The following is a 57671-nucleotide window of genomic DNA, read 5'->3' as shown; positions in this document are numbered from 1 at the left end:
CCGGCGACTTAGTAGTAATGACAAAGGGGCCTGCTATTGAGACTGCTGGTATACTTGCAACAATGTTTCCTCAAGTAGTTGCTTCAAGGTATGGATGGGAGTTCGCTGAGAAAGCAAAGGAGGTATTCTGGCTTCAAAGCGTGGTAGAAGATGCTCTCACTCTCGCAAAGCTAGGGTTGAGGACAGGGGTGACAGCAATGCATGATGCAACAGAGTACGGGGTGTGGGGTGCACTCCACGATATAGCTGAAGCGAGTGGTGTAGCTATAAAGGTATATGAGGAGAAGCTCTTCATCCGGGAGGATGTTGCAAGAGTAGTTAAAGCTTTCAGCGAGTACACAGGTGTAGAAGTAGACCCTTATACTGCTATAAGCGAGGGGACTCTTATAGCTACAGTTAAACCAGGTAAAGCCCTCCTAGCACTAGAATTATTGAGGAGTAAAGGGATTGATGCAGCAGTTATAGGAGAGGTCTCCAGGGGGAGCGGGGTGACCCTAGTGAGAAGGAATGGGGTTAGCGAGGATATCCCTGTACCTAGAAGAGACCCCTTCTGGCAGGTCTTCTTCAAGACTCTAGAGATTCTCAAGGGTGGTGGGAGTGCGTAAGCCTATTCCTACGGCACTCACTATAGCTGGAAGTGATAGTGGTGGAGGTGCAGGTATTCAAGCTGACTTGAAAACCTTCGCTGTAATGGGTGTTCACGGCATGTCAGCAATAACTAGTATAACTGCTCAGAACACCTATGAGGTTAGAGCAATCTACGATATCCCTCCTGAGATTGTTGCAGCTCAGATTGAAGCTGTCGCCGAGGACCTAGGGGTTGATGCTGCTAAGACTGGAATGCTGAGTAACACAGAGATTATAAAAGTAGTAGCTGCTACAGTCGACAGGTACGGGTTTCCTCTCGTAGTCGACCCAGTTATGATAGCTAAGTCTAAGGCTAAACTACTAAGAGATGATGCTGTTGAAGCCCTCGTAAAACTTATGATACCTCGAGCCACAGTAGTAACCCCGAATGCCCCTGAAGCTGAGAGGATAACAGGTTTAAGAGTAGAAAGCCTCAGGGATGCCAGGGAGGCTGCAAGAGTAATCGTAGAGGAGTATGGTGCAGAAGCTGCAGTAGTTAAAGGAGGCCACCTCACCGGGGAGTACTCGGTGGACGTACTCTACTATAAGGGGGAGTTCTACGAGTATAAGTCTAGGAGAGTAGACTCTAAGACAACTCATGGAACAGGATGCTCGTTTGCTGCAGCTATAGCAGCAGGCTTAGCGAAGGGTAGGAGTGTGCCTGAAGCAGTTGAAGCTGCTAAAGAACTAGTTACAACAGCTATCGAGTACGGGCTGGATATAGGGAGAGGACATGGCCCCGTAAACCCTGTAGCATACATGGCTATACCAGCTGAGAGGTGGAGGGTACTAGAGAATGTTGAATCAGCTGTAAGAATACTCGTAGAGAACGGGAGGGTTGTGAGCAGAGTAATCCCTGAGGTACTCATGAATATTGGGATGGCCCTTCCATACCCATACGCTAGAAGCCCGCTTGACGTAGCAGCAGTACCAGGCAGGATTGGAAGGTATAAGGATGCAATAATAGTGAAAGCGAAGCCTGAGTTCGGTGTCTCAAGCCATATTGCTAGAGCTATACTCGCAGCAATGAGCCATGACCCTACTATAAGAGCTGCAGCCAATATAGCTTACAGCAGGGAGATTGAGGATACAGTAGCATCCCTCGGGTACACGCATGGAAGCTTCGATAGAAGAATAGAGCCACCAGAAGTTAAAGCCGTAGAAGGTGCAACCACGAAGTGGGGGATTGATTCAGCTGTAGCAAGACTAGGTAGAGTCCCCGATGTAATATACGATTACGGAGAACACGGAAAAGAACCATTAACCCTAGTCTTCGGGAGAAGCGCTGTAGAAGTAGCAGAAAAAGTGGTATCAATAGCAAGAACACTCAAGCAGTAGAACTCTTTACCTAAACCCGATTTCATAAACTTAGGTCTCTTTAAGTATAAGGCTTGTAAGCTTATGCCGCGAAACCCATTTAAGAATAATTCATCATGGGGATATAATCGCGAGGAGCAGAAGGATTCCTGCTGCCAGCTTATAGTAATCTCAACTTGTCCTTTAGTATTCAAGCCTAGTGTTTAATCCGGGTGTGGAGCTACTCTTCTAGCACTTGTATAGTTCAAGGATTTAAGTGAAAGGTTTAAATATAATGAAGTGTGGACTTATAGTGGGTTAAGGCTGGTGCGGGCTGCGGGCTCGTGGCTCTTTACTTCAAGGAATATTGAGAATATTAAAGTAGCTAGGGATAGATTACTATGGGGCTTCTGGGATAGAGATGCAGGGGTGAAGCAGAAGAAGAATTGGAGGGCTTTCATCAGATTATACAATAATATTAAGCCATTCGATATCGCGGCATTCCAAATTAAAAACACAGGGGAGATACACGGCTTAGGCTTGGTAAAGAGAACATACTACGATGATCAAACACCAGTCTGGCCGGATGAAATAGGAAAGAACCGTGTCCTCTACCCGTGGAGAATTGAGTTCAGCAGTATTATTTTCTCTGAAAAACCATTCACCACCCACTACATTAAGATAGAAAACTACGTGGATGGATATGGTATTGGAGAGCTACCTGAACACGAGCTCAGAAGAATACTTGAAAGCATACGAAAACAGCTCGGGCAGCTCAACATCGATTTAAATATAAGTTGAAGGCTACCAAGCTAGAACCATAGTAGAGTGAAGTAGACTGTAGAATAATAATGATACTCGCTTAGAGTTGCATTTGCTGGTAGCCTAATATTCTCCATGTAAACGGCTACCCTAGCTCTCACCATGTCTCTACTATTACCTTAAACGATTCCTACCCGAATAACGTGAAGGTATCGTGATGCCCCTTGCAGATAAGAGCTCTACTGCTAGATATAGCGGCTTTAACGTAGAGTACTGTGGTTCTTTAACCTTAATGCTACCGTTGGTTTTAGCGAGTTTTGTTTTGAGTTTTCAGGGGTGCTTCAGTTGTTGCACCTTTAAGTTACCTTGCTGTGATCTTCAAGTGTATTGTTCCCCTGCTCGAGCAGGCTGCTTGCTAGAGATGTAGCTATTGGCTCATTGATTCTAGGTGAGACTCTCCCTTTGAATAGCACGTCGCATACAGCAGCATAGATGAAAGGCGTGTCTACCGTGCTTCTCGGAACCCCGTCCCCTCGTTCTTCTACGATCTCTATCGTAAAAGTCGCTAGGGTCGAACTACGGCCATCTAATGCTATGTCCTTAGTCTCCACGATTGTGCCATTAACCCTCAAAACCACTATATATGTCCCGCTTAGGTCGCCGACGTTCGTGACGTTAACCGCTACGCTTACTCCTTCACCAACGTTCACCTTTTCAAGCTCTATCTTAAGGTTCGAGGCTACGAAAGTGGGCGGCTTCAGGACCCTGAACTCTCCTGCTAAGCCATTGAGCTCAACTATGTAGATACCCGGCTTGTCCTCGACCACCGTGAAGTTCGCTAGGGTTGATCTTCCTGGGCTAATGTGACATTTTTGCGATCAACTAAGGTCCCATTAACCTTCAGGGTTACCGAACACGTGCCCTCGGCATTACCCACGTTCTTGACGACGGCCAATATATCAACCTTCTCTCCGACTTTAACCTCCCGTGGGCTGATAGTCAACTGGCTTACCTTGAACCTCGCCTCAACTGGAACCTTCTGTTTCAGCTTAGTAACTTGAGGGCTTGGACGTTGGCTTGGATCAGTGGCCAAGTTCCACTCTACGCCCCTTGGAGTATCCCTCCCCTTTGTGGAGGTAATGGCCCACTCCGAATCCACTATGTCCCAATCTATCGCTTGGCAGTCCTCAAATGGAGGTTCGTTCCCTGTATAGTCAACTACAAGAAAGAGGATGTATTGACACTGCCCATTTTTTCAATACATGAGCCCTTGAGAATGTGACAAGTGTAAAGCGATCATTGCAGGCTGAAACGCCCTCTCCCTCCGCTATTTCAGCGTTTATATTGGGCGACCCGCCTATATAGGGGCTATCAACATGGACTGTAGTAACATTGTACCACTTGCCTTCAGAAAGAACGTATAGCCAGAAAGTCCACTTCCAATACCCTTCGGAGCCTTGTCCACCCTGTATTACTGCAAACCAACATCTTAAATTTACATCCCCTCTTGGGATCTTGATATCCCACCTAGTGGTGCTGCCTTCGGCTACGGTACCGTTAGATAAACCTGTCCAAATAGATGGAGACCCTTTATCTGGCCCCCAAGGACTAACAAGAAAGCCGAAGTGCCGAAGTGAAATGATAGTTCCTTAGTAGCTCCTTTAGGTTTTGTGGGCGGCTAGCATTCTATGGGAGAGGTTTCGCGGCGAGTGGGTGATACTCGACAGGAGTAGTGAGCTTAACTACATTGTAGCTCTCTATCTAACCTAAAAGATTAATTAGGCTAGTAGGCAGGTGATAATGATCAGGGAAGAGCCTAGCATAAGGTAGTTAGTGATGTGGGATTAGCTATGGCGGGTACTTATGTAAGACCTCACGAGAATGTGCGTTTAGCTGTCTCTAAACATGTATTAGAGTTAACTCGGAGTGTTTTAAGGAGGCTTGAGCAACACTCCCAGGGTTTAGATAGGTTTCGCATTAAGAAGCTGATCGAGTTTATTGAGAGCACGGAGCATTTGAGTATTATAATGCCGCAGGAGGTGGGGGTAGAAGGCGGTTTTGTTGACATGGATCTATTCGGCAGGGTAATATTTGAGTTTAAGGGGGATAAGAGAGAATTCAAGGATGGTCTTAACAAGATCCGAGAGAAGTACCTGCCTTACTACCCTAATGCTCTCTACGTGGTTATTACGAACAATGATTACTGGGAGATATACAGGGTTGAGAAGGGGAGTCTAGGGCTTGTTGCTAGTGGGGGTAGGGATAGAGTTGACTGGGTGCTCGAGAAAATTATTGAAGAAGTTCTAAAGAAGGAAGGATACAGTATTCCTCCTCGCCCAGACGCTATATCCTCTCTCTTCAAAGACCTGGTTAGTTATGAAGATAAATTGATGAAAGTATTCATCAAGATACATAGTAATGAGAGCATCAAGCCTTTATACGAATCCTTCAAGACGATGATTGAGACACTCTACAGTGAGGCAGACGAGGAGTTCATAAAACGATTATTCGTGAAGCACACGATACTCCAGATGATAGTATTAGCCAGTCTCTCCAGGGTCTTGGAGAAAACAATGGATCCTATTGAAATGTGCAGTGGGGTAAGGCTTGATGTAGAGGTAGCTTTACCTTACTTAAACTGGTGGTTCATAGCCTACAATAAACTGAGAGATAAGCTAGATGAAAGCGATGTAAAGCTGATCGAAGAGCTCGCCGGCGAGGTGGCTACACGTGTCAACATGATTGACTGGAGCATAGGTTACCCGGAAGATGTTTTCAGAGAGTTCTACGAGTTATTCATAGACCCTGAGACTAGGAGAAAGATTGGTGAGTACTACACGCCTCTATGGGTAGTAGAGTTTATTATTAGAAGAGTGAAACAGTTAAGTGGAGGTCTTCGAGGTAGAATAGTACTCGACCCCTTCTGCGGCTCCGGGACATTCCTTGTAATGGCTTTCTACGAGAAGATCAAGGAAGGAGCATCCCCTGACGAGGCTTTAAAGGAGGTTATTGGATACGATGCAAACCCTCTAGCTGTATCTATTGCTAGAGCTGAGCTCGTGCTAGCGTATACGAGAGTGAAGAAGAGCATCGGGGTTAAGCGGGAAGTACCAAGCCCGCTAGTATTTCACACAGACACGCTTTACACCATGTTCAGGCAGGGTGTACCCTTCAAGAGCGGAGGCAAGAAAAAGTCTAGTATACTATCGTACACTGAAACCGAGAGATCAGTTGGCTTGGAGAGACTGTGGAAGATTATGGAGAATATAGTCACCACGATAACTCTTGCTATAGACGATAAAGTGAGAGAGGAGATAAGGAGAAGAGCAGGAGAAAACTTGAGTGCACTCCTGCAGATAGAACATGCTTTAGGCAACATCTTGAGGATAGCCCTTAAGAGGTGTGAAGGAACAAGGGGTGGTGTACGCGAGTGCCTGAAGAATAATGTCAAGGAGGGTCTTGAAGAAGACCTCTTTAAACACAGCGTTCTAGACTATACAGTTGTTGGAAGATTATTCAAAGAACACGTGCATAGAAACATTGAAGAGTTCAGCGGCAACCTAGCAGAACTCCTTGAAATGTATGGAAACGGTGTATGGGCTACAAGCATACTCTCCATTCTAGCACCAGCAATCATTAAGCACATCAATGCTGATATCATCATGACTAATCCACCATGGCTTCAATTAACAAGGTTTAAGACAAGCTATGCTGAGAACCTGAGGGATAAATCTCGTGAAGTACTCGAGAAAGTCCTAGGGGCTAGAGGAGTTAAAGGAGTAAACAGTATAATCCAGGGCTCCGACCTATCATCCCTCGCTCTCTACGGTGCTTTAACTATGTCTAGGAGTACAGTTGCATTTGTAATGCCTAGAGAAGCATCATTCCATGCTAAAACCTCTCAGAGGTCGGGGATACTGTTAACATATAGTGTTATTAAATCATTTGAAAACTTCATAGATTATGTGGAGATAATTGACTTAGACTATGATGCTTTCCAGCATGGGAATGTCCCTGCACTCGTATTCATCAAGCTAGAGAAGGATACCAGCCGAGCTAAAGAAGGCGTGAAAACGTTAAACTCAAAGCTTTTAAAAGCCGATGTAAAAATGGCTGGAGAAGGGAGATATTCTAAATCGCTACGGTTATCTACAGGCGGCATATCAATAGATCTAGAAGACTACCATAAGAACTACGAGGAGTACGTAAAACCTCTTATCGGATACTATTTAGTCGATCCCGCATCGCTTAAGCAAGCTCTACAAGTAGAAAAGATAGTCAAGATGGGGGATTACATCAGAGGCATATTTGGTGGTGAAGCAAAGAAGGGTAAGAAGAGGTATGCTGGACTTACTATAACAGGCATGAGGAGTGATGAGACTGGAAACGAGTATATCGTGAGATTCAGTGAAATGAAACAAGATGTACATGTCCCTCAACACCTTCTAAGAAAGTATAGGGCTGACTTCTTTAAGCTGATATATATAGGTTGTATTCACCCGTTTAACGTCTCATGCATGTATGATATCCTCCTTTCCAGGATGAATGAAGACAACCTTAAGAAGCTATTAAGTGAGGTTTTAACAATCAATGAGAATAAGCTGACAGCTAGTGAAGTAGACAAGCTCAAGATGTTAGTGGATGAGCTAGTGCAACCAAGCAGTATAAAGACGTTAAAACCTGGTAATGCTTACGTGATATATAGATGTAGCAGGACATTCTCTGCTGTAGTTTTCATCCCAGACGCAGAGAACTACATAGCTCATAGTACTGTAGCTTACATAGACTGTGGAAAAATGAGGGAGAAGGCTTACTTCTATGCATCGGCATTAAACTACCTGGCTTATAAGGCTATCAAGACCGGGAGATCTTTCGTGAGAGATCAGTACGCTAGACCTGTTAACGCACTAGTAGATGCTGATCTGACGTGGACTAGCTTCGAGGAAAGAGACAGGGAGGCACTACTGAGAATAGTGGATCTCAGCAAGCGTCTCCACACAATAGCCCCCCAGAAGTTTAGTAGAAAAGAGTATAATGTAGAGAAAGAAGCCTTCAGAGACCTCGAGAACCTCGAGGAGTTCAACGAGCTTGTAAAACTCTTCGACAACTATGTTAAGAAGCATGTTGGAGAAGAACGGCTTGAAAAAGCTCTATCATGGTTTTCTAAACTATGAACTTTAGCTCCAACTATTCTCACAGCTCCCTTAAAACCCGCGGAGCTAGTATCCTATTAGAGCCCCTAAGTATTTGAATACCCCGATATCCATGGCCTGCTCTCCTAAGCGTTAATTTTCGAGGCTGATGAATTAGGAAAATCGAGAAGGCTACTTTCATTCCATCAATATACTGTGATTAAGACCCGCTATATTATACAGGGAGGCTACGAAACTATAGTCGACTACATGTCGGCCACGTTACTCAACCCTAGGATGTAGCGGAGACTACTGTTATATCCAGCGAGTTCTACTTGAACGATTGATGGATTCACTCAAGCTTAGCGAATCATTAGATTACTTCCTTCAATAGATTACATGGTAGAATGGCATATACTCCATAGTCCTAGGGCATAAATCCGGGTATTTCGATTGCTTCAATGCGCTTAGTGAGCTTGCAAAAGAGCTTGAACATGTAAGAGCTAATAACTCGATAGAGATAAAGGAGGAGATACCACGCTTCGAGTTTGTAGACTATATATTGAACGAGATCTACGTGGGGAAGATATCCGTAGAGGAGGTTAATAGAGAGCGATCCCTAAGTAAACTACCTGATGAAGCTACATTAAACCACGCCATAGAGGCTACTAGGAGAGCGCTTGAACAATACCTTTACTGGATTAAACAGGGACAACCTGAAGATGAAGCTATAGAAAGAGCAGTTAGTTACACATTAGAATATATAAAATCATTAGATGTGTTATTAGATAAGAAGAAAACTGAGAAGTTTAAAAAATCTTTACACGTCACAAGTAGGCTTTTAAGTAGAATACTAGAGCTGTTGAACTGTTAGAGAAGCAAGGGAAATAAAGGTAAAATCCCCAAATAATTTTCTACGAAACCTATTCTCCTGCAGTTAAGATACTACGGTTTCACAGTGTACTTGCTTAATGGTAGTAATATTACTGCTACCTGCTGATATTGTATGGATGGCGGGTTTGAGGGCCACTAGACGTGAGGAGGGTAACTTACGAGGAGTACTTGGATTTTGTGGGGAAGAGTAGGGTTGTTGAGATTGGGGGCTGTAGGATTAGGCTTGACCCTCTCGAGGTTAAACGGCTTCACCCTACTCCAAGTGAGCTTACTGATACTAGTACTACTGTGTGGAGTTTTCCTAAGCGGGGCTCCTGGGCTACTCACCGCGGGGATTACCGTGGGAACTGGCCTCCTCAGATGGCTCGTGCCCTTATACTCATGTATACTCAACCCGGGGATACAGTACTTGACCCGATGGTTGGCAGTGGGACTACGTGTATTGAAGCTAAGCTTCTAGGCAGGAATTGTATAGGAGTAGACATAAACTATAATGCTGTAATCCTAACCCTGCACAGGCTTTACTGGCTTGAGAGATACCTGGAGAAGCAGTATTCTAGAGGAGGGCTTCCAGGAGACCCTGTTGAAGCTGAAGATGTACTTAAAGCTAGAGTAGAAGTATACCATGGTGACGCGAGGAAGCTGGACTCCATCAGGGATGAAAGCATTGATCTCGTGGCAACACACCCACCCTACTACAATATAATAAAGTATTCTAAGGGAGCGGCTCCAGGCGACCTGTCAACTACTAAAAGCCTTGAAGAATACCTTGCGATGATGCAGCAGATAGCAGTAGAAGTGCACCGAGTGCTCAAGCCAGGCCACTACACTGCAATACTAGTAGGCGATACAAGAATACGTAAGCATTATGTCCCCATATCACACTACGTCCTCCAAATACTCCTGGAAACAGGCTTCGTACTAAAGGAGGAGGTAGTAAAGATACAGCATAAAATGAAGACTACAAGAGAGAAATGGGTGAAGCTCAAGAACAGAGACTTCCTGCTAATACGCCACGAGAAACTCTACATTCTAAGAAAACCTACAGAAGAAACCAGTAAGCACACGCCTAGATCTCCCTACACTAAGAGTTTATAAGTTTTTCGGCTAGCATTCTACGAGAGAGGTTTCCGCGGGCTCATGGAATGCTAATAACAATCCCGTGGAAGAAAAGTTTAAAACTATTCAAGCATATAGAACAACAATAGAAACCCCAAGTGGGAACCAGTTCAAAACAAGCAAAACTAAGAGTAAACGTATACGTGTTTCCATCCTCGGCTTTCAAGGTTCAAAACAAGCAAAACCAAGAGGGGAGCTTTAGGGGTTGGTGCGGGCCCGCCGGGATTTGAACCCGGGTTCTCCGGCTCCGAAGGCCGGCGCCTTATCCTGGCTGGGCTACGGGCCCTTCTTTCCACTCTTATCTTGTTTTCATGGTTTTATTCTTAGCTCTTTCATGCACTTGTTCTTGGAGTAGGTGTCTGCTAGGTGTAGTGGTAGTGGTAGTTTTATGTTTTCTCTTAGGAGGCTTCTCACTATTCTTACAGCGTCTTCTAGTTTAATCTTGTATCCTATGCTAACGTAGAGTCTGCTCCCGCTTGGTGTTTCTATGACTTCTCCTACAGGCATGCCGTGTGCTACTATGATTCTCCTGCCTTCTACTACTTCTTCTCTACCGTAGAGTGGCTTCTTGGCTACACCTATAGTAGGCTTCCCTAGGACTAAGCCTATGTGTGTTGCTATACCGAGGGCTCTTGGATGGCTTAACCCGTGCCCGTCGACTAATACTACGTCTGGTTGAACAGGGAGTTTCCCTAGTGCTTTAAGGTAGACTGGAGCCTCCCTGAAGGCTAGAAGCCCCGGGATGTAGGGTATAGAAGGCTTAGAAGACTGGCAGGTGTAGGCTTGCAGGAAGCCTGACTCACAGTCTACTAGCACAGCGCTGGCGACCTGAACCCCCCTCCAGTATGCTGCGTCAACCCCGGCAGCCAGCCTAACTCTCTCCACCCTAGGGAAGAATGGAGCCTCCGAGAGAACCCGGCTCCCTAGAATCCTCTGAGCTCTAATAGCTCTCTCATAGCTGAATCCAGCCATTACGAGTACACTTCCAGGCATGCATCCTGCTATTTATGCTCTGGACTCCATATTTAAGAGTGGTGTCTACTGTGGGGTTTAAGCCTAGTGATATAGCTAGAGTCTTCGAGGCTCTTAGAAGCGAGGGCGTGAAGGCTGTAGTTATTGGCGACACGATACCACAGCTACTCCTCGGTACAAGGGAGCTGGAGGGAGACTTAGACTTATTCGTCTACGAGCCGAGCCCTCTCGTAGACCAGGATTTCTACCGTGAGCTTGCATCAAGGCGTGGATGGGAGGTTTCTTCAACAGAGATTGGTACAGTTAAGCTCATAGTGCCATTAGAAGACGGCTACTTGAGTGTCGAGCTCTACGAGAACTACATGGATCTCGAGATACCTGGGAGAATACTCGAGGAAGCCGTGGAAGTAGAGGTTGATGGTGTTAGAGTAGAGATGCTGCCTCTCGAAGCCTACCTAGTGTTAAAAGCTAGGCAGGGAGTAGACCTCGATAAGCTCGGAGAGTACGTGAGGAAGCTTGGTAGAAGAGTAAACAGGAAGCTTGTAAAGGAGCTTGCAGGCGAGTACCCTGAAGACGAGTACGAGCTGATACTAGATAGGCTTAGAGAAGCAGGGTTAAACATATAGCTTTAAAACCGTTTAAGCCATGTATAAGGGAGACAGGTGGTTACCAGTGCCTGTAAACGACCCCGAGCTCCAGAAGATAGTCTTCAATAGAGTACTCAACAAGATGGTGTGCAGGAGGTGTGGTGCACTAAACCCGCCGGGTGCAACAAAGTGCAGGAGGTGTAAGTCTAAGGGTACTCTACGCCCGAAGAAAGCTATTAGAACAGCTGTGAAGGCCGGCGGGAAGACAGCAGGCTAGAGTTTTCACTCAACCCCCGGCAGCCAGCTTCTCATATAATAATAGTGCTACTACTCCTAGAAGCACATTATAGTAGTAGTATAGAACCCTGTACTTTAACACTGTGGATGGATCGAGTAGGAGTGAGAGAGCATATTCAGCCGCACCACTACCCCCTGGAGTCGGCAGCATGCTGAATGACTGCATAAGGTAGTAGGCTTCAACACTCCTCAAGATGTCTCCTAGAGTACAGTGCTGCTGGAGAGGGATTACCGCCAGCCCCCACAGGGTATTATAGACTAGAGTGAGAAGCCATAGCACGATCTTAACGCTTAAAGGCGTGCCAGCTGCAACCCTACTGTAGCTTTCAGCGAACTTAAAGTAGTATCTACGAAGCCGGCCTGTAATCCTCCCCAGGAAGCCCTTGTTTTCTTCAGGCTCTGGATCCAGGTGTCTCAGCCTCCCTGTACTGGACACTCTGATCGAAGCGTACAGCCATGCTGTAGCAGAGAAAAGAGATACCAGGAGTACAGGGGTGCTGAGAGGGAGTAGCTTAATGCTCGCGAATACCGCGATAACGCTGACTGCTACAACATCATAGTAGACCTCGTAGATTACAATAGCATACGACTCAGTGAGCGGGATCCCTGTTCTCCTAGACACATAGTATGCTCTAGCAGGCTCACCCCCAATTGCTGAAGGCGTGAGGCTAGCCATCAAGCCTCCTATAAGCCTGACAGCCAGGTACTCTACTAGCGGGAGCCTCCTCTTCACAGTAGACTCGACTAGAATCTTAAGTCTTACAGCTGAGATAGCCCAGCCGGCTGTAAGCAGTGCTATGGATAGAAGAGTACCCGGGGAGTAGAGCTCTAGAAGAGAAGTAAGGGAGGATGTAGCCACGCCGTAGGCTAGTGCTACAGCACCCACTATTAAAGCAGTAGCAATCAGGCTCCTAGTTATCCTGGACTCCATAGACTACACCAGCTGTGCTGGAGCATCCTGCCCCCGGGCAGTGATATTTAAACCCCCCATCAAGTTATTATGTGCTATCCTGGTGGAAGGGATGAGTCTTTAGCTACAGTGAGGATCAAATTGAATCCCTGAGAGTTGATAAGCAGCGGCTGAGAGAGATCATCAAGGAGCTTAAGAAGTGGAAGGCTCACGCCACGATACTGCTAAGCCTCTACATACCTCCAGGGAGACCTATTGGAGACGTACTCAACCTGCTACGCCAGGAGCTCTCGGTTGCAGGCAACATTAAGCTCAAGAAGACTAGGAGTGCTGTAGAGAGAGCTCTCTCAGTAGCTATTGAGAGGATAAGTAAGATCCCGAAGATCCCTGATAAAGGACTAGTATTATTCACAGGCGAGAACCCTGATACAGGCGACTCTATTACAGTCATGCTAATACCCCCCGAGGAAGTCCCATTATTCTTCTACAGGACTGACAAGGTATTCCACACAGAGTTCCTTGAGGAGATGGTCAGTGAATCCAATATCATAGGGCTTCTACTAGTAGAGCGAGATGCTGCTACAATAGGCTTACTCAAAGGCAATATACTCCAAGTAGTAGAGGAACTCGAAGACTACATTCCAGGAAAACACCATAAAGGCGGGCAGAGCCAGAGAAGGTATGATAGAATAATAGAGCAGATGGTCGAAGACTTCTATAAGAGAGTAGGAGAGCACGTCAACCAAGTCTTCCTGCCTCTACTAGAGCAAGGTAAGCTTAAAGCAATCCTGCTTGGAGGGCCAGCGTACGCTAAATACGATTTCATTGAGAAAGACTACTTAGACTACAGGCTCAAGAAGATCGTGCTGCCAGAGCTCATAGATGTATCATATCAGGGTGAGCCAGGGTTAAGAGAAATGATCATGAAAGCCCAGGATCTACTAGTAGGACAAGAATACGCTGAAGCCTTAAAGACCCTCGAGGAATTCAAGTACCATCTAGCGAAAGATGATGGAATGATAGTGTACGGCGAGGAAGAAGTCCGCAATGCCCTTGAAATGGGGCTGATTGCAGTACTCCTCATAAGCGACACTAGAGAAGACATTGAAGAATGGCTAGAGCTAGCAGGCAGGAGGGGGGCGAGGACACTAGTGTTAAGTGATAGTATACCTGAAGGCGAGTGGTTCACTAAAACATTCAACGGGCTTGCAGGAATACTTAGAACACGGATATCATGGTAGCATTAAAGCAGGCGTTAAAGCCCGAGCTCGCAAACCCTCCTCCATCAAAGTAGTTGAGAAGAGAAGGCTCTTTCGTAATCTACTAGGAAATGTCTAGGAGTTCTCTAGCTCCAGAAATTACAGGTGTAATCCATTTTAGCGAGAAGAGTAGTTCATTCTCCGATATAGGCCGAGGGTGTGCAGATCACGGAAAGAGCTGAAGACTAGGTTCCAAGGTGGAGAAAGCCCGTGGAACGAACTATGTGAGATACTAGAAGCTTCAGATACTAAGCTCGCTCTCAGGCATGTGAGAGCTGGCAAGTCACTGAAACACTGTATAACTGCAACTATATAACTGTGTGAAGTATATAATTTAAACACTATTACATTTTAGTGGTGATATTAATTACGTCGGGAAAGACGCAGCAGGATGAAACGTTAAAACAGAAATTCGTTAATTACTTAAAGGAATGGGCAGGTAGCGCTACCTCGATAATATGTCCTCGTTGGTTTGATCATTATAAATGTGTCCCTGTATTATCTTTACTACTCTCTTGCATCCATATTCGCTGAAGGAATCAGGTTTTATTCAAGGTGACAGGAGAAGAAACATTTCCTCTCTTTGGTTTTTGTTTATCAATTATTCCTCCCTTAATAGCCTCTCACATCATTTTTGTTTTGGAGCGGACTTTCTTTAAAGCTAATTATTTAGAGCAGACTTCAAAGTTAATTATAATAAGAGTATTTAGTATATTTATAGCGATTATTTCAGCTCTGACTTTAACCCTTACTTTCATACCATTATCACTTACCATTTTTACAACTTATTTTTCTCTTGCAGGAATTACTGCTTTTATTTTCACATCTCATGACCTGATTAAAAATCTTAAATTACTAGATAATAATAAACAAAATAAACAAGCTATTGTTGAAATGAGACACAGCCTCTTGACAACTATATTAGCTTACTCTATTTGGGGAATAATATTCATAGTTGTTACTATCACGTCAGTTCTATTATCTAGATATGCTCCTAGTGAAATAGTTGAACGTAGCGGGTTATATTGGTTATTCACAGAAGGTCAGATCATCTTATACATCAGCTTAATGGTCTATTACGTAATTGGCTTTGCTATATGGGTCACTCTAGTTATATTCAGAAAAATACTTGAAGTATAAAGATGCTTACCCTAAACATAAAGAGGCTTGTTTACTGAAAACTTCATATGGAAATAAGATGTGTGAAAGAGAGATAAAAGGAAAAACAGAAATCTGTTAATCGGTTTCAAGCTTTTACTTTAAACCAATGCTTAAATTCGTTTTCCACCCATCTATTAAACCCAATAAAAATTGTTCGGCTCATCTTTCCTTAAGCGAAACTCTATTTTAAGGCTACTTGAATGGCTTTTTCTTTCGGCATCCTATCGTTAGTTTAATAAGTGTATTTGCATGTATTCTTCTCTGTATTCCCCCTCTTTCCTAGCCCTATAGTCCTCTAGCCTAGATCACTTAAATTTCCTGTCTCAACATCCCACAGAATATCCTTCCGAAGAATTCATCGTGGCTACTATTTTCTCTTAGGTTTCTGGGTCTTTTTCTCTTTCCTTAGACAGTCCTCTCCTAACTTCTTCTCGGCTTCTCTGGCCTTTCTCTCCCAGATATCACCTCCTGAAGACTACGCTCATAGTATCTCATAATATTTCTTCCTCGCTATCACGAACTCCTCATGGACGGTGAAACATCAGCTGTACATAATGGTGGAACTCTCCCTCGTTCTTGCGCTTCGTGTAGAAGCATATGTTCGGCCAGGATAGATTTTGATGAGCCATTATTAGGTTTAAATTGTATTCTCCTGCTTTGCTCGGAGTGTCTATTAACTTCTTTATTGTAAAGTTCTGTAACTCGTCCATGTAGAGGGGAATACGAGCCTCTTCTTCCTAGATACACTACTTTTCGAAAAAGCTACCAGCTTGATCTTCGTCGTGAGCAGAGCGCTCATCAAAATTATTGTTCTTTTATCAATTCCATTGTCGAGCTTTACCAAGAGATTTTCCTGCGTCCATTAACCTCTCTCAGATTGAAGGAGGATTCTCTGGAAGGAAAACATCCTCTGAGCCTGTTATCGCTAAGGAAGGCGTTGATCTGTTCCGGGCAGACTCCATCTACTCCTTCCTTGTCTTCCATGCAAGGCTGTTGAACCTCTGAAGGTACTTCTTTGCGGTCAGGTGGGAGACCCCTCCAGGGTACTGCATCTGAAATCCTCATCAATTAAAAGCGTAGCAGATCCGTAGGCTTTGGCTCAGTCTCAATGATGGTAATCAGCGAGTTTCTCCTCATGCCTTTTCATCCTCGGGCAGGACACCTCCTCTCAACAGCCTCCTAGTCCTTTGGAATCCAGATATTCCTAAATCCCACGTAGATGGGGGCAAATAACAATTGATAAGAGATCTATGTTGAAATAAAAGTTCCTCACTAGGAAAAGATGTCCCTGTAAAGAGCATAATTCATTTCAGTGGCTTGCAGGGAGCAGGGCTCACGTAGGAGACGCTATAGTCATTCTTCTTCGATTTTCCGTAAATGCCGGATCATAATCCCAAGATGAGAGTGGGCCCGCGGGGACTTGAACCCCGGGCCTCCGCCTCTCCTAGCACCGGGCTTGTAAGGGCGGCGTCCTAACCAGGCTAGACGACGGGCCCTAAAGCTATTTTATTGATTTACTTGAGGTTTAAATAGGTGTCTTCTAGGAGGCTCCATGCTGTTCTATGCTGTTTAGCTTGAACTAGGTTGTTATTGCTTTAGCAAGCCCAGGCGGGTTGTCTATCGGCCTGTTCAGTTTTACCCCGAGCCGGTATGCTAGTAATTGTAGTGGTAGAGCAGTGATGACAGGGTAGAGGTGCCTATCCAGCTGCGGTATCTCAATGCATACACCTCCATGCCTGCACGCTGAGTCGCTGGATGCAACTGCTATGAGAGGAGCACCCCGGTTTAAGACTTCTAATGCTATCCTAGAGTATAGTTGCCGTGCCCTCTCTTCACGCGGCTCTACGAGTATAACAGGGAATTTCTCCGAGATCAAGGTGAGAGGACCGTGTCTCAGCTCACCCAGCTCTACTCCTTCAGCGTGTATCATTGCAGCCTCCTTAAGCTTCAATGCTCCCTCAAGAGCTATCGGGTAGGTTATCCCGCTGCCAGCTACATAGGCGTTCTCGAATAACGGGGTCTCCTGGACTGCTCTAGTGACACTTGAATCCAGTTGAGGGAGAAGGGCTTTAAGCATTCTACCCGCTTCTCTCACATTCTCAACAAGCCTACTGTACTCAGTGAAGCTCTGCCTCCCCGTGTAGATCCCAGTGTATGTTGCTAGGAGTAGAAGCGCGACTACTGTCGCTGAGAAAGACTTCGTAGCTGGTACAGCTATCTCCGGGCCGACACCTATTGGAAGGTACACGTTTGACTCCAAGGCAAGCCTGGAGCCAACGTTATTGAGGACACCTACTATCACAGCCCCCCTCTGCTTCGCTAGCTTAACACTGTTTACTACATCGCTTGTCTCACCACTCTGGCTTACAGCTATGATTACTGAGCCTGTTGACACGGATTCAAGGGTTGAGTAGGGGAATTCTGCAGCGGAGACAGGTGTAACGGATATCCCGGCTAGCTCGTTGAAGTAGTATGCTGAAACCATGCCTGCGTAGAGGCTTGAACCATTAGCTACAATGTACACGTCTCGGGCTCCGTGAACTATCATTGACGCAAGCCTCAAGTACTTCTCCATAACTGATATTGTAACTCTATGAAGAGCCTCCGGTATCTCGTATATCTCCTTCAGCATGTAGTGGGGGAACCCGGCTTTATCAACGTATTCAACACTATACTTAGCCCGCTTGCTCTGGAGGACTTGGAGGTCTACGGGTTCACCTGTAGTAATCCTGTAAGCAGTAAACTCTCCCAGCTTTACTAGTCCAGCCATGCCTTCCTCAAGCACGTACACAGTGTCGGCGATCCCGTAGAGCGATGGAATATCACTGGATAGAAAAGTGCAGTCTGATCCAAACCCCACGACTAGAGGCTGCCCGTTCTGAATGAAGAAGACTCCTTCAAAGCCGCTGGCTAGGAATGCAAGCGAGTATAATCCTTTAAGCTCGCCTCCAACTCTTAGTAGTGCTTTAACCCAGTCTCCTTCAACTCTATAATACTTCTCGAAGAGGTGTGCAGCGACCTCTGTATCTGTCCTAGACTTGAAGACGTGTCCTTCTCTCTCAAGCTTCTCCCTGTACTCCTCGTAGTTATCTATTAAGCCATCGCCTACAACAGCTATTCTCCCAGAGCAGTCTAGTAGCGGGTGGGTATTCTCGTATACAGGCCAGCCTCTGCTAGCATACCTTGTATGAGCTAGGACAATCCTGGAGGGAATGCTCTCTAAGTCAACCTGCCTGGCAACACTATCAAGGTGGCCTGGCGCCTTCCTAACCTCCAGCCCTCCATTAGAGGGGAATACTACGCCGGCTCCATCATAACCCCTGTAGAGGAGGCGGCGTAGAACAGTGGTTACAAGACCCCTGCTAACTACCCCACTGCATACTGCAGCGAAGATACCGCCCACAGAGAGCACCAGAGAAAATAATAGTGAAGGCAGCTTAATTAATTATGCAGGCAGGGAGGTGCTTTATGCCGCGCTACACGGTAATACGGCTTGAAGACGCGTGGAGCCACTTCACTAGTAAAAGCGTGAGCACTCGGTACCTTCAAGCATATAATCTCAGGGTGAACTGGCTTATCAACAGGATCCTTAAGCCTCATGGAGGCGTAGCCTTCAGCCTCAATACTGGTGAATACATTGCTTTAACTAATACTGTAAGCAGGGGTATCCATGTTGAATTCCAAGCTAGACTTGAAGAGGAAGCCAGGGTCAGGGTGAGAGTAGCCTCAGTAGTAGCCTCAAACCCTGTTGTAGCGTTACTCAGTGCATCACAGTACTTCAAGAAGAATACATTCTACTACGAGGAGGGGGGTGGGGAGGCATACCACATTATATCACTGCTACTCCCGTTCTCCAGCGGCTACGATGCGTACGTAGCCTACAGTACTTTAAGCTACAGCGTGTTAAAGAGTATTGAGAGGTATGGAGGCCTAGTGGTTGAGAGAGCAGGGTGGGCTCTAACCATCCTTCTAGGTGGAGGACTCGAGGAGGCGGTTAGCGAGCTATCCAGAATAGGGTTCGTGGGAGCCGGCTCCTCCCGTATAGGCCTGCAAGCCTACGTGAATTCCCTGAAGGCTCTTAGAAGAGCATTGAAGAAAGGAAAGCCTGTAGTAGTAAGCGAAGCCAATTAAGGGAACTCTGGGTGTCAGGTGTGGGGCCAGCTCATCACACTAGCTCGCCGGTAATACCATTCATCATCCCGGCTCCAGCATTCGGATGTAGCTAGGGGTAAAGACTCTTATATTTCCGAGTACTGAGCGTTGAATACGGGTTGAGCAGGCTGCTACTCTAGTGAAGCCTCGCCTCCAGCAATCTTTACCTTCCCTAGCTGCCCTCTAGACCGGGCGAAGCCTATATACAGGTTTATGATTCTAAGGGATTGTGCAGCCTCCTCAGTATAGTAGCATGAGGAGTCAACTATACTTCCATCCACTAGTCTCGCCACAAGCTTCTTAAACCCCTTCTTCTCGCAGTCAGCGACTTCTACTCTCTCAACTAAGCCTATCATTGCGAGAGACTCTATGTGTCTAAGCGTGCAGTTACTCCAGCACACAATATATTTTCTCAACTCTTCATCCACGTAGACCACCATTAAGCTGAGGGTACCAGTGGATACAATATAGTGCATCCATTATTAAAATTAAGCCTGCTGCATGCATCACGACGTGTAATCCCGCCTCGGAGTACAGAGAAGGAGGGGTAGCCGGCTGGGATTACAGCAGTCCATTAGCCCTCCGCTTTAAAAAGCATTCTAGAGCGAGATTCTAAGCGGGTGCACGTATGAGCTACAGGCGTGAGGAGACAATAGGGGATAAGCTGAGAAAGCTATTCACGAACGATAAGGATCCAATGGAGAAGAAGGCTATCATAGCACAGTACAGAATTAAAACTGCTATAGGCAGAATAAACAACTACCTGGATAAGCTGAGTGAGAGAGACCGCGAGCTATTCGAGGTGATAGTGGAATCCCTAACCAGGAAAGATGAGCTGAGAGCTAAGATGTATGCTAAAGAGGTAGCTGAGATAAGGAAAGTCAGCAAGCAGCTACTAACAGTACAGTACGCTCTCGAGCACGCTGCCTTAAAGCTCGAGACGTTCATAATATATGGTGGAGCAATCAACGAGATAGCGCCAGTCCTAGGAGTCATAAGGGAAGCTGTAAACATACTGAGAGGTGTAGCACCCGACATCTGGGTGGACCTCCAGTACGCTGTAAGAGAACTCGAGGCGGCTGTCGGAGCTGGAATAGTAGACCTAACAATGGATGTCGGCACTGGATTAGACAGCGAGGCAAAGAAGGTTCTAGAGGAGGCGAAGATAGTAGCAGAGCAGAAGATGAGGGAGAGGTTCGCGGAGCTACCCAGAGGCGTTGTTCCAGAGGGAGAAGCAGCAAAGACTGCTTAAGCCTGCATCTCGAGCTAGTTTTTCCTTTTAGCTCATGTTTTCCATTCAACTACTTGTATCAGCCTCTGGTTAACTACTCTATCAATACTCTTCAAAGCGTTCCTAAGCTCCTCTCTCTTAACCTGGTAGTCTTCTACGCTGAACGGGTTGACTTCAACACTAACGCCTCTAGCAGTAATCGATATGGAGTCGGGTTTAATGCTGATAGCTGAATTCCTGGTTTTAATGCTAATGGAGGACCCCTTGGACTCGATGGAGAGAACCATGTACTCCGGCCTGCTTCTAAGAACAATTACTCTCTCGCCATCTACTACAAGGTAAGTGTAGGGTGAAATCCTCGACACGCCTTCTACACTCCCGCTGGCTTTAAGCTTACCCTCTAGTGTGCGAAGGCCTCCTGAAATACCCTCCACAAGCCCGGCTAGCTGTGATGCAACATTAATAGTTTTAGCATCGAGCTCGCGGCTTCTGACAACCCTGCCCCTAATACCTTGTGATATATCGCTGAGTACTCTCACTGCTCTCTCAATACTTGCTAAAGCACTACTCATGGCGGCACACCGCTGTCAACCTCATTGAGACCACAGCTTATAAATCTCATCGATTATATCAGTGTCTACTACCTCTCTACCCTTACTCTTCGACTCTACTATAACACGCCCACTTCCCTCTACAACATACCCGACAATACTGTGCTTAACGCCAAGCTCCTCTAGCTTCCCGAGGAGCCGGAGGAGGTTTCCCGGGGGTGTAGTAGCAACTATGCATCCACTACTAAGTAGCTTAAGGGGGTCAACGCCCATGCTACCTGCAATCTCTTCAACCTCTCTTTCAATAGTAAACTTTTCTCTTTCAACAATGATATCCTTTCCGCTTGCTATAGCTACCTCTCTGATCGCCTGGAGGACTCCTCCCTCTGTTGCATCATGCATAGTGTTAACGTAGTTCTTTATAGCTAGGGCTGTTTCAACCACGCTGACCTCGCTTATGAAGCCTTTAGCTTTCTCAACCACATCTACCGGCACTCCTCTCCTGAGGAGCATGTCCTCGAAGTCCCATGCTATGACTCCAGCGCCTTCGCCAGCAATCCTCCCTACGACTAGAACGTAGTCGCCTTCTCTTGCATCCCTAGTAGTGATAACTCTCCCCGTAGTGTAGCCTGCTACAGCCATGACTATAATAGGTCTCTCTAAGCCTGGCGTGACCTCTGTATGCCCTCCCACTACAACCCCGTTGATCTCGCTTAGAGCTGAAGCCATATCCCTGAACAACTCTTCAATCTCTCTCACACTGTACTGTGGGGGTAGGAGTACAGTAGGCATAAACCACCTCGGTCTCACTCCTCTCACAGCTACATCATTGCCGGCAACGTGTACAGCCAAGTAGCCTGCTCTTCTAACCCCTGTAGTTATAGGGTCGACGTGGGCTACGAGGAAGCCGTCTCTAAATCTTATTACAGCGGCATCCTCACCTTGAGCCGGCCCTACAATGAGGTCTGGGTCAGTGAAGGGTAGTAGTGAGAGCAGGCTGCTCATAGTGCTCCACGGTAGCTTCCCTGGTTTAACCATGTACTCCAGCACCTCGCTCTCTACTCTTAGAGCCTATGATTCAAGTGAGTTTAAAGCGGTATCTACCTGCTGTTAAACCCAGTTTTAAGGCGCAGTCCCTGCACACGTATTCTACTGGTGTCACCTGGATGAGGCAGTCCTCACATCCTATTCTACCGCAGATCTTGCAGTAGCTGATCGACAACTGCCTACCGCAGATCTCGCAGAGTGCTTCACTACATATACTACACAAGTTCTTCTCGTGATCGTAGTCGTCGCTGCATACAGCTCTACCGCAGAGCCTGCACTTGTATACAGCCTCTTTTTCACCGCAGATCTCACACTTCAATACTAGCACCCAGCTGATAGCTGTCACGGTGCTACATCGTAGAGTCTTGCTATGTTGTCAACCATAATCCTGTACGCGTACTCCTCGTCGAAGACACCGTTCTCCAAGTGCCTTCTGATAACCTTCGGGATCTCCCAGGGGTATGCTGCCACGCCAGGCCTAGCTGGGTCATCGATGAAGTCTGATTCTACTGTAGCATTAAGCGGCTTCTTCGAGGCGAGCTTCTCGCTGAAGTTCTTCACTGGTATAGTGTAGCTTAAACCATATTCTTCAGCTGAGAGAACTGTATCCATGCCTGCATGATGCAGCACTATCCTCCCACTACTACTCTTGAGTGCTTTAGCCAGCCTGCTAATAGAGAATGCTGTAATCCATCCAGCCTGCTCGAGGTGTAGGTGGATGACTGCATCGTAGTCTCTAGCAGCCTCTAAAGCCTCCATCATGATCACCTCTGACAGCACTATTCTCTCAACACTAGTACTGTAGTGCTGCCTGCCCACCTCGCCTACACCGTCTAGTAAGCCTCTCCCCAGTGCATCTCTAATCAGCTTTAAGACTCCTGCAGCCAGCTCGTAGATCCTCCTCCCGTCGAGCCCGCGCCTATAGTACTCGTCTACTTCAGCTGGATGAAACCCCATTAATCTAGCCACCTTCAACCCGTGCTCTCTGAACGCCTCTGCCTCCCTGTTGAGGACTTCAAGAACCTTTATGTAGGATTCCACGCTCGGCTCGCTCACCCCGTAGTGGTATGGTGGTAGAGCGACAAGTGCTACAAACCACCCGCCCTCCCTGCGGAATCTCTCCGCTATCCTGCCAGCGCCTAAGCCTCTCACAGGGTTTGTATGGAGGTGTGCATCACTAAACAACATGAGCTTACACCAATAGCTTTTTCTCTGGGATTTTAATGCAACCTCCTAGTTTAAGCTTGCTCAAGTCAACGATAACCGAGTTATTCAGATTTTATATAACCCTGTTATACATGAAGTAGTTAAGGGTGCTGGATTATGAGTCAAAGCCGCCCGAGATACACGTTAATCGATATACTTGTGCTAGGTGTTACAGCAGCTGTGTTCAGTGTGCTCTTCTACGTGTGGTGGGATGTATACTATGCTGTAAAAGCTGTAGGCGGTCCTGTAGTTGCAAGGCTTGTAACCTACGGGTTATGGTTTATGCCGGCTCCACTTGCAGCCTCACTAATACGTAAGCCTGGAAGCGCGCTGCTAGGAGAATTCCTGCCAGCTCTCCTAGAATCCATTATACCGACGCCAGGCGGGTTAACTAACGCTATCTACGGTGTAGCGCAGGGAGTCTTCAGTGAAGCATCCTACACGTTATTCTTCTACAGGAAGTATAGTCTACTGCAAGCTGCAATCGCTGGGGCTCTGCCAGCTATACCAGCGTTCACCCTGGACGCACTCCTCTTCGGCGATATATACCCGGCTCGTGAAGCCGTCATAGTGGTCTCCGCTATAGCATTAAGCGGTGCCATCTACGGGATGCTAGCCTATACTATTGCTAGAGTTGTCTCAGGGAGATCTGAGTAGAAGAGCCCCGGATACCCCGGGCTCCACTAATAGTTTTTAAAGCTGGAGTTCCTCATAAGGGTTTAACTGGATCCTCAGGTGTAAACAGTGGTAGCCCGCATTAAGCTGAAGAACAACATCATTGAGGTTGAAGGGAAAGCTTACTCTGCCACCCAAATGGTTTTCAAAGGAGTTTTCACCGGTAGACTACTCCTCTCCAGGGAGAAAGTTGAAGGCTTCCTCGACGCTAGTGGGGAGGTAGGAGTATTCATTGAGGATGAATGGGTTTTCGTAGAGGGCGGGTTTAATCCAGGCAGTCTAGTAAAGTCTATATCAATCCATGAGACACCAGGCTCCCTGCTAGTGCTAGCAGGAGGCAGAAGACTGAAGTCTAGTGAAGCCCTCCTAGAGCTTGATAACGCTAGAGTAGTAGTAAACCTGACTCTACACCCCTTAAACCTTACAGCAGCTCTAGAAAACCCCTCACTAGAAGTCTCCAGGAAGGCCTTTACCACGGTGATCAAGATTAAATCTCTCTAATAGGCTCAGGGAGCCAGGGGAGGCGCGGCATCGGGGGAATACTCCTCTTATGCCGGCTCCTCCTGTGGAGATCTAGTACCCTCTGGAAGACTGTTAAGGGTAGTCCTGTCGCCTCTACAGCCTCCTCTAGGCTGAGCCCTCTATCTATAAGCGAGTAGAATACTAGGTCTACTGCCTCATAGCTCAACCCTAACTCTTCTTCAGCTAGCTGGCCCTCCCAAAGCCTAGGTGAACTGGGCTTACTCGTGATAGCATCAGGGATCCCGATGCGTCTAGCAAGCTCTCTCACCTGAGTCTTGTAGAGGCATGCCAGCGGCTGTATATCCACGCCGCCATCACCATGCTTCGTGAAGTAGCCGAGGAGGAGCTCGCTTCTATCGCCTGCACCGACAACCAGGCCATTCAGCTTGTTAGCATAGTAGTAGAGTATAGTCATTCTAATCCTAGCTCTAAGATTCCCTACTGGTAGCTTATCGCTTAGAGTAAACCCTGGTATCACGCTGTAGGAGTCAACTACTCTATCAATTGGTATGACAATGTACTCCACACCGAGGTCTTCTGCAAGTCTTACAGCATCCTCGACGTCGCCGGCTGGTGTCACCCTTGTGTCAGGTAGTATTAGAGCGAGAGCCCGTGCTGCACCAGCTGCTTCAACCACAGTCTTTAATACTACAGCTGAATCTACTCCTCCACTCAACCCTACAATCAGTCTTCCAGCCCCATGTTCATCCGCGTAGCTCTTAATGAAGCCCGCTACTACATCTATAACAGTATCCCATGGTAGAGAAAGGAGATCCCTTACTGTTATCCGAGCCAAGCTACTCCACCATGCATCCCGGGTACCGTGGCCGTGTTATCCTGGAGCCGCCTGTAAACCCTGGTACTTTATCAAGCATGGTGTTTTAAACGATCTCTGCTTCCAGAGCAGGTGGTTCTATACTCTGCATTCATATCTCTCTCGTATACCTCGCCGCGTGGAGTTTTCTCCCTGAAAACCCTGCCCTCATACACGTATATTCTAGTTGATTCATCCAGCCAGCAGTCAGGCTTCAACCCGGCTTTAATGCATGTTTCAGCTAGAAAAGTCTCTTCATCCCAGCAGTATTCTACTGGCACAGCAGGGAGGAGAGTACCCTTAAACCATCCTTTCTCCGCGATTAATCCATGCCTCCCGATAGCTATGAGTGAGGGAAGCCTCCATCTATCTTCAACTTCTACTAGCACCGGCTGGGAGAGCACTGTAACCTCCACTATAATATCATCCAGCTCCCATGCCTCCACTGGGTTGAAGCGTGGGTCGCCTACTGCTGCTTCAATTGCAGACTCAATTGTAGACTCTACTAGACTGTACACTGGGGCGAGGAACCCTATACACCCGCGTAGCGCTGTCCTCCCTGATGCATCCAGCTTCTCTATGGTTGTAAAGGTCATTCCAGGCCTCTCCAGCTTCACGGGGATACCGTGCTTAGAGTAGTCTACACGCGTACCTCTCGATACGTAGGCTTCTATAGCCTCCCTCGCTAGTCTAACAAGTAGAACACCTTCATCAAAGGTGAGCTCTGAAGGGTGAACCGGGCTTGCAGGAGGCTTACTTGAATCTAAAGCACTGCTTCTCCTAGGATCCCTCATGCATCTCAAGCCCCGCTTACATTATCTAGAGTGTTTCAGCCCCCTTCTTTAACTGCTTCTGGTATAAGCCTAGCTTGTCTCTCGCCTCGCTTAACACGGCTTCAATCATCCTCCAGTGGCTTCCCACCCAGTATACTTTACCGCAGCGCGGGCAGATCCAGAAGTCCTCGTGTAGAGCGTAGACTCTAGGAGGGACTCTACCGCTAGCCTCCTTCTTAGTGATTTTTTTAAGAAGAGTATTATCTTCAGGGCATCTTGTCTTATCGTAGTCCACGTAGAGTCTTATACCAGTTAAACTAGCTATCTTCGCCAGCTTGACTGCGAGATCCTCATCCCCCAGTAGAATACTCTTTAATCCTCTTTTAACAGCTCTTCTATGCAGCCCTCTATCCCTTGTCAGTATTATTCTTCCTTCAAGCTCTGCTCTCCTCAGTATCATCCAGTCCTCCATGCTATTCTCGTAGACTGTATCATAGCCTAGTATCCTCAGCCACCTGGCTAGAGAACCCAGCATTGTGTCAGCTATGAATTTCGGCTCCTCGCTCATACCATTAAACCCAGTATCGCTAGGGTTACAGTCCCTTATTAAGAAGAGAAGTAAGCCTGAAAATCCTTCTTCAAGCCGGGTACGAGGGCTAGCGAGCGATAACTAGAGCGTAGAGTACATCTCTCTCAGTGACTATCCCCTGGAGAACCCCGTCCTCATCCACCACTAGTACAGAGCTCACGTTTTTATCCAGCATTTCTCTTACAGCTTCAGCTAGATCATCATCGGGTTTAACTGCTACGAGATCACTCCTCATTAAATCCCTTATTCTCTTAGAGTGAATCTCTCTTATATCACCGCTAGTAGAATCCCTTAAAGCCTGATGACTTCCAAAGTATCTCACTACGTCGACAGCTGTCACTATACCTGCTACTCTATCCTCGTGTACTACTGGCAGCCTTCTAAACCCGTAGGCCACCATTTTCTCGAGAGTAGCCTTCAACGTGTCGTCAGCGCTAGCTGTGACAACAGGCTTCGACATGACTTCCCCGGTCTTTAAGCCTGTGGAGGTTACACCGTAGAGGTATTTGACGAGGTCGTGCTCTGTTAGAATACCGTAGACTGTGCCATCCTTGTTTAAGATGGGGATAATGCCTATTCCATGAGTAATCATGGATTCAAGTACTTCTGTGAGAGTATTATCAACGTAGAGGTATACTGGGTTCCTCACCATTATGGTCTCAACAACCTCTTTCTCGAGAGCCGAGTAGAGGCTGTATCCATGCCTGCTCTCAATAATCCTGTAGTATTCTCCACCACCAAGATAGCTTATCACGTCGCCTAGAGTTAGAAGTCCTTCAAGCCTTCTATCGCTGGATGATACTATAAGCCCCCTCCCGTGGGAAGCCATCTCCTCGAGAGCCCTCATTACTACTGTTGAAGGAGAAACCATCCTAGGGTTTCTTCTAGCTAGAAGCTGAAGCTCTCTCTCAGCTCTATGAATACTATCATTAAAGTTAGGGGTTCCATCACTTCTAAGCCACCTATACGAGTCTACATGCCTGTAAGGACGGTGTTTTCGGGGCCTAGAGACGTGCATTCAAACACCACTATTAATATCCAATGTCAAGCCTAATTAATTTTGAGTAAGCTCCACCATGCTGCAGGCAGTTTTACACTAGATGATTCAACCAGGTGTTCTAGCTGCATGAACTACTTCCACGGGATTCAAGCCTGGATTAAACACGAGAGTTAACGGGAGAATACCTGTTAATGCTAGCACAGTGGATTTTAATGCAAGCATGTAGTGTTCATCATAGTCTAACGGGTTGAATAACCCGAGCCTGCTTAAACCTGCTGCAAAGAAAACTGGTATCCCAGTGGCTAGACGCCTAGCAAGCTCTGAGAGAGAGTACTCTAATACAAGCTTTACAGCAGCCCCACGGTAAGCCTTCACGTACCCTCCTATATCCCCTCTATCAATGGATTCAGCGAGAGGCTTAGACAACTTGAAAATATAGTGTAAGCCTCCTCCAGTATAGGGTTTAACTAAAGGCACGCTGTCACCATGGAATACTATTCTACCAGCGTACACGGGGTTAGAGAGAGGCTTACTCCTCGGGATTACACCCCCGAATGTTTCCACACGGCCCCCGATTTTCACGCCGAATACTCTAGCTGCATGCTTAATAGTCTTGTCGAGTAAGCCTGGTTCAACCCTATTGAATCCCCCTCCAATTAAAGCCGTATCCTTATCTAGTGGTATAATCCAGGAGAAAAACCCAGGAGTTAAATCACCATAGGAGACATATACTGAATCTGTATCTATATTCTCCACCCTAACCCTGGATTGTATTCCAGTTATAAATCTAGGGTTAGAGTTTAATAGACTGCGCTTAAACCTTCCCACAGCTCCCTCAGCTACAACTATCATGCTGCACTTGTATTCACCACCCCCTGCTAGTATCGAGTTTACACCCCCCGGTTTAGCCTGGGCTTTATAGAGTATTCTATGACCCCTCCTTTCTACAAGCTCTGCAAGCCTCTCCTCTAGTTCCGGCCTGGCTACATGGAATATGAAGCTCTCCTTGTAGGAGACCTCGAAGAACCTGTTGAAGACGTTAAAGTACACCCTCTTGTAGGAGGCGTCGAATACACTGCCTACAAGGCTTCTCACAAGTCTAGCAGTCTCAACACCAATTAAGCTGCTGCAGTGAAGAGGTATCCCGGGTCTAGCGTGCTCCTCGAATACCACTGTATCCTGGAGGCCTATAAAACCAGCTACTGATAGCCCGGCTGGCCCAGCCCCCACAATACATACATCAGCTTTAGGCATTAGTATCCTCGAAATCCCTGCTAGTGACTCTTAGTGTATACCTCTCAGCTTTTAAAGCCCTCACAATATGCATGAATGCTTCAAGAGGCTCGCCTCTAGGGCCACACGTGTAGACGTCTACTGTTGCAAAACTGTATTCAGGCCATGTGTGAATGCTTATATGGCTTTCAAGCACTATCCCGATAACACTTACCCCGGGGTTTATCTTCCAGGCTTTAATATCGAGTAGAGTGAACCCTCCGACCTCGGCTGCCTCTCGTACTATCTCGGTTAATCTTTCCTCGTCAGCTAGTATTCTAGAGTCGCAGCCGTAGAGCTCGCCGTAGACGTGCCTGCCTATAACCTTCTTGGTGGTAAGCACCTCCATTTTAATCCCCCCTCCCCCTCTAATAGTGATTCAACCCCTCCAATCCTTATAAACTTTACCCCCTATAGTAGATTCACTAGCGTGAGCATGATCACCCCGGGTGAACCGAAATATTTTTACTGCCTTCAAGCTATCCTCTATGAGATGGCGATGATGTATCCTAGTCCAGGTTGACTGGTGACGAAGAGTCTCCGGGGCCGAGCCCGCGTGAAAGGTGGTTGAATATGGCTGTGAAACTAGATCCATGGGGCCATTATAGTATAGACGACTACCTGAAGCTACTCGAGGAGTTCGGAATCCACTCTATTGATGAAGTACTAGGCTTAATGCCGAGACGCCACAAGTACTTTGAGAGGCGTATAGTATTCGGGCACCGCGACTTCGATAAATGGCTTAACGCGTTGAGAAGCGGAGGCAGGGTAGCTGTGCTCACAGGCTTCATGCCTAGCGGTAGACCCCACCTGGGTACAGCAATGGTCTACGAGGAGTTAAAGTTCCTCCAGGAGCTAGGAGCCCACGTGAAGATCGTCATAGCTGATGCTGAAGCATACATTGTTAGACGCGAGGAGAGAAGCGAGGTTATCAAGAGGGGGGTTGAATTCGTAGCCCACGCTGTAGCATGGGGGCTGGACACCGAGAAAACAGAATTCTACTATCAGACTTCTATGGATGTAGAATATTATAGGCTTATACAATTATTCTCGAGAAAGATCTCAATGGCTGAAATGGAGGCAATCTACGGTGAGTTAACCCCCGGTAAGATCATTGCCTCTCTAACACAGGCAGCCGACATACTACACTTACAGCTAGACAGGTACGGAGGCTTCAAGCACGTCCTCGTCCCTGTCGGAGCAGACCAGGACCCGCACTTAAGGCTTACACGGGATATAGCGGATAGATTCAGCCAGGAGTTAGGGTTAGAGAGGCCTAGCTCAATATACCATAAGCTTCTCAGAGGACTAGATGGAAACAAGATGAGTAAGAGTAGACCAGAGTACGCTATACACTTAGACGAGGATCCAGAGACAGCTGAAAAGAAGCTCATGAATGCTTTAACCGGTGGAAGAGCGACAGCTGAAGAACAGAGGAGACTAGGTGGAGAGCCATGGAAGTGCAGTATCTTCGAGCTCTACATGTACCACTTAGTAGACGATGAAAAAGAGCTTAAAGAAATATACGATGACTGCGTGAGCGGCCGGATACTATGCGGTCAATGCAAGAGGAGGGCTGCCGAGAAGCTTAAAAGCCTGTTAAGCCAGCATCAAAAGAAACTTAAGTACACGCTTGAATCCACGGGTAAACTCTTGAGGAAACCCTCCTTCTAAACCTGCTCAAGCCGTGCTTAAAGAGGGTGGTGTGAAGGCAGCTACACCTTTATCTCCTCGAGTATCTCGTCAACTACTCTCAATGGATCCTCAGCCCTAGTTATAGCGCTGCCGACGACAACTATGTCTGCACCCTTCAAAACCAGGCTTCTCACAGCCCCCGGCTTCAACCCTCCTGCAACAGCAATCCTCGCTGAAACCCTCCTCCGCAACTCCTCCACTTCCCTCTCCATATCCAGGGCTGTCAACCCCCTAGCCTTCTGCACACTTATCCCGACATGGTAGAGGATTACATCCACACCCATTCCATCAAGCTCTACAGCCCTCTCAACAGGCCTCGGGTGACCTATTAAGTCTGCTATCACCATCTTACCCCTAGACCTAGCGGTTTCAACCGCTTCCCTTACAACCTCGTTGTCCGCTACAGCTAGAACTGTGAACGCGTCACCACCAGCATCCAGGAGCACACCCCCCTCAATACTGGGTACATCCATAGTCTTCGTGTCAACAACAATAAAGCAGTTAGTAAGATTCTTCAAGGCTTTAACAGCTATCTTACCCCACGCCTTCAAGAGCGGAGTCCCCACCTCAATCCACACACTCCTACACAACGTGTGGGAAGCCACCCTAGTAGCTATATCAGCAGCCTTCACGAGCTCCGTGAGGTCAAGTGCAACCTGAAGTATCCCACCCATGGCTTCCACGAAAACCACATATTCACTCCCAAGCTAATAATCTTAACGTAACACTCTTAGTTTTGCTTGTTTTTAACGTGGGTTAAAAGGCGACGGCGAGTCGTTCACGTGCTCTTAGTTTTGCTTGTTTTGAACTGGTTCCCACCTGGGTTTTTCCACTAGTGTTCTATATGCTTGAATAGTTTTAAACTTTTCCTCAATGAGAGTTTTGTTAGCATTCCACGGGCCCGTAGAAAACCTCTCGTAGAATGCTAGCCGAAAAACTTATAAACCCATCTTCAACGAGTGTTGAAGTCTAGGAGTGGTTGGAGAAGAGAGGCTGTAAGAGGTTTCTCTTGTTTAATCCAGGATAATGCTTTCTGCATCTTTAAGGGATGGGTTGGATTTAATGTAATTTAAAGAGTTAAAGCTGTCACTAGGAGGGCTGGTAGAAGAGGGAGTGGGGTTGGATTCGTGGACGTATAGTGGGCTGCTTGAGTATAGCTTGAAGCTTGTTGAAGATGGCTTGAAGGCTGCTTTCTCGAGGCTGAGGGCTGAGGCTTCAGGAGCGTCTCCGCTAACACTGGATATAGTTGAAGTAGCGTCAGATTATACTTTAAGAGGAGGGAAGAGGCTGCGGGCCTTTCTAGCTCTAATAGGATACTGGAGTAAGCAGTGGGGTGGAGGTGATGTAAGCTCCGCGCTGAGCTTGATGACAGGCATTGAGTTGCTTCAAAGCTATCTTCTAACACACGATGACGTCATGGATAGAGATGAGTTGAGGCGTGGCGGTCCAACCGTGCATGCATGGTTCAGGGATAAGTGTGCAAGAGAACTAAGGAGGGATTGCCCCCACTACGGTGTATCCCAGGCTATAACTGTAGGAGACTACCTTGAAGCAGCAGCTGTTGAGCATATAGTTAAGGCTGGCGCCAGTAGAGGCGTGGCAGCCGAGCTACTTGAAGCCTATGCAGCCGGATTGAGGAGAGTCGCCTACGGCCAGTTCCTCGACGTCCTCTTATCCTACAAGCCTTTAAGCGAGGTATCAGAGGGAGACGTGCTCTTAGTCCACTCGCTTAAAACAGCATCCTACACGGTTGAGCTACCCTTACACCTAGGTGCTATTGCATCCGGCACGCACAGCAGGAGACTCCTAGAGGAACTCTCATCATACGCTAACCCAGCTGGCATAGCATTCCAGCTTAGAGACGATGTAATAGGACTCTACGGGGACCCCGGGGTGACAGGTAAGCCTGTTGGAAGCGATGTTAAAGGCAGGAAGAAGACGCTGCTCGTCGTTAAAGCATACGAGCTGGGAGGCGGGGAGGTTAAGAGGGAGCTAAGCAGGATATACGATGAGCCAGGAGAGGTATCGTTAGAAGATGTAGTATACGTGCAGAGAGTTGTACGTGAAACAGGAAGCCTAGATTACAGCGAGAAGCTCATCGAGAGGTATGTAGGTGAAGCTCTAGCAGCACTAGAAGACTCGAGAGAGATATGCGGGGAGGCAGCTGGCGCCTTAAAGTGGCTGCTCGCGAAGCTAGCTTACAGGGAGAAATAGCTACCTACTACTACACTCCAACTGATCTCCATCTTCATCAGGCTGGATGAGCTTGGATTTCAATAGTGTGAATCCCAGCGCGAAGAGTGATGCTAGAAGAAGTATTACGAAAGCGTATACTGTGAGCTTTAATACAAGCTCTTTTACATTAGAGAAGAACAAGAGGTAGGTGTAGACGACTGCTATTAGAATAGACCCAGTTATCAATGCGATCCCAGTAGCCTTCTTCTTGTTCACGCTACCACCTCAATTAAACCCAATGGAATACAGCTATCCACGACGCTACTATATCCGTGAAAATAGTGTGGACTTGTAATCTAATAAGTATGGTTGAGGATCCAGAATACTGTAAAGGTGCCTAGTAGTGAAGCGTAAGAGAGGGGAGATTGAAGAGTGGCTTAAACGAGTAGTGTTCGGCGGCCGGAGAGACGAGTACGTGGTTTACATTAGATTCCGCACTGAGCAGGGCGAGGTCTTAAAGCCTATACCCGGCGGCGTCATCGAGGATTTCAGAGGAGGCTTAATCTACACGCGTAGCGAGGTCATCCCAGTCCACAGGGTAGAGGAAATCAGGGATAAAAACGATAGAGTTATATACAGGAGGAGAAGCTAGATCCAACCTCTCAGCTTCATTGCTTTAACAACACGGTCAACAGCAATAGCGTATGCCGCCGTCCTCATGGGGTGAGTAGAGAACCTCTTCATCCAGTCACTGTAGACTCTATCAAAGTTCAGGGACATCATTTTATCGAGTCTTGCTAAAGCCTCCTCGTCAGTCAGCCAGCACCCCATTCTATTGTGACTCCACTCAATCCAGCTCATTACAACACCTCCAGCGTTAGCTAGGATGTCTGGTACTATGACCACTCCCTTCTCGTGTAGTATTGCCTCTGCCTCCGGGGTGGTCGGCCCATTAGCAGCCTCCACGATCACCTTGGCTTTTACTCTCCCAGCATTCTCCCTGGTTATAACATCCTGTATCGCTGCTGGCACAAGGATGTCTACTGGTAGCTCTAGTAGCTCCATGTGGTTGCCTGAAACCCTGGCGTCACCCTTACTGTAGCTTGTCACTTTACCAGTGCTCTCCTTAACTCTCTTAACCTCCTCTACATCGAGTCCCTTCGGGTCGTACACGTATCCACTGCTATCGCTTACAGCAACGACTCTAGCACCCCATTTAGCAAGGTATTCTGCTGCATAAGTACCCACGTTGCCGAAGCCGTGGACTGCTACTGTTCTACCTTCAAGCCCGCCTAGTATTCTCCTAGCTGCTTCCCTTGCTATAAGAGCTACACCATACCCTGTTGATATAACACGGGCTTGAAGCCCGCCTAGCTCAGGTGGTTTAGCTGTGACAACACCCCAAGCCGGGTACCCTGCTATCTTACTGTACTCGTCGAAGTACCATGCCATTATCTGCGGGTTCGTGTATACGTCGGGGGCTGGTATATCGATGTCTGGTCCAACCTCTCTTGCTATCGCAGCAAAGAATTTTCTACTAGCTTCCTCCAGCTCTCTTGGAGTGAGCTTCTTAGGGTCTACTCTAAGACCGCCTTTACCTCCACCGTAAGGTATTCCAGCAAGCGAGGTCTTCCAGGTCATCCACATTGATAAGGCGACTACTTCACCTGGAGTAGTATCCTCACCGTACCTTATCCCGCCTTTGTAGGGTCCTAGAGCACTATTATGCTGGCTCCTCCAGCCCAGGTACGTTTCAATTCTCCCATTCTCTCTTCGAATAGTCACCTTGACTTGAATCAGCTTCTCAGGGTGCCTTAAGGCCTCTACAATGTCGTCAGAGAGCCCTAGGAGCGATGCTGACTCACGAAGCTGCTTTACAGCCATCTGGTAGACAGGGTCGTTCTCGTAGAGTGAGGCTTGAGCACTCATATACCATCTCCAGCTAACCTATACTATCCTAGACGCCTTTAAAACTTTACTAGATTACCAAGACGACTATAAATCATACAATCTTATAGATACCCATGATATTAGAATAAAGCATCATAATATCCCGCGTAACCCTCAGGTATAAACTCTCATCTCGAACTTTCTATTCAAGTGCTATCACGCCGGCAACTCTAAGATGAAATTGCTAAACGGTAAGGAAGGTGAAGCAGGACCTCTCAAGAAGCGGAATAAGAGGAACTTTATATGAGTCTACTGGGTATACATGTATTTAGGGCCACTCTAATGGAAGAAAGTAAACTTCATTCAAAACTTTTAATTCAGCTACCAACATTAACACTGCTGACATCAGTAGAAATACCGGTTCCAAGGCCGATTCACACCTAGAATACGGATATGTAGCAGGTGAATGTAAACTTCACCCACTATTACTACTTAACCCTCCATTTAATGGTAGAGCTCAGGCAACAGAAAAATGCTACTGAAACCTGGATATTTAGTTCACTGATGAGAGTTCAGGGTACTTACAAAGCTGGAACAGCAATATATGCTAGAGGTGTTTTCCGGCTACAGAAGACTAAATTATGTGATGAGTAGAGGTATCCTGCTCTCTAGAGTAGTGTAGCAGAACATACCTTCGACGAGTCGCTAGACCTGTTAAAGGTACCGGATTAAAGGATAAATATACGACTATACTTAGATCGTGGTGAGGAATTAAACTTGGGTAGGCTGAAGATACTAGTTATCTCTTACCTGGTATTCTTCACTTTACTCGCGACTACATGCTATGTTATCCTCTACCTGTTTCACCCTATTTACGAGCCTACTATAGGTGATCCTATAGGATCAATGTGGCTTGCCAGAATGATGTATAAGGGTGAAATTGGTGACTGCGAGGGACTAACGTGTAGCTATGGAGGTGTTAAAGTATACTTTGGAGAGAATGAGTAGAGCCTGGAAGTAAAGCTGCCGGTTCCTGATAACTACACTTGGTTTAAAACTGATATCCTCAACTATCCGGCAATACGTATATACAATATTACTCAAAAGAACTTAAATTGGGCTGTAGAATACAATAGGGCTCACGCTAGAGTCTTCTATATAGGTAGATTTACATTCAACTTCACAGTCTATATGAATGAGGAGCCTCCTCAACCCTATCTTTTAACCTACAGGGGCGAGGAGGAAGAATTAGTGGGAGAAAAAATTGCTAGATTGGAGAGAGTCCGCTACGCGTTGCTTTACCCCAGTATTAGACCGGGAATACTAGTAGAGGGTAGCGAGTGGGCTAAAGGCGAAGTAGTGTTAGAGGGGCAAGTTTACAAGCTACTAGTAGGATACTACTATAACTACACGCTACTCCTCAACGGTAGACCTGTGCTTAAATCCCCTCTCTCTAGCATCATCTACCTTCAGAATGGAGATACACTGTGGGCTTCAGTATGGCCGATGGATGGCGACCTAGCCTACACTGAAGATAAGTGTATTCAAGGATCTCGAAGCATCAAGAATGCTCTTACCGGGGATTACACTGAGGTTCTAGGGAGCCTAAGAAGAGGCTGGAACAACCTTACTTTAATTGTAGACGTACATGTTATCGATGATGCTATCGACCTAGTCCAAGGCACTCGCTACATAACAGCTCGCCCAGCTAGTGGAGCTATAGTGTTGAAGCTAGGCCCTCCATTCATAATGATACTTGAAGCACGGAGAGTAGTTGACTCAGACCTCTACTTCCCGATTCTCGTGGCATGTATTCCTTCAGCCTTTCCACCAGCATATATAGTATATAGAGTTCGAGGGTGGGTAGCACGCGTGCTCTTATACTCTCTCTAACTGGTATTCTACTGCTTGCTGCCAGCGTTTACTTCCTCCAGGTATCCGAGGAATTCACAGATATCTCCACGATGATCGGCCCTGTTACAGCTACTCTAGAACCCGGGGAGGCTTACAGCTATACTTTCCAGTGGAGAGTAGTAGAGCGGAATCCCCGGTCGATCTCAGGGAGAGGCTACTTAATCTACGAAGCCTTCGCTGGGCCTTCATCGTGCAGTAATATCGGCTTCCTCTCACTTAGTATTCATGATTCATGCCACTGGACTATCTTTGGAGTCAAGCTTACTAATACCACGCCGGCCTCAGGGCACGTTAATTTAACACTAGTTGTTAGAAAGCCGGGTAATAGCTATGAGATCAGAGCCGTCAAGCCGAGGGAATGGGTGTTCATAACTATAACTTCTACCGAGCCGTACACCACTTTTATCTTAAACACAGGTAGCACTCCAGTCGATATTGAAGCATGGTACGGGCTGGGAGATCACGATGAGAGCAAACCCTACATTAAGCTCGCACTACTATCCGCTACTATAGGGGTGGTACTTGTAGCAGCATCTGCTGTAATCACGGCTCAACGGGTACTTAAACGTGAGTGGGGTTTACGAGGAGTTAAGGCTCTAGTAGAAGCCCTGCTTAGAATTAACAGGTTTCCTAGGGAGGCTTCAGACCTCACACGGCTCTTCATTGCTGGAGTGCTCGGAACCGAAGTCGCTCATCACTTATTGTGTTTTAATCCCAGTAGAGTCATTTAAAGTTTAACAGGGGGTAGTGTTGAAGCCCGCGTTACTCGTAGTCGACATGTTGAAGGAGTTCGTGTACGGCCGTCTTAAGAGCCCTAGCGCTGTCAGGATAGTGCCAGTTATAAGAGAGCTTGTATCAGCAGCTAGAAGCACGGGTATCCCAGTCGTATACCTGGCTGACAGCCACCTTCCATTCGACTACGAGTTATCCATATGGGGCCGCCACGCGATGCAGGGGGACCCGGAGTCCAGTATCATTGATGAGCTTAAGCCTGAGCCCGGCGACATAGTACTCTACAAGAGATCTTATAGTGGCTTCAGGGAGACAGGGTTAGACTACGTGCTGAGAGACCTCGGCGTTGACACTGTGATCCTGACCGGAATACACACTCATATATGCGTAATGCATACGGCTATTGATGCCTTCTACAATAGGTACAAGCTGATTATTGTTGAAGATGCAGTTAGCGCTTTCAGCGAGAGCGATCATGAATGGGCTTTAAACTACATGAAGTCTATTCTCGGGGCGAGAATAGTGAAGTCTAGTGAAGTACTCGACATGATTAAGCGTGGAGTAGTTTAACACTATGATAGACTGCAGGCTACTGGATCTAGCTAGAGAGCTCTCAGCAGGCTCCAGGTTCCCTCTGAGAGAGCTACTAGCAGTCCTGCTAGGAGTCTTCAGAAGCGGGTATGGGAGAGTATACGTTTCGAGGAAAACAGGTATCCCGGAGAGAAGAGTTAGAAGCATATACGAGTACATAGCTGGCTTGAAGCAGGCGATGCCAGGTTTATACGTGGAGGTTGCAGAAGGGTTTAGTGAGGTTAAAATACTCGCTGCACAGGCTGGAGAATACTATGCAACAGTCTTCACTCCTGTCAGCCCAAGCCTCCTCAAGGCTGTTGAGTCAAGGATTGTCGAGTTAAGAGACTGGATTATCGTGGAGGCTGGAGATAGAGGCTGTATCGAAGTCATAGGGTTAAGCACCGGGAGGCCTGTCTTCCCCCGTGTCCCCGAGGAGCTACAGGATAAGTACCTGGAGATTCTCCCGGAGGAGATACTCGTAGATAACTCTCTTATAGTCTTGTGGAGGAAGTACACTCCAATACTCTCTGAATCCATAGTACTTAGTGCTCTAGCAAGCCTGTGCAGAGAACTCTAGTAGCAGGGTACTAGCACCCTTCTTCCACCAGGCATAGAGGCTACTGTGAACGCTGTACCATAGGCTTCCTCTACTAGTCTAGGGTTCTCTAAGAGCTCCTCGAGGCGGCCACTGAAGATTATAGCCCCCTTCCTGAGTAGCAGGATATAGTCGCATGTATGCGATGCAAAGATAGGGTCGTGGGTTGCTATAATACTAGTCGAAGAGCTAGTTCTCCTCCTGATGATTCTCGATAGCACAGGCTTAAAGCCTACGTCTACGTGGGCATCAGGTTCATCGAGTAGCAGGTAGCGTGGATTCTTAATGAAGGCTGCTGCTAGAATTACTCTTTGAAGCTCACCGCTACTCAACTCATCCACGTACCTGTCGAGTAAGCCTGCTACGCCGAGCTCCACGGAGACCCCTGTAATAGCATCCCCGGGATCCACTGCTCCCAGAGGGTAAAGCGCCATCTCAAGGACTTCTCTAACCTTTAATGACAGGCTGGTAGATACTAGTGTAGGCGAGCTGTAGGAGAGAATCCTTGATAGAACTGCTAGAGGTGTTCTTGAAACCTCCTGGCCATCTAAGAGTATTGTGCCCTTGTAGCTGGTGATTCTTGCTATTGCTCGGAGAAGCGTAGACTTCCCTGAGGCGTTAGGGCCTATAAGGCAGGTTACAGCTCTATCCATGATCCTGAATGAAGCCTTCTCCAACCCCTTCAATCCACGGGCATACTCTACTGTTACACTACTACCCTCAATCATCTTAATGCACCCCGTTTAAAGACTAGCAGGTAGATGAAGTAGGGGGCCCCGATGAGAGAAGCTACAGCACCGGCAGGTACTTCACCCCAGACAGCCGTGAAAACCCTCCTGCTAGTAAAATCCGTTAAGTACAGTAGAGTCGAAGACAGCAGAATTGCTACAGGCCCGACAACCCTGTTATCACTCCTACCAGTTATGTACCTAGCCATGTGGGGTGATGCCAGCCCGATGAAGCCTATCAACCCGTACATCGAGGTGACAATACTACTCGAGAGGCCAGCCACAATGATTGATGTAAGACGGGTTATACGGGGATTAAACCCTGCTGTAACCGCGAACTCATCGCTAACACTGAGAGTGTTAAGAGGTTTAGCTATAAGAGTGAACAATACAGTAGAGAACACGAGGGTGCCAGCTAGCACTTGAAGCTTCTCAGGTGTAGATGTAATAAAGCTGCCAACAAGCAGAAGCTGAGCGTACGGGTATACTCTCACAGCGATATAGGATAGTAGCACTGAAGCCCCTGATAGAAGAGAGTTCACGCCTATACCTGCTAGAATATACGAGGAGGATGTTCCAGCAAGCTTCTCAGCGAGAAGAATCGTTAAAGCCAGGGCTGCAAGACCCCCCATCATCGAGAACACCTGTACTCCGAGAAAGTATCCATTAAAAGCTATCACTGAGAGATACGTTGCTGTGAGAGCCCCGCTTCCAACACCCAGTAGATAGTGGTCTACAAGCGGGTTGCGTAGAGATGATTGAAGTAGAACTCCTGCTAGAGCTATAATAGCACCAGTAAATAACGCTGATAAAATCCTGTTAAGCCTATAGTTAAATACCAGCGGGCTTACACCATTAAGATCGTAGAGTAGTAAAACTAATAGTATTAAAAGCGTAGCTAGCAGGAAAAAAGAGGTTGACTTCAAGTCCTCCTCGCCTTAAACCTCACTAGTACTAGCAGCGTGATTAAAGCTACTATGGTTGCAGCTACCACTACTACAGTAGCAGTGGGGAAGCTGGATTCACCCGCTACCACAGGTTTCGTAGACGTGATATTCGAGCGGGTTAAAGCCCCGTAGATTACGCTGGGAGCGTAGAGTACTAGAGGACCTGGCCTTGAGAGTATGTCAGTTTCACTCTGGTTTAATACTACGATAGGTTTACCGAGGTTTAGTAGCCCGCTCTCCTTTAACTGGGGCTCCATGGAGGTAGCACCCCACTCCCAGCCTACTATTATTATGTCTGGGTTCAGCCTGGCGACATCCTCAAGACTAAGCATCCCCCACCCGTACACACCGCTGCCAGCGTTCACTAATGTAAGCCTTCCAAGAAGATCGTCTACGAATGTCCCAGAGCCCGCTACCCATATCCCCCCGGTTAAGCTGACAACGTAGAGTACTCTAACCCCCCTGTACTCTTCAATTATAAGACTCCTGTACTTCTCTATCTCTTCGTTGAGCTTTCTGTTAAACTCGTTGAAGAGGCTACTTCTATTCACTATCTGGGAGACCGTGTATACATCGCTTAAAACATCACTAATGCTTCTAGCGGATCCCCCCGAAAGGTAGACTACCGTGATATTATATCTATTGAAGAAGTCTAGGAGCGGGGCATGGGCTCCTCTATCAGCTAGCACTAGATCCGGGTTTAACTCGAGTATCTTCTCAGCTTTAATACTAGACCACCAGTATCCTCCTACATCAACAGTATTTCTCGACTTCAGTACCATGGATACGTTCAGCCATTCATCACTAAGGGATATGGAGTCTGCTCCCACCACGTATTCCAGTGCATTCAGGTATGCTAGAATCTCTGTTATTGAGGGGGCGAGTGAAACTATTCTTCTAGGTGCTTCTGGAATACTCACAGTTCTACCAAGAGAGTCCTGTACTACTATTGATGCGTTAACAGGTATTGTAGTGGCAATTAGCACTACGAGTACTATGAGGTAGATTACAGTGCTTCGAGCAAGCTGCTTGGACATTTCGTCCAACACCATTGTTAAGTCTACTGTATTCACCCTTTAAAAAGCATCAAGCTACTTCTGAAGCCTGCGGTTAAAGCTTCAACCCGGCAGTGTACAGAAGGTTCTCGGCTTCCACGGGGTGTAGTTTAGCTGTAATAACCAGCGAGTGGGGTGGGGGAGGATAGCTCTGCTCTCTCAGGTAGCGTAGTCTACCAGCTCTCACAAGCTCTGTACTCCATCCTAGTCTAGCTATAGCTACACCTATTTGATCCATTAGCATGCCCTTCTCGTCGAGCTCGCCGAGAATAGTGATCGCTTCAGGTATAGTCATAGCTAGCCCCTCTTCTACTCTCAAGTCGAGTAGTATTAGAGTGTGAAGGTTCCGCTCTAGGTTACTGTAGATGGTTTCCACGACGCTGTAAGGCTTGAAGTCCCTGGGGTATACTAGTGTAACCATCTTACCAAACCTGTAGGATTGAAGTCCAAGCCTACTGTAGATTAAGCTTACAATAGAGACCCCTGATGCAATCCTTACTTCAACCCCTCTCCTCAAGGCTTCAACTCTAATAGCATCATGAGTAGTTGCAACAAAAGGGTCGCCGGGGCAGGCTACAGCTACATTCATTCTCTCCGCTTCGCTCACTACTCTACTGATTCCTTCGCCTTCGAGATCCGCTCGCCTAGCATAGACTACTTCAGCTGAAGGATTCACTCGTTTAATCCACTCGTATCCATCCTCGTAGATCGATGTATAGGTGTCAACGTAGATCTTGTCGGCCATCCCTAATAGTTCAAGGGCTTCCTGCGTTAGATGCCTACGGGAGTACCCTAATCCTACGAAAGCCAGCATTACAGTAAACCCCGTGCCGGTGAATCCGTTTCCAAGTAGACTCTATTAAAGACTTCAACCCCTGGTACTTGACTCGCGAATACTTCTCGCTGTAAGCACCACCATGTACGCTAGGAACATATTGTATAGTAGTGTTGAGATTATCATAGTAACACTCCTCCCCTCATACAGAAGCTCGAATAAGCTCCTCATATGAGGTGAGCTCCTAAGGTAGATTACAAGCTTGTATAGCAGTGAGTCTACACCATAGCTTAGAATCACGCGCTGCTCAGCTGAGATCCAGGCTTGATCCTCTACTATTAGTATATCACCACCTATTACTGTAGCCGGGAACTCTACTAGCATCCCGGTTATAACGCCTGTGAGCACTGGTGTAAGCATGTATAGCGCGAGAACACGGTAGCTAACCCTACGGATATTCCTGGCAAGAAAGACTGCAAGGAAGGGGGATACCCAGGTATAGTAGTTTATATTGCCAACTTTATTCAGCATGATGACTAGTAGGAGCTGGATTGTAAAGTATCCTAGTAGCATATCCTCGTTTACAGGAGGATTAACGTAGTAGGCTACTGTAACCGCGAGCACTGCTGCAACAAATGGTATTATCCAAGCCCACGTAATCCACTGCGGTAGAGCATTCAAATCATACCACGCCATGTATAATGGGAGAGCCCACAAACTATAGTTCTGCGGGTAGCGGACAGCGTGGAAGAACGTTGTCTTCTCGATGAAAGCCCAGGGGTCAACGAGAATGAAAGGTGCTGATATGAGTAGAACTGTAGCTAGAACTATACTAAGCGATTTGAAAGCACTCCTATAACCCTCCTCCTTCAACTGAGATATAATAGGGAAGAGGACCAGGATGGCCAGCACCTGCTTCACTAGTGCTGAGAGAGCTATTGCTACAGCTGATAAAGTATACTTCTTCTCAGCAGCATATAAGAAGCCTACGGCAAGGAGTAGTGTCGCGATCAGGTCAAACTGGTATTCAGCTACAACAATATATCCAATAGCATTCAGCAGCCATAAATCCCCAGCTCTCCCCCCGTACCTCTTATTGAGGATGTAGTATACTCCATTAAATGCTGCGAGCAAGGGGAGTTTAACTATAAGCCTAGTAAGATAGATGTTGAGTGACAGGCTCCAGGCAACGTAGTATGGGATCACGAAGAAGTATATGGCTAGAGGCGGGTAAGCTACCTTCGCTCTTAGAGGCCCACTGTAAATCTCGAAGAATCTCCCCTTCAGAAAGTAGTCTTCAAACCAGTAGTTCACGAAGTATCTTACATCATAGTAGTTCCACTCTGAGACCGCTAGCACGAGCAGGACTACATTAGCTGCAATCACCTTCCACCATTTCCCGGCAGACGAAAGCTTTTCTAGCATACGTAGATGACACCACTAGTAAAGGCATGCAGCTATTTACTTTAATGTCTCCACCATGATAAAAACCTAGTGTAGTCTACAGGGATGCTTCATGTTGAATCAAAGCCGGCTTGAACTAGTCTACGTGAAGCTCGGAGGAAGCTTAATCACAGTTAAAAGCAAGCCTGTCACAGTGAAATCCGAGGCCCTTGACACCGTGGTTAAAGCTCTACGTCGAGTATACGGGAGAGTAGGACTCGTGTTAGGCAACGGGGGAGGCAGCTTCGCCCACTACGCTGTAAGAAGATACTGTAATGGGGACCCAGCTATCTGCATCTCTAAATGTCACCAGTCAACTAGACTCCTTAATAGACTGATAGTAGACTACCTAGTGTCCTCTGGGATACCGGCATCTAGCGTGCAGACTAGCGCGTTCATCACTGTTAAACCTGGAGGGGGATTCCAGGTGTTTTACGAGCCGGTTGCCAGCCTGCTCTCCCTTAACGTGATACCCGTAGTGTATGGTGAGTGCCTTCCATCAGATGAAGGCCCGGTAGTAATCTCCACTGAAGAAGTCTTCGGGCTCCTCGCTGAAGTGTTAAAGCCTTCAAGAATAGTGCTTCTAACAGATGTAAAAGGCATCTACACGTGTAACCCATCTAAGTGTAGTAATCCAGAGCTCGTGAGAAGAATAGATAAGAGTAATCTAAGCTTAATCCTCGATAACCTCAGAGAGGAGGCTAAAGCTGATGTAACTGGGAGCATATACGGTAAGATTGAATCAATGAGTAGGCTTTCAAGCAAGCTTGGGGTTAGAGTGATCATGACGTCTGGCTTCAACGCTGACGAGGTAGTTAGTGCTATTCTTAAAGGAGAGGTGGGGGAGGGAACAGTCATAGAAGTATGATCTCAACGCGATCAGAAGCCTGGTGCACGTCATCGCGCAGCGGCTACGCGCTTTTAACCATCATCACCTCTAAGTATATCAATTAGCCCGATGATTTATATTACTTTTCCTTAAGGCATAAGATTAAGGGGTTTAAATGGCTGTCGATAAGATAAGCCCTGTAATAGAAGCCCTAGCAAGCGCTTTCAGCAAGGTTAGCGGTATAGGAGTCTGGATGTTTCTAGCAGGGTTTACAATACTATTGGTCATAGGGTTCTCGTTCGCCCTTGTAGTGTTTATTAGAGCTCTGAAAGAAATACCTAATCTAACTGTAAGCCAGTTCCTCAAGCTGACTATTGCCCTAGCTGTAATCTTGATGATTGTAGGCTTAATTATCCCTTAAAAATCACGGTTTTCTAGGGAATACCTTGAATCCAGGGTACCTCGGCTTCTCCAGCTCCTCAGCTATCTCTAGAAGCCTGTTGTACTTGGCTGTCCTCTCGCCTCTAGCCGGTGCACCAGTCTTAATTAAGCCTGCTGAGAGCCCTACAGCAATATCAGCTATCGCTGTATCCTCCGTCTCCCCGCTTCTATGACTGATTATAGCTCTATAGTTGCTTTCATATGCTAGTTTAATTACCTCCATGGTCTCAGAGAGAGTACCAACCTGGTTTACCTTCACTAGTATAGCGTTCCCAGCCCCTACGCTAATCCCTCTTGAGAGTCTCGAGGGATTCGTAGTGAACAAGTCGTCTCCAACTATTAGTATCCTGCCTCCAAGCCTTCTACGCATTTCAGCAAAGCCTTCAAACTCCTCTTCGTGTAAGGGGTCCTCTATGCTTACTATAGGGTAGTCTTCTACTAGCTTCTCGTAGAGCTGAATCATGTCGTCTCTACTCAGCTCTCTACCCTCCACTACGTAGACGCCTTTATCCTCCCTGTAGAATTGCGAGCTAGCTGCATCTAGTGCTAGAGCTACCTCCCCGCCTGGCTCGTAGCCTGCTCTACGTATAGCCTCCATGAGGAGGTCTAGTGCATCCCTTATCTTCTCCAGTGGCGGCGCGTACCCGCCTTCATCACCGACATTTATGGCTGTAGGCCCGTACTTCTCTTTGATTACGGCTTTCAAATCCTGGTAGACTTCGACTGCAGCCCTCATAGCGTCGTGGAAGCTGCTGAACCCGGCTGGAACGATCATGAACTCCTGGAAGTCCAGCTTGTTGCCGGCGTGGACTCCCCCGTTGATCACGTTGAGTAATGGTACTGGCAACACGTCAGCTGCCTTGCCCCCGAGATAGTAGTATAATGGAACGCCCATTGTTGAAGCTGCAGCTTTAGCTACAGCAAGGCTTGTTGCAACAATAGCGTTGCCTCCAATCCTAGCCTTGTTTGGTGTACCGTCGATCTCAATGAGCTTTGAGTCTACTTCAAGCTGGCGCCTCGAGTTCATGCCTATGAGAGCCTTAGCTATCATTCTATTAACATTTTCAACGGCTTTTGAAACCCCTTTACCCTTGAACTCTCTACCACCATCTCTCACTTCTACAGCTTCATGCCTGCCAGTTGAAGCACCACTTGGAGCGTTAGCTACACCTACACCGAGGCCTTCTGTGACTACTCTAACCTGTACCGTCGGGTTACCTCTGCTGTCGAGTACCATTCTCCCCCTTACATCCCTGATTACATATATATCATCGTAGACATCCATGTATACAGTCATAGAGTCCACCGGGAGTGACTGATTCATGGAGGCTTTATTATGGTTAACTCTGACAGCTAACATCACTACATCCTACACTGCGTGGTGCCTGCTTACTCTTAGAATACTCGGTAAACTCAAGAATCCACTCCTATACCTCTCCTTCCCGGTGTCTATTCTAAGCGTGATGCTAGCCGCTGGCTCAGCAGTCTACTCGAAGCCCCAGTTACTCCTAGCTATTCTTGTAGCCCTCGCACTATACTTTACTGCAGGAAGGCTGGTGGACTGGAAAATTATTTTAGTACCGCTACCACTAGTCACAGCAATAGTAATACTACCTCTGGTGTAGCAGTCATGGAGAAGCAGGTGTTAAAATGCCCTAAGTGTGGTAGCAGCAATGTAGATGTAGAGAGAACCTGGCAGCTCACCTCCCCTCTACCAGACTCTAAAGGCAGGATCACTATTACAGTAATGGGGGTCCTCAAGTGCAGGAACTGCGGTTACAGGTGGAAGGGGGTTGTAAGCAAGCTGAAGGTTGGAGGCGAAGAAGTCGAGATTGAAGGCAGTAAGAGAAAAATCGAGGATCACGGGGAACCCAGGCCACCTAAGGAGATAGTCATAGACCTTGATGAACTGTTGAGTGAGGAGTAGAAGAGTTCTTGGAGGGGGTCATTGACGCCTAAGACTGATGGAGGCTTCGATCCATCCCTGCAGAATATACTTACAACTCTACTACTAGTCCTCCTAGTGTTATTCGCTATCTCAGCACTAGACTCTAAGACACCACTACTAGCTGTTGTAAAAGGAGTTAGCATGCTTCCAACACTAAGAGAGGGGGATATAGTCTTCTTGAAGAGTGCTTCCCCCGGTGATATAAGAGTAGGTGATGTAGTAGTCTACACGACTCCTAGAGGCGAGCTTGTAATCCACAGAGTTATAGGAGTAGTCGTAGACCATGAAACCAATACATACTACTATAGGACGGAGGGTGATAACAACGTGATTGAGGATCTCCCTAACTACGAGAGAGGCCTAGGCGTGCCCTACAGCAGGATAGTTGGCAAGGTGGTTGAATTCAATGGATATGTATTCAAGATCCCTTATCTAGGCTACATAACACTTCTTCTCAGATCCCTAAGACCTTAACCCTCTATTAATCCAGCTTCTATCACATCTTTAATCCATCTGCCGGTAGCTTTCAGCTTCCCCAGTTTCTCAATATACTCGCTGAACTCTATCTTCTTCCTCCTAGACCACTCCCTGTAGTACTCGTATACTAGTCTAAGGGCTTCAGCATGCCGCTCACACAACCCCTTCACAGTAGCCTCGCGTCTACAAGTTTTCACCGCACACCTACGGCTCCCTAAGTCTACTATACCCAGCCGTATAGCCAGCTGCCTCCCGGCTTGAAGCCTGTTATCATCGAATTTCCTGAGTAGCATGGATAGTGTTTCTCTGGCTTCCTTGAGAACCATGCCTCGCTCTCTAACTCCACGCCTAATATCCTCCATGTACTTCTCGAATTTCCGTGTGAGTTCAACGCTTAGGAGGTCGGGGAAGAATTTCTCTATGACTTCTACTACACCATACCCTAGTTCTGTTGCTTCAACACTTCTAGAGGCTAGACGCAGGTACTTCCTCTCAAATAGCTTCTCTATTATCTGGGCTCTAGTAGCCTCTGTACCTATCTCAACGCTCTCCATCCACCTCAATATATCTATCTTGGTTAGCCTTCTAGGAGGCTTAGTGTAGTGCTCCCTCACGAGTGCTCTCACCACACTTAGCTTGACGCCCTCCCTTAGCCTCGGCAACTCTACTTCACTAGGCTTATGGAACTCGTAGTATCTAAGCCATCCGAGCTCTACTACTCTCTGCCCGCTTGCATGGAACCTCGTGCTCCCCCGAGGAGTTTTAGCAGAGATCGTGTAGCGGGCTATCCTAGCTGGAAGCGCGAAAGCCGCCATGAACCTCCTAGCAATAAGGTCGTATACCAGCCACTCGTCTCTCTCAAGCCTGCCTGGCGTGACCCCTGTAGGATATATGGCTGGATGTGCTGGATCCTCCTTGTCTCCTTCAGCAGGCTTTAGGATCCCGCGGGTTTCTGAGAGAAGGGTTGAAACAAGACTCTTGTATTCCCTAGTAGCTTGCAGGCCCTCTAGTATCTTCCTGTAGTTTATTGAGGGAGGAAGCTTCTGGCTGTTAGTTCTCGGATAGCTTATCAAGGCCTCCAAGTATAGTTTCTCAGCGATTGATTGTGTTCTAGCCGGGCTAAACCCGTATATTCTAGCAGCCTCCTTCTGCAGGTCGCCTAGGTTGAAGGGGGGAGGAGGTTTCAATTGAACGAGTTCTTCGACAACTTTATCGACGACAAGGTAGCTTTGACTCTCTACTTCCCTGGCTACTGCTACCGCCCTACTATGCTCTTCGACTGGGTTCCCAGCGTACTCTAACAGCATCTCGCCTCCATCTACTCTTACTTTAACGCTCACCGTGTACTGGGGTAGTGGTATGAAGTAGTTCCTCTTGGAGATTTCATCGATAACGTACTTTAAAGTGGGTGTTTGAACTCTTCCAGCGCTAAGCGTAATCTTCTTGCCTCCAGCCTCCTCAATAGACTTCATGAGTGCTCTACTAACATTAATACCCCACATCCAGTCTAGCTCATGACGGCAGAGCCCTGCTTCCACCATCTCATAGTCGAGTCCGCTTAGATTGTTGAAGGCTCTTGTGAGCTCCTCTCTTGTGAGAGCGGAGAACTTGGCTCTAAAAGCCCTCTTCAAGTCACCGTTGAATTTTATTATCAGGTAGCCTATAACGCTTCCTTCAACATCGTAGTCACATGCGTTAACATAGTAGTCTGCAATCCGACATAGCTTCCCCAGTATCTCCAGGTACTCTCTAGCATACTCCTTGCCTTCACCTGTAATGTAGACTGGAACCCACTCATACTCGTAGACAGGGTAGCCTTTCATCTTAGTGTGTAATCCGTATAAGTGGCCTACAGCGCTTGCTACAACTATCTGCTGGTTACGACCAGCGACCTCGTATACTGTCACCGAGCCGCTCCTCTTTTTAACATAGCTTGGTGAAAGAGCTTCTGCAATCCTTACAGCAGCCTTAGGCTTCTCCGCGATAACTAGTACTCTACCCTTGAGATCCCATATACTAGGAGACATAACTCACCAGACCGGGATTGGTGCTGTGAGAATAAGGAGGGCTATGTAGGCTACTAGGCAGGGAATACATTTGGCTTCACTATACTGGTTAGCGCAGCCTGGATGTCCTCCTCGAGCTACTATAGTGTAGAGTAGTAAGGCTACCACACCTAGACTAATGTAGAATGATGAAGAAGAGAACCCCATGAAAGCAAGGATACCGCCTGTAGCGAAAAGTAATATTATAGTAGCCAGCCCCAGCATCCTATGAGTTCTAGTATCCATGAAGGATCTAGCCACATGACCCCCATCTAACTGGCCGATGGGAAGCAGGTTCAAGAATGTCACAATGTACATTACATATGATATGAATAGAAGGGGGTGCATGACTATGAAGCCGCTACCTTTAACCATGAGGATCAACAGCATTGCCAGACTTGACACTGAGAACGCGCTTAACTCACCGCTCTCAATCATTTTTAACGCCTCGCTCTCAGGGATCACTGGTGATAGAGCTAAGCCAGCTAACCCCACGATTGTTGCAGCCGCGAAGCCTGCCAGCGGGCCGTAAATTCCTATTCTAGCTAGATCTCTCCGTGAAGCCGGGATTCTCTCCATGAAAATGACTGCGCCGAGCGTGCCTATGAACCCCAGCTGGATTGGGGGTGCCGGGATTAGAATAGGTCCTCTAATTTTAACGCCACTCCCCCTGCTAGCGTAGATGTGGCCGAGCTCGTGGACTAGTAGAACAAGAGTAAAGAGGAGCGTGTAGGCTAGAGTATTCAGTAATAGCAGTTCAAGCGTGCTTCCAGCACCCTTCTGCTGCTGAAAGTACAGAAAGGACTCTGAAAGCCCGTATCCTGTTAACCCTATTGTAATAAGCGATGCTACCGTTAATGCTAGCTTAAACCTCTCTACTCTAGCTCCCCCATCAACCTCTATGAGCCTGATTAAAGGCTTCTCAGCTTTCAACTGTAGAACCTGGATGTTTATCTCGGAGAGAAGCTTGTATAACTCGTTAAAGAATTCCGCTTCAAGCGGCTTGTCAACTATGAAGTCTACAACTCGTCTACCGCTGACAGTATACTCTCTAGACTCTACGACTAATATCCCAGCTCTCGAGAACCATTTCAAGGCTTCTTCTAATGCTCGGTGAAATAAGTCTTCCTGCTGGGACAAGCTTCTCCCCTTCAGAGCTACTTCTTCTTACAGACATAGGTAGTAAACCAGTTAATAGCTCCTTTATAGCTATGTATACTGGGTCTTTAACAGGCACACTTGAGACATCGATTATAGGGGGAGCCCCCATGGATAACTGGAGAGCTCTAGCACCTATGATCCGGGCGACCTCGAATCTCGTCAATCTCTCAGAGTAGACCTTCCCGTAGATATCCATCACATCGAAGCTCAATGCAACCACCTTACGACTAAACAGAACACTTAACTATGTTAACTTTCAACAGCTTAAAAACATAGAATTCAGCTACCCCGCTACTACTGTCAACCCCTGACATCCATCTCTACCTAAACCCAGGAGAACGCCTAACATTATACTAGGCGAGCAGCTGCCAGAGTTAGGTTTAACTTGAATTAAAAAATAAGTGGTGTCTACTCGAAGCTAGGAGTCTTAGTTTCCTCGCCTTCCTTCTCGCCTTCCTTCTTGCCTTCCTTCTCTTTCTTCACTGGGCTTGCAGCAATGATGTCATCTATCTTCAGGATCGTGACTGCCGCTTCAGCTGCAGCCTTGATCATTGATGACTTGACTAGCAGTGGCTCGATAACGTTGTTCTCTATCATGTCCTCTAGTACTTCCCCTGTCACAACATTCAAGCCAGCAAACTTCTTGCCTTCACTGTGAAGCTGCCTCAGCCTCATTAGAATATCGAGTGGCTCCTTACCGCTTGTCTCCGCGAGTATTAAGGGTATATCCTCTAGTGCTGCTGCGAAAGCCTCTATTGCCAGCTGCTCCTTACCGCCGATCTTCTTAGCGTACTCTCTAAGCCTCATAGCCAGCTCTATCTCCACAGCACCGCCGCCGGGAACAATCTTCGGTGTTGAGAGAACGTTTCTTAAGACGTTTAAGGCATCCTTGAGGCTCCTCTCGATTTCATCCATGACCATATCGCTTGCTCCACGAACCAGGATTGTCACAGCCTTGGGGTTCTTGCATCCCTCAATGAACACCATCTTATCGTTGCCTATTCTTCTCTCCTCTACTAGCTCAGCGTAGCCTAGATCCTCCGGCTTCAAGTCTCTTATACTACTGACTATCTTACCGCCGGAAGCCCTTTCCAGTTTTTCTAGGTCGCTTCTTTTTACTCTTCTTACTGCTAGTATTCCCTTCTTGGCGAGGAAGTGCTGGGCTACCTCGTCAATACCCTTCTGGCATACAACAACATTAGCACCAACACTAGCAATCTTATCAACCATTTCCTTAAGCATCTGTGCCTCTTTGTCTAGGAACGCCTTTATTAGATCGGGGCTTGTAATATTGATTTTAGCTGAGATCTCTGGTTTCTCTATTTCTAGTGGGGCGTCGAGGAGCACTATTCTAGCATTCTCTACTCTCCTCGGCATTCCCGGGTGAACAACCTCCTTATCTAGAACTATACCGTGAACTAGCTGAGTGTCTAGGACATTGCCACCCTTCTTCTTCTCGATTTTAACGTCATCTACCTTGAAGTTGAATGTTCCATCAGGCCTAGGCTCAGCTATCGTTAAAGCTGCATCAATAGCTAGCTCAGTTATCTTCTTTGATATCACGTCACCACCAATGTACTTGCTGGCTATAGTAGTGCTAACTATCTTCCTCAGCATCTCCCTATCAGTTGGTGAGATCTTAACAGCTATATCCTCGAGTATTCTTAGAGCCTCCTTCATAGCTCTTGTATAGCCTTCAATAATTATGCTTGGATGAATATTCTGGTCGAGGAGCTCTTCGGCTTTAGCTAGGAGGGCTCCAGCCAGTACAACCGCGCTTGTTGTTCCATCTCCAACCTCAGCATCCTGAGCTTTAGCGACTTCAACTAGTAGCTTTGCAGCTGGGTGCTGAACCTCCATCTCCTTCACGATTGTCGCGCCATCGTTTGTCACAGTGACATCGCCGAAGCTGTCTACCAGCATTTTATCTAGTCCTCTAGGTCCGAGACTCGTCCTCAATACTTCCGCGAGTGCTCTAGCAGCAGCTATGTTAGCTCTCAGAGCATCCCTGCCGACTGTTCTACGCGTGCCTTCCTTTAGTATTAACACGGGTACGCCATATAACGCCATAACCCCTCACCCATAGCATGATAGAATCCGTGTGCTATCTCATGGATGAGCTTCTATATAAACTTTTTTACCATAACTGTTTAAAAATGCCAGGTACAGGCAGCATGAACCAGGATTGTTATTAAAGGGTTCGTCTAATAAATAAACTTGAGGTGCAAGCGTCTCAGCGTGAGTAAGACATGTACGAGCTGCGAACCAGAGAGGAGTTCATGCGGGCTATAATGAGCAATGAAGTCGTGATTATAGAATACTACATGCCCGGCGTCAAGGATTCAGAATACATCTCCTGGGCTCTAAGAGACATTGAGAAAGCCGCCGATCCAAGGATACTCTTCTGCAGAGTTAACGTCAACGAGACACCAGAGCTAGCTGAAAGACAAGTAGACGTCCCGTATGTTGAAGCATACTATATGGGTGAGAAGGTATTCGAGCACTATGGTAGTCTAAGCTCAATTGACTTAAATGTAACAGCTTTAAGAAGAGGACTGCGAAGCGTCCTCAAATCGCTTAAAGTGAATATACGTGTATGAGGCTACCCTAGGATTGAATCCCGAGCTGAAAAGCAGGTTAAACCCTTATATCTCTACTGTTAATTTCATTCACAATTAAATCTACATCGCTTCTAGTTAAGTGAATAGGGTATAAGGCTTCTCCCCCACGTAAACTCAAACCTCTAGGAGGGTAAACCCATTTTTGATCAGCTAGCACGAGCCTAGCCTCCAGTATAGTACGGAGCTCGGCTACACTAGCTGTCTTAAGATACTCCTTGAACTTCTCGTTGAAGCCTAGCTCCTCTCTCACGTATTTCTCGGAAACTACGTAGCCGCATACAACACAAGAGTAGTCAGGGGAGATACTGTTAAACCCGCATCTCGGGCACTTAACAAGGCCTTTAACACCATGCTTATCCCATACCGCGCGGAGAGCGTCTATAAGGTCGTCTCTACCCTGCTCTCTCGCCAGCTTGTAGAGCCTCGAGATATCTCTTACTATAGCTTTTCCTCCATTAGCGATCACAAACTCCAGGGTCCTCAGCGATGGTTTTTCAACAAGCTCCAGGATCCTGCTAGCAATAAGCTCGTTTAATACAGCCTTATTACGCTGGATCTTCTTTAGAAGAGCATCAAGGCTCGGCTTACTCGTATACCCTGAGGCTGCAAGCTCTGCTATCTCACGGGCTATCCGTAAAGCCACCTCCCTGTCTACGTCGAGTGCATCTAGTCCTAGAGTAGCGTAAACCTGGTCAAGGACTTCTTCGACAAGCCTGCTGGTATCAAAGACTCGGGCAGGCCTTTTAGACACGCTTTTACGGCTCTTCCCCTTGTCTTTAACTTTAGGCTCCTCTTTTTCCTCTTTTTTCCTCTTCCCGCGCTTCCTGCTAGGTATACTCGACACCCTCTACTCTCACTAGGAGTCTACTCGGATATCGTAGTATAGCCTTTAACCTCCTCCATGGATTCGAGTGTTTTACCTATAAGGTAGCTTAGAATTAGTTTAGCATACCCTTTCTTCTCCCTCAGCTTGTAGAGGTAGGCTTCAATCTCCTCTGGTATCGCCCTACCTTTGAATACATTGTTAGAAATCTCCTTTCCAATCATGTATAGCAGCTCCTCGTAATCCATGTAGCGTTCTACTCTATCACTATAGTATTTCTCTATGAGCTCCTCGATTATATCGCCTACTGCTCTCTCCACGCTTTCAGCCAGCTCTCTTCTCGTTCTCCTAGGCACATCCTACACCCTATGAGGGTAGAGAAGTCTAAGAGACTTATTAAATGTGCCTACACGCTTTCTGAAACAGTTAGATGCTTACTCGGAGTGCACGTGGAGGCTTGAACTTCCCTCTCAAGCAGGTGTTAGTAAGCCTGTGTAAGTTAAACTCCTTTAGCGTACTTAGGTTCCACTAGGATCTTCTCTAGCTTGTATCCTTCCTCCCCCTCCTCGTATATGATTAGCCCGGCGTACCTTAACTCGTATACTATTGGAGCTGAGAAAACTGTTATAACTCGCCCTTCATGAGTCTCCTTATACCCGTTAACATACTCGTGGCCTCTCACAATGAATCTACCATTAATTAAGCTTAAGGCTTTCTCCGTGAATTTGAAGCCGTATAGGTATCCAGCTCCACGCGGAGATGGAATAATACTTACATTAAGCTCTGTGGGGTCACTCCAGAGCACTGACTCCAAGGTTTCAGCTGAGAAGCCTGGCAACCCTATCTCGAAAGCCTCCTCGAAGCTATTGCTTCTAATGGATTTTAAAGGCGGGCCTCCATGCACCGCCAGGAACCCATTTCTTCTGAAGGCTATGAGAGGTAGCTTTGAGAACAGATCCTTAAAGGAGTCGTAGAGTCTAACCCATTTATCACCAAACATCCTGCGGAGAACATCAGGGAAGTCATGGGGGTATGGTTTAAGCCATTCCGGCGGCTCGTGGTTACCTCTAAGCAAGACGACTCTATCAGGGTAGGTGTTCTTTAGGATTAATGTGAGTGCTATAGATTCTACTTGAGCATACCCTCTATCAATATAGTCTCCTAGGAATACAGCAGTACCTCCACTGGTTATCCTTGGAACAACGTTCTCCAGGATTGATGTAAGCGAGTAGAAATCTCCGTGCACATCGCCAATGAAGGATACACTAGTAGCCTCATGGAATTCTATGACACCGGGCTTGTAGACTCTAAAAGCCGCCCCATTCTCCTGGAGTAGTGGTATAGACTCTAATATCAGGTTTTCAAGTCTGCTGGAGTCGGATGCTGTCTCCAAGGCTCTCCTAACGAGGTCGCCGGTGGTGCTCAAGGCTACCACAATTAAGGTTACTATCGAGACAGGCTTAATTACTGTTACTGTTCTCGAAGAAGCGCCCGGAGGAAACCTTTACCACAATACTTCTCCCATAGCCGACTACAACTCTATAGTATCCCTCGAGAGCTCTATCTAGAATTGGATCACCAGTATCCACGTAGAGGGTTTTAAGCTGCTTGATCTTAGATTCCGTGGCAACAATCACCAGGTCCTCCCTCCTCATACGGGATAGTACTCTCGGAGATATCTGCTGGTTCCCCCTCCCGAGTAGGAATCCCTGGCCTCCAATCGGGGTTACAATTAGCTTAGCTCTCCCATACTTGTCTAGTATCTCGAGCAGCTGCTTCTCCCATGCATCCTTTAAGACTAGTACTTTATCGACGACCACGTCAACTCCTAGTAGAGTGCACTCCACGTTCAGCTCCCTGCATACAGCTTTAACTGTTGAGCCAGGCCCGAGAATATAGGGTACATCTGGCTCCATGTTCTCCACAATGTACTCTGCAATGGCTTTCTTGCTGAGCTCTTCGTCAGCCCCAGCCATGATAGTCTTGCTTGCTTGAGTTAAGCCATGGTAGACTATCGTTTTAAGGTAGCCGTGGATCTTCAGTGAGAGTCTATCTGACCTGAATGCTTCTTCATCTACATCTAGTACCTCGCGTTCCTCAATGGAGGCTTCTCCTCTAATAAACCTGGCTAGAATCTCGGCTGCTACACGAGGGTTAAGAGCAAATACACTACTATACATTTTCACGCCGCTCGGCACTCCTAGAACCGGTAGCTCGCCGTCAACAGCTTCAAGTATATCTCTAGCTGTTCCATCTCCTCCCACGAAGACTAGTGCATCTACAACTCTCTTCATAGCTGCAGCAATCCTTATAGTGTCATCTCTTGTTGTCACCTCTCCTCTGATCTCACCGATTACACCGGCAAGCCTATTCCTCTGCCTGCTTGCCTCTACTTCTTCAGCCCCCATTACACCAGGTGCAGCATGTATCTCGAAGCATTCGGCTTGAATACTATTAAGGAATTCAATAGCTCTTAATGGTGATATAGGTTGAGCCCCTCTCTCAAGAGCTATCCTGTAGGCATCGCCATCAGTACCCTTTAATCCCACCCTGCCACCCATGCCTGCTATAGGGTTGACTATGAAGCCTATCCTATGGATTTTACTGCAGAACACTAGACTCCCCTGGATCCCTGCTACTACAACCTTGTGATCAACTTGACGCCCCCCTGCTCAATCCTGTAGACTCCCGGCTCCAGTATAGTTCTCTCGAATCCAGTAGAGAACACGCTTGGAAGATAATCTCTGAGTGTTATAGAGCCTGCTAGCACTATGCTTGGAGATGTATACGCTACAATCTCATAGTACTCGAGGAGCTCTGGCAGCGGGCTACCGGGAACCTTATGGGATACGTAGAGTGAAGCATTCTCTGAGATTAATGCTAGTAGACCCGTGTTGTATCCTGAGCCCTCAGGAATAAACTTTAATCCCTCCAGGTAGGCTTTGCTAACACACTCATCAATACTGTTGTTTTCAATACACTCGTCAATCCTCCCCATAATATAGTATCCTAGGAGCTCTGAGTCTACTCTCACCCACGGGTAGACGCCGAGTACTCTAGCAAGCTCCTCCTTCCGGGCTCCCCCGTTGTGAGCAAACCACAGTACACCGTTCTCCATGAGTCTTATGAATGGGTGAGTATAATCGTACCCGTAGGGTTCATTTCTAGAGGATTTACGGGAGTGGATTAGCAGGTAGACCTCTCTATACCTCTTCAACCTCTTTTTGATGAATTCTAGTGCTCTAATACTACTCTCCGAGAATATGGGCTCCAACATTCTATGATAGATAACGCTGGGGGTATCCCCGTAGCCTACTGCTGCAATCCCCCATCCATCATCATGGGCGCTACTTCTCCCCCCAGTCGCCTTTTCAAGATACGGGTCGCGTCTACTACCCTCTACGAATGCATCTACTACTTCATCCAGGAGGCTCATGCCTTCTCTGCTAAACCATGCAGCTAGGAGCCTGCACACACCCAGCACCCTGAATGCTATATATTAAGCCTAAGACTTATTAGCTCCCAGCAATTCATCTCATTTAACCGATAGGGCCCGTCGTCTAGCCTGGTTAGGACGCCGCCCTCACACGGCGGAGGCCCGGGGTTCAAATCCCCGCGGGCCCATTCAGCTCGCAGTCTTCAAGAAAATGCTGTGGTAGCTTAAAGCAGGATTTCAATATCTATGTTCCTTATTATCGAGTCGTATGTGTTTCTAATCGCAACATCAGTGAGGCCTACCTTCTCTGCAACCTCTGTTTGATTCCTCTTATTGTTGCTGAGGATGCCTGCTAGGTATACTGATGCAGCTGCTAGGCTTGCAGGATTCTTACCACTTATGAAGCCGTGTTCCTCTACGCTAGTGACTATTAGGTTAGCGAGTGCTTCAACCACGGGAGGCATGTTTAACCTGCGGGTTATGAAGCCCACGTAGTGGCGTGGATCGTAGTGCTCGCTTC

Annotated in this window: 63 protein-coding genes and 3 tRNA genes (2 of these 66 running past the window's edge); 29 read left to right on the top strand and 37 right to left on the bottom strand. The window is 47.1% G+C overall.

What is annotated here, in order from left to right:
• The 3 genes from OWQ48_02655 to OWQ48_02645 all read left to right on the top strand — a co-directional run.
• Positions 1-605, top strand: the 3' portion of a protein-coding gene (locus tag OWQ48_02655) for an AIR synthase family protein (protein ID MCY0868116.1). It extends 481 nt beyond the left edge of the window; only the last 605 of its 1086 coding nucleotides appear in the window; its start codon lies beyond the left edge, outside the window; the stop codon is at positions 603-605.
• Entirely contained in the window at positions 589-1965 is a 1377-nt protein-coding gene (locus tag OWQ48_02650) for a bifunctional hydroxymethylpyrimidine kinase/phosphomethylpyrimidine kinase (protein ID MCY0868115.1), read from the top strand. The genes OWQ48_02655 and OWQ48_02650 overlap by 17 nt, the downstream gene beginning before the upstream one ends.
• 258 nt (positions 1966-2223) lie before the next feature.
• Positions 2224-2724: a hypothetical protein gene (locus OWQ48_02645; GenBank protein ID MCY0868114.1), complete on the top strand. Its 501-nt coding sequence runs from the start codon at positions 2224-2226 to the stop codon at positions 2722-2724.
• Between the two features lie 317 nt (positions 2725-3041).
• On the opposite strand, the gene OWQ48_02640 is transcribed toward OWQ48_02645, so the two are convergent.
• Positions 3042-3512: a hypothetical protein gene (locus OWQ48_02640; GenBank protein ID MCY0868113.1), complete on the bottom strand. Its 471-nt coding sequence runs from the start codon at positions 3510-3512 to the stop codon at positions 3042-3044.
• An 11-nt stretch (positions 3513-3523) separates the two neighbouring features.
• Positions 3524-3844 carry a hypothetical protein gene (locus OWQ48_02635; GenBank protein ID MCY0868112.1) on the bottom strand — a complete coding sequence of 107 codons (321 nt, stop codon included), beginning with the start codon at positions 3842-3844 and terminating at the stop codon, positions 3524-3526.
• An 868-nt stretch (positions 3845-4712) separates the two neighbouring features.
• On the opposite strand from OWQ48_02635, the gene OWQ48_02630 reads away from it, so the two are divergent.
• The 3 genes from OWQ48_02630 (at position 4713) to OWQ48_02620 (ending at position 9809) form a co-directional block, all read left to right on the top strand.
• Complete coding sequence (locus OWQ48_02630) at positions 4713-7859, top strand: N-6 DNA methylase (GenBank protein ID MCY0868111.1); 3147 nt, start codon at positions 4713-4715, stop codon at positions 7857-7859.
• Positions 7860-8379: 520 nt separating this feature from the next.
• The gene (locus OWQ48_02625; protein MCY0868110.1) at positions 8380-8691 is read left to right on the top strand and encodes a hypothetical protein; all 312 of its coding nucleotides are present in this window, start codon (positions 8380-8382) and stop codon (positions 8689-8691) included.
• 161 nt (positions 8692-8852) lie between these two features.
• Positions 8853-9809, top strand: a complete 957-nt coding sequence (locus OWQ48_02620) for a DNA methyltransferase (GenBank protein MCY0868109.1) — start codon at positions 8853-8855, stop codon at positions 9807-9809.
• Between the two features lie 232 nt (positions 9810-10041).
• Here OWQ48_02620 and OWQ48_02615 read toward each other — a convergent pair.
• Positions 10042-10116: transfer RNA gene (locus OWQ48_02615), tRNA-Arg, on the bottom strand.
• A 23-nt stretch (positions 10117-10139) separates the two neighbouring features.
• Complete coding sequence (locus tag OWQ48_02610; protein MCY0868108.1) at positions 10140-10823, bottom strand: endonuclease V; 684 nt, start codon at positions 10821-10823, stop codon at positions 10140-10142.
• 50 nt (positions 10824-10873) lie between these two features.
• Here OWQ48_02610 and OWQ48_02605 point away from each other — a divergent pair, with 50 nt between their 5' ends.
• Positions 10874-11428, top strand: coding sequence for a nucleotidyltransferase (locus OWQ48_02605; protein ID MCY0868107.1), 555 nt, complete (start codon positions 10874-10876; stop codon positions 11426-11428).
• Positions 11429-11474: 46 nt separating this feature from the next.
• Positions 11475-11666, top strand: a complete 192-nt coding sequence (locus tag OWQ48_02600) for a 50S ribosomal protein L40e (GenBank protein MCY0868106.1) — start codon at positions 11475-11477, stop codon at positions 11664-11666.
• A gap of 9 nt (positions 11667-11675) precedes the next feature.
• Here OWQ48_02600 and OWQ48_02595 read toward each other — a convergent pair whose 3' ends face one another.
• Positions 11676-12617, bottom strand: a complete 942-nt coding sequence (locus OWQ48_02595) for a lysylphosphatidylglycerol synthase transmembrane domain-containing protein (GenBank protein ID MCY0868105.1) — start codon at positions 12615-12617, stop codon at positions 11676-11678.
• A gap of 128 nt (positions 12618-12745) precedes the next feature.
• On the opposite strand from OWQ48_02595, the gene prf1 reads away from it, so the two are divergent.
• Together prf1 and OWQ48_02585 are read left to right on the top strand one after the other, a co-directional pair.
• Entirely contained in the window at positions 12746-13837 is a 1092-nt protein-coding gene (gene prf1, locus OWQ48_02590; protein MCY0868104.1) for a peptide chain release factor aRF-1, read from the top strand.
• A 573-nt stretch (positions 13838-14410) separates the two neighbouring features.
• Positions 14411-14995: a hypothetical protein gene (locus OWQ48_02585; protein MCY0868103.1), complete on the top strand. Its 585-nt coding sequence runs from the start codon at positions 14411-14413 to the stop codon at positions 14993-14995.
• A gap of 1426 nt (positions 14996-16421) precedes the next feature.
• Here OWQ48_02585 and OWQ48_02580 read toward each other — a convergent pair.
• Together OWQ48_02580 and glmS are read right to left on the bottom strand one after the other, a co-directional pair.
• Positions 16422-16512 (bottom strand) — tRNA-Val (locus OWQ48_02580).
• A gap of 83 nt (positions 16513-16595) precedes the next feature.
• Positions 16596-18419, bottom strand: a complete 1824-nt coding sequence (gene glmS / locus OWQ48_02575; GenBank protein MCY0868102.1) for a glutamine--fructose-6-phosphate transaminase (isomerizing) — start codon at positions 18417-18419, stop codon at positions 16596-16598.
• 65 nt (positions 18420-18484) lie between these two features.
• Here glmS and OWQ48_02570 point away from each other — a divergent pair, with 65 nt between their 5' ends.
• A complete protein-coding gene (locus OWQ48_02570; protein MCY0868101.1) occupies positions 18485-19147 on the top strand; it encodes a GTP cyclohydrolase in 663 nt (220 codons plus the stop codon).
• Between the two features lie 152 nt (positions 19148-19299).
• Here OWQ48_02570 and OWQ48_02565 read toward each other — a convergent pair whose 3' ends face one another.
• Entirely contained in the window at positions 19300-19644 is a 345-nt protein-coding gene (locus OWQ48_02565) for a hypothetical protein (protein MCY0868100.1), read from the bottom strand.
• A gap of 152 nt (positions 19645-19796) precedes the next feature.
• On the opposite strand from OWQ48_02565, the gene OWQ48_02560 reads away from it, so the two are divergent.
• Positions 19797-20420, top strand: a complete 624-nt coding sequence (locus OWQ48_02560) for a Snf7 family protein (GenBank protein MCY0868099.1) — start codon at positions 19797-19799, stop codon at positions 20418-20420.
• Positions 20421-20452: 32 nt separating this feature from the next.
• Here OWQ48_02560 and OWQ48_02555 read toward each other — a convergent pair whose 3' ends face one another.
• The 4 genes from OWQ48_02555 to OWQ48_02540 are packed head-to-tail and all read right to left on the bottom strand — an operon-like array spanning position 20453 to position 23185.
• Complete coding sequence (locus OWQ48_02555; GenBank protein MCY0868098.1) at positions 20453-20971, bottom strand: hypothetical protein; 519 nt, start codon at positions 20969-20971, stop codon at positions 20453-20455.
• 21 nt (positions 20972-20992) lie between these two features.
• Positions 20993-22000, bottom strand: a complete 1008-nt coding sequence (locus OWQ48_02550) for an AIR synthase-related protein (protein ID MCY0868097.1) — start codon at positions 21998-22000, stop codon at positions 20993-20995.
• 28 nt (positions 22001-22028) lie between these two features.
• Complete coding sequence (locus tag OWQ48_02545) at positions 22029-22316, bottom strand: hypothetical protein (GenBank protein MCY0868096.1); 288 nt, start codon at positions 22314-22316, stop codon at positions 22029-22031.
• A gap of 23 nt (positions 22317-22339) precedes the next feature.
• Positions 22340-23185, bottom strand: a complete 846-nt coding sequence (locus tag OWQ48_02540) for a TatD family hydrolase (protein ID MCY0868095.1) — start codon at positions 23183-23185, stop codon at positions 22340-22342.
• 135 nt (positions 23186-23320) lie between these two features.
• Between OWQ48_02540 and OWQ48_02535 the strand changes: the two genes are divergently transcribed.
• Positions 23321-23860, top strand: a complete 540-nt coding sequence (locus OWQ48_02535) for an ECF transporter S component (protein ID MCY0868094.1) — start codon at positions 23321-23323, stop codon at positions 23858-23860.
• Positions 23861-23947: 87 nt separating this feature from the next.
• Complete coding sequence (locus OWQ48_02530) at positions 23948-24379, top strand: hypothetical protein (GenBank protein MCY0868093.1); 432 nt, start codon at positions 23948-23950, stop codon at positions 24377-24379.
• Here OWQ48_02530 and OWQ48_02525 read toward each other — a convergent pair.
• The 6 genes from OWQ48_02525 to speD all read right to left on the bottom strand — a co-directional run bounded on the left by OWQ48_02525 (position 24366) and on the right by speD (position 29197).
• Positions 24366-25196 carry an NAD+ synthase gene (locus tag OWQ48_02525; GenBank protein ID MCY0868092.1) on the bottom strand — a complete coding sequence of 277 codons (831 nt, stop codon included), beginning with the start codon at positions 25194-25196 and terminating at the stop codon, positions 24366-24368. The two genes, OWQ48_02530 and OWQ48_02525, sit on opposite strands and share 14 nt — an antisense overlap.
• 71 nt (positions 25197-25267) lie before the next feature.
• On the bottom strand, positions 25268-26008 hold the full coding sequence (locus tag OWQ48_02520; protein ID MCY0868091.1) for a TIGR00296 family protein: 741 nt from the start codon (positions 26006-26008) through the stop codon (positions 25268-25270).
• 25 nt (positions 26009-26033) lie between these two features.
• Entirely contained in the window at positions 26034-26555 is a 522-nt protein-coding gene (locus OWQ48_02515) for a Mut7-C RNAse domain-containing protein (protein MCY0868090.1), read from the bottom strand.
• 88 nt (positions 26556-26643) lie between these two features.
• Positions 26644-27594 carry a CBS domain-containing protein gene (locus OWQ48_02510; protein MCY0868089.1) on the bottom strand — a complete coding sequence of 317 codons (951 nt, stop codon included), beginning with the start codon at positions 27592-27594 and terminating at the stop codon, positions 26644-26646.
• 87 nt (positions 27595-27681) lie between these two features.
• A complete protein-coding gene (locus OWQ48_02505) occupies positions 27682-28830 on the bottom strand; it encodes an NAD(P)/FAD-dependent oxidoreductase (protein MCY0868088.1) in 1149 nt (382 codons plus the stop codon).
• Positions 28823-29197 carry an adenosylmethionine decarboxylase gene (speD, locus tag OWQ48_02500; GenBank protein MCY0868087.1) on the bottom strand — a complete coding sequence of 125 codons (375 nt, stop codon included), beginning with the start codon at positions 29195-29197 and terminating at the stop codon, positions 28823-28825. The genes OWQ48_02505 and speD overlap by 8 nt, the downstream gene beginning before the upstream one ends.
• A gap of 224 nt (positions 29198-29421) precedes the next feature.
• On the opposite strand from speD, the gene OWQ48_02495 reads away from it, so the two are divergent.
• A complete protein-coding gene (locus OWQ48_02495) occupies positions 29422-30522 on the top strand; it encodes a tryptophan--tRNA ligase (GenBank protein MCY0868086.1) in 1101 nt (366 codons plus the stop codon).
• Positions 30523-30563: 41 nt separating this feature from the next.
• On the opposite strand, the gene OWQ48_02490 is transcribed toward OWQ48_02495, so the two are convergent.
• A complete protein-coding gene (locus OWQ48_02490) occupies positions 30564-31217 on the bottom strand; it encodes an orotidine 5'-phosphate decarboxylase (protein MCY0868085.1) in 654 nt (217 codons plus the stop codon).
• Between the two features lie 439 nt (positions 31218-31656).
• Between OWQ48_02490 and OWQ48_02485 the strand changes: the two genes are divergently transcribed.
• Positions 31657-32757, top strand: coding sequence for a polyprenyl synthetase family protein (locus OWQ48_02485; protein MCY0868084.1), 1101 nt, complete (start codon positions 31657-31659; stop codon positions 32755-32757).
• Here OWQ48_02485 and OWQ48_02480 read toward each other — a convergent pair whose 3' ends face one another.
• Entirely contained in the window at positions 32758-32994 is a 237-nt protein-coding gene (locus tag OWQ48_02480; GenBank protein ID MCY0868083.1) for a hypothetical protein, read from the bottom strand. It lies immediately after the preceding gene.
• A 127-nt stretch (positions 32995-33121) separates the two neighbouring features.
• Between OWQ48_02480 and OWQ48_02475 the strand changes: the two genes are divergently transcribed.
• Positions 33122-33370 (top strand): RNA repair domain-containing protein, encoded by a 249-nt coding sequence (locus OWQ48_02475; GenBank protein ID MCY0868082.1) that lies wholly within the window; start codon positions 33122-33124, stop codon positions 33368-33370.
• Here the strand turns inward: OWQ48_02475 and OWQ48_02470 are convergent.
• Positions 33367-34647, bottom strand: a complete 1281-nt coding sequence (locus OWQ48_02470; GenBank protein MCY0868081.1) for a Glu/Leu/Phe/Val dehydrogenase — start codon at positions 34645-34647, stop codon at positions 33367-33369. The genes OWQ48_02475 and OWQ48_02470 overlap by 4 nt on opposite strands.
• A 738-nt stretch (positions 34648-35385) precedes the next feature.
• Between OWQ48_02470 and OWQ48_02465 the strand changes: the two genes are divergently transcribed.
• From OWQ48_02465 to OWQ48_02445, 5 genes are all read left to right on the top strand, one after another.
• Positions 35386-35616, top strand: coding sequence for a hypothetical protein (locus OWQ48_02465; protein MCY0868080.1), 231 nt, complete (start codon positions 35386-35388; stop codon positions 35614-35616).
• Positions 35617-35799: 183 nt separating this feature from the next.
• Positions 35800-36501 carry a hypothetical protein gene (locus tag OWQ48_02460; protein ID MCY0868079.1) on the top strand — a complete coding sequence of 234 codons (702 nt, stop codon included), beginning with the start codon at positions 35800-35802 and terminating at the stop codon, positions 36499-36501.
• Positions 36468-37253 carry a hypothetical protein gene (locus OWQ48_02455; GenBank protein MCY0868078.1) on the top strand — a complete coding sequence of 262 codons (786 nt, stop codon included), beginning with the start codon at positions 36468-36470 and terminating at the stop codon, positions 37251-37253. Before OWQ48_02460 ends, OWQ48_02455 begins: the two co-directional genes overlap by 34 nt.
• A gap of 19 nt (positions 37254-37272) precedes the next feature.
• Entirely contained in the window at positions 37273-37824 is a 552-nt protein-coding gene (locus OWQ48_02450; protein ID MCY0868077.1) for a cysteine hydrolase, read from the top strand.
• Between the two features lie 4 nt (positions 37825-37828).
• Positions 37829-38404: a hypothetical protein gene (locus tag OWQ48_02445; GenBank protein ID MCY0868076.1), complete on the top strand. Its 576-nt coding sequence runs from the start codon at positions 37829-37831 to the stop codon at positions 38402-38404.
• Here the strand turns inward: OWQ48_02445 and OWQ48_02440 are convergent.
• Genes OWQ48_02440 through OWQ48_02420 form a run of 5 tightly spaced genes read right to left on the bottom strand, consistent with a single transcriptional unit; the run spans position 38401 to position 43352 of the window.
• Positions 38401-39150, bottom strand: coding sequence for an ABC transporter ATP-binding protein (locus OWQ48_02440; protein MCY0868075.1), 750 nt, complete (start codon positions 39148-39150; stop codon positions 38401-38403). The two genes, OWQ48_02445 and OWQ48_02440, sit on opposite strands and share 4 nt — an antisense overlap.
• Positions 39147-40076: an iron ABC transporter permease gene (locus OWQ48_02435; GenBank protein MCY0868074.1), complete on the bottom strand. Its 930-nt coding sequence runs from the start codon at positions 40074-40076 to the stop codon at positions 39147-39149. The genes OWQ48_02440 and OWQ48_02435 overlap by 4 nt, the downstream gene beginning before the upstream one ends.
• Positions 40073-41149 carry an ABC transporter substrate-binding protein gene (locus OWQ48_02430; protein ID MCY0868073.1) on the bottom strand — a complete coding sequence of 359 codons (1077 nt, stop codon included), beginning with the start codon at positions 41147-41149 and terminating at the stop codon, positions 40073-40075. Before OWQ48_02430 ends, OWQ48_02435 begins: the two co-directional genes overlap by 4 nt.
• Positions 41150-41207: 58 nt before the next feature.
• A complete protein-coding gene (gene dph5, locus OWQ48_02425; GenBank protein MCY0868072.1) occupies positions 41208-41966 on the bottom strand; it encodes a diphthine synthase in 759 nt (252 codons plus the stop codon).
• A gap of 54 nt (positions 41967-42020) precedes the next feature.
• Complete coding sequence (locus OWQ48_02420; protein ID MCY0868071.1) at positions 42021-43352, bottom strand: hypothetical protein; 1332 nt, start codon at positions 43350-43352, stop codon at positions 42021-42023.
• Between the two features lie 94 nt (positions 43353-43446).
• Between OWQ48_02420 and OWQ48_02415 the strand changes: the two genes are divergently transcribed.
• Complete coding sequence (locus OWQ48_02415; GenBank protein ID MCY0868070.1) at positions 43447-44238, top strand: isopentenyl phosphate kinase; 792 nt, start codon at positions 43447-43449, stop codon at positions 44236-44238.
• 136 nt (positions 44239-44374) lie between these two features.
• Positions 44375-44620 (top strand): hypothetical protein, encoded by a 246-nt coding sequence (locus OWQ48_02410; GenBank protein ID MCY0868069.1) that lies wholly within the window; start codon positions 44375-44377, stop codon positions 44618-44620.
• A gap of 3 nt (positions 44621-44623) precedes the next feature.
• Here OWQ48_02410 and eno read toward each other — a convergent pair whose 3' ends face one another.
• Entirely contained in the window at positions 44624-45964 is a 1341-nt protein-coding gene (gene eno, locus OWQ48_02405; protein ID MCY0868068.1) for a phosphopyruvate hydratase, read from the bottom strand.
• Here eno and OWQ48_02400 point away from each other — a divergent pair.
• Genes OWQ48_02400 through OWQ48_02390 form a run of 3 tightly spaced genes read left to right on the top strand, consistent with a single transcriptional unit; the run spans position 45963 to position 47062 of the window.
• On the top strand, positions 45963-46265 hold the full coding sequence (locus OWQ48_02400; protein ID MCY0868067.1) for a hypothetical protein: 303 nt from the start codon (positions 45963-45965) through the stop codon (positions 46263-46265). The genes eno and OWQ48_02400 overlap by 2 nt on opposite strands.
• Before the next feature lie 5 nt (positions 46266-46270).
• Positions 46271-46567 carry a chromatin protein Cren7 gene (locus tag OWQ48_02395; protein MCY0868066.1) on the top strand — a complete coding sequence of 99 codons (297 nt, stop codon included), beginning with the start codon at positions 46271-46273 and terminating at the stop codon, positions 46565-46567.
• A 21-nt stretch (positions 46568-46588) separates the two neighbouring features.
• Entirely contained in the window at positions 46589-47062 is a 474-nt protein-coding gene (locus OWQ48_02390) for a signal peptidase I (GenBank protein MCY0868065.1), read from the top strand.
• Here the strand turns inward: OWQ48_02390 and OWQ48_02385 are convergent.
• From OWQ48_02385 to thsA, 4 genes are all read right to left on the bottom strand, one after another.
• Positions 47059-49092: a DNA topoisomerase I gene (locus OWQ48_02385; protein ID MCY0868064.1), complete on the bottom strand. Its 2034-nt coding sequence runs from the start codon at positions 49090-49092 to the stop codon at positions 47059-47061. The genes OWQ48_02390 and OWQ48_02385 overlap by 4 nt on opposite strands.
• Positions 49093-49095: 3 nt before the next feature.
• Positions 49096-50250 (bottom strand): site-2 protease family protein, encoded by a 1155-nt coding sequence (locus OWQ48_02380; GenBank protein MCY0868063.1) that lies wholly within the window; start codon positions 50248-50250, stop codon positions 49096-49098.
• The gene (locus OWQ48_02375; GenBank protein ID MCY0868062.1) at positions 50162-50482 is read right to left on the bottom strand and encodes a DNA-directed RNA polymerase subunit K; all 321 of its coding nucleotides are present in this window, start codon (positions 50480-50482) and stop codon (positions 50162-50164) included. The genes OWQ48_02380 and OWQ48_02375 overlap by 89 nt, the downstream gene beginning before the upstream one ends.
• Before the next feature lie 197 nt (positions 50483-50679).
• Positions 50680-52341, bottom strand: a complete 1662-nt coding sequence (thsA, locus tag OWQ48_02370; protein ID MCY0868061.1) for a thermosome subunit alpha — start codon at positions 52339-52341, stop codon at positions 50680-50682.
• Positions 52342-52520: 179 nt separating this feature from the next.
• On the opposite strand from thsA, the gene OWQ48_02365 reads away from it, so the two are divergent.
• On the top strand, positions 52521-52871 hold the full coding sequence (locus OWQ48_02365; GenBank protein ID MCY0868060.1) for a thioredoxin family protein: 351 nt from the start codon (positions 52521-52523) through the stop codon (positions 52869-52871).
• Between the two features lie 37 nt (positions 52872-52908).
• On the opposite strand, the gene OWQ48_02360 is transcribed toward OWQ48_02365, so the two are convergent.
• From OWQ48_02360 to OWQ48_02340, 5 genes are all read right to left on the bottom strand, one after another.
• Entirely contained in the window at positions 52909-53736 is an 828-nt protein-coding gene (locus OWQ48_02360) for a hypothetical protein (GenBank protein ID MCY0868059.1), read from the bottom strand.
• 20 nt (positions 53737-53756) lie between these two features.
• Positions 53757-54071, bottom strand: a complete 315-nt coding sequence (locus OWQ48_02355; GenBank protein ID MCY0868058.1) for a hypothetical protein — start codon at positions 54069-54071, stop codon at positions 53757-53759.
• A gap of 143 nt (positions 54072-54214) precedes the next feature.
• Positions 54215-55150, bottom strand: coding sequence for a metallophosphoesterase family protein (locus tag OWQ48_02350; protein ID MCY0868057.1), 936 nt, complete (start codon positions 55148-55150; stop codon positions 54215-54217).
• A 25-nt stretch (positions 55151-55175) separates the two neighbouring features.
• A complete protein-coding gene (locus OWQ48_02345) occupies positions 55176-56330 on the bottom strand; it encodes an ATP-NAD kinase family protein (GenBank protein ID MCY0868056.1) in 1155 nt (384 codons plus the stop codon).
• Positions 56331-56353: 23 nt separating this feature from the next.
• Entirely contained in the window at positions 56354-57199 is an 846-nt protein-coding gene (locus OWQ48_02340) for a class II glutamine amidotransferase (GenBank protein ID MCY0868055.1), read from the bottom strand.
• A 65-nt stretch (positions 57200-57264) separates the two neighbouring features.
• Between OWQ48_02340 and OWQ48_02335 the strand changes: the two genes are divergently transcribed.
• Positions 57265-57339, top strand: a tRNA-Val gene (locus tag OWQ48_02335).
• Between the two features lie 36 nt (positions 57340-57375).
• Here OWQ48_02335 and OWQ48_02330 read toward each other — a convergent pair.
• Positions 57376-57671, bottom strand: the 3' portion of a protein-coding gene (locus OWQ48_02330) for a transcription initiation factor IIB family protein (GenBank protein MCY0868054.1). It continues 586 nt past the right edge of the window; 296 of the gene's 882 nt are visible here — the last part of the coding sequence; the start codon falls outside the window, past its right edge; the stop codon is at positions 57376-57378.

It is taken from the genome of Desulfurococcus sp. (genome assembly GCA_026626905.1).
GTDB lineage: Archaea > Thermoproteota > Thermoprotei_A > Sulfolobales > Desulfurococcaceae > Desulfurococcus.
Note: the sequence above shows the minus strand (reverse complement) of the source record. Positions and strands in the feature narration are given on the sequence as shown.

Coding starts and splice junctions, on each gene's coding strand:
- OWQ48_02395 (MCY0868066.1), top strand. CDS start 46,271: ATGGAGAAGCAGGTGTTAAAATGCCCTAAGTGTGGTAGCAGCAATGTA.
- OWQ48_02560 (MCY0868099.1), top strand. CDS start 19,797: ATGAGCTACAGGCGTGAGGAGACAATAGGGGATAAGCTGAGAAAGCTA.
- OWQ48_02630 (MCY0868111.1), top strand. CDS start 4,713: ATGCCGCAGGAGGTGGGGGTAGAAGGCGGTTTTGTTGACATGGATCTA.
- OWQ48_02400 (MCY0868067.1), top strand. CDS start 45,963: ATGGAGGCTTTATTATGGTTAACTCTGACAGCTAACATCACTACATCC.
- thsA (MCY0868061.1), bottom strand. CDS start 52,341: ATGGCGTTATATGGCGTACCCGTGTTAATACTAAAGGAAGGCACGCGT.
- OWQ48_02440 (MCY0868075.1), bottom strand. CDS start 39,150: ATGATTGAGGGTAGTAGTGTAACAGTAGAGTATGCCCGTGGATTGAAG.
- OWQ48_02385 (MCY0868064.1), bottom strand. CDS start 49,092: ATGTCTCCTAGTATATGGGATCTCAAGGGTAGAGTACTAGTTATCGCG.
- OWQ48_02505 (MCY0868088.1), bottom strand. CDS start 28,830: ATGCCTAAAGCTGATGTATGTATTGTGGGGGCTGGGCCAGCCGGGCTA.
- OWQ48_02595 (MCY0868105.1), bottom strand. CDS start 12,617: ATGGAGTCCAGGATAACTAGGAGCCTGATTGCTACTGCTTTAATAGTG.
- speD (MCY0868087.1), bottom strand. CDS start 29,197: ATGGAGGTGCTTACCACCAAGAAGGTTATAGGCAGGCACGTCTACGGC.
- OWQ48_02565 (MCY0868100.1), bottom strand. CDS start 19,644: ATGCACTATATTGTATCCACTGGTACCCTCAGCTTAATGGTGGTCTAC.
- OWQ48_02570 (MCY0868101.1), top strand. CDS start 18,485: ATGCCGCGCTACACGGTAATACGGCTTGAAGACGCGTGGAGCCACTTC.
- OWQ48_02610 (MCY0868108.1), bottom strand. CDS start 10,823: ATGCCTGGAAGTGTACTCGTAATGGCTGGATTCAGCTATGAGAGAGCT.
- OWQ48_02510 (MCY0868089.1), bottom strand. CDS start 27,594: ATGCACGTCTCTAGGCCCCGAAAACACCGTCCTTACAGGCATGTAGAC.
- OWQ48_02420 (MCY0868071.1), bottom strand. CDS start 43,352: ATGCTAGAAAAGCTTTCGTCTGCCGGGAAATGGTGGAAGGTGATTGCA.
- OWQ48_02495 (MCY0868086.1), top strand. CDS start 29,422: ATGGCTGTGAAACTAGATCCATGGGGCCATTATAGTATAGACGACTAC.
- OWQ48_02535 (MCY0868094.1), top strand. CDS start 23,321: ATGAGTCAAAGCCGCCCGAGATACACGTTAATCGATATACTTGTGCTA.
- dph5 (MCY0868072.1), bottom strand. CDS start 41,966: ATGCTGGCTTTCGTAGGATTAGGGTACTCCCGTAGGCATCTAACGCAG.
- OWQ48_02515 (MCY0868090.1), bottom strand. CDS start 26,555: ATGAGCGAGGAGCCGAAATTCATAGCTGACACAATGCTGGGTTCTCTA.
- eno (MCY0868068.1), bottom strand. CDS start 45,964: ATGAATCAGTCACTCCCGGTGGACTCTATGACTGTATACATGGATGTC.
- OWQ48_02445 (MCY0868076.1), top strand. CDS start 37,829: ATGATAGACTGCAGGCTACTGGATCTAGCTAGAGAGCTCTCAGCAGGC.
- OWQ48_02460 (MCY0868079.1), top strand. CDS start 35,800: ATGAATGAGGAGCCTCCTCAACCCTATCTTTTAACCTACAGGGGCGAG.
- OWQ48_02410 (MCY0868069.1), top strand. CDS start 44,375: ATGGCTGTCGATAAGATAAGCCCTGTAATAGAAGCCCTAGCAAGCGCT.
- OWQ48_02555 (MCY0868098.1), bottom strand. CDS start 20,971: ATGAGTAGTGCTTTAGCAAGTATTGAGAGAGCAGTGAGAGTACTCAGC.
- OWQ48_02520 (MCY0868091.1), bottom strand. CDS start 26,008: ATGAGGGATCCTAGGAGAAGCAGTGCTTTAGATTCAAGTAAGCCTCCT.
- OWQ48_02365 (MCY0868060.1), top strand. CDS start 52,521: ATGTACGAGCTGCGAACCAGAGAGGAGTTCATGCGGGCTATAATGAGC.
- OWQ48_02490 (MCY0868085.1), bottom strand. CDS start 31,217: ATGGGTGGGATACTTCAGGTTGCACTTGACCTCACGGAGCTCGTGAAG.
- OWQ48_02540 (MCY0868095.1), bottom strand. CDS start 23,185: ATGTTGTTTAGTGATGCACACCTCCATACAAACCCTGTGAGAGGCTTA.
- OWQ48_02430 (MCY0868073.1), bottom strand. CDS start 41,149: ATGGTGTTGGACGAAATGTCCAAGCAGCTTGCTCGAAGCACTGTAATC.
- OWQ48_02470 (MCY0868081.1), bottom strand. CDS start 34,647: ATGAGTGCTCAAGCCTCACTCTACGAGAACGACCCTGTCTACCAGATG.